Here is a 53,349-nt window from a genome sequence, read left to right as displayed (position 1 = left end):
CCGGTGCCGGTGGTCCTCCAACCGCCTTGGTTCAGCAGGGCGTAGCCCGTGGTGGGGGTGGTGCCGCAGGAGCGCAGCAGCGGGCCGCCCCAGTGGCCGAAGTCCACCGCGAGCACCACACCGGAGGTGGTGGTGCACTGGTCCATCGGCAGCGGTGCGGCGGAGGCGGGCGTCGCACCGAGCCCGGCGAAGGCCGGGGCGAGTGCGAGCGCGGCGGAGGCCGACACCCGCGCCGCACGGATGAGTCGGCCCGGCTGCCGGTTCACAGGTGCCGCCCGGTGTCAGAGGTCTTCCGGCGACGCAGGGAGACCAGCACGGCGGCACCACCGATGGTCAGCAGCACACCGGGTGCCACCAGGCCCAGGACGTCGGTGCCGGTCCGGGCGAGGCTGGAGTCGGCCGGGCCGCCCTGACCCGTGCCGCCGCCGGCCGGGGCGGGGGCACGGGTGGTGGTCGTAACGGACTGCGTGGGTGTCGGATTGCCGGGCGACGTGGACGAGTTGGACGGATCGGCAGTCGCCGAAGCTGACGCGGAGGGGGACGCCGACGGGGACGCGGAGGGGGACGGCGACGGGGACGGCGAGCCGGAGGGCTCGGGCGAGGCCGAGGCCGAGGGTGAGGGCGAAGGCTCCGGAGAGGTGGAGGCGGACGGGGACGGGGACGGGGAGCCGCTCGGGTCGGGCGGGATGGTACCGAGATCGCGCTTCAGGGTGCCGAAGGAGATCCCGGTGACACCGCCGAGCGCCTGGGTGGAGGCCCGGACGTCCGAGCCCTTCTGGCCGGCGGAGGCGACGTCGAAGCCGCCGTCGCCGTTCTGCCGGTCGGCCAGGAACTCGACGGCCTTGGCGATCTGCGCCGCGTACGTCCCCTGACGGAGCGTCATGCCCTGGACGGCCAGCGCGGCGGAGTTGGTGGAGTTGTCCGCCGCGCCGGGGAAGCCGCCGTCGGCGCTCTGGACGGAAGCGAGCCAGGCGAGGCCCTTGTCGACGGCCGCCGCCGCGTCTTCGCCGGGCACCAGGGCGAGCGCCATGACGGCCATCGCGGTGCTGTCCACGTCGGAGTCGCCGGTGGCGGGGATCAGGCTCGGCCAGGCGCCGTTCGGCTTCTGCAGGCCGCGCAGGTAGGCGGTCGGGGCGGCGGCGTTCGTGGTGTCCCCGGCCCGCAACTGGGCCGTCACGCCGAGGGCTTGGGAGAAGACCGAGGTCGCCCAGGTGTAGTTGCCCGCCGCGTCGCAGCCGAGGTCCTCGGAGGCCTTGGCGCAGACCGCCGCGTCGAGCGCCGCGATCAGGTCGTGGCCGCCGAACTTCCGCGGGTCGCGGCCGACGACCTGGGCGAGCAGCGCCTCCTTGCCGATCGAGCCGCCGCCCGCGTACTCGGTGCCGACGGCGGTCCAGTCGTTGACGGTGCGGTCGTTGCCGTCCCTGCCCTGCTGGTCGAGGAAGTCGACGATCCGGCGCAGCGCGGCGTCGTCGGTGCCGGTCGCGGCGAGCGCGAAGGCGCCGTCGATGGTGAGTCCGAAGTCGGCGAACTTGAAGCCGGGGACGGCGTCGTAGTAGTGACCGTCGATCAGGTGGGCCGGGTCGGTGAGGTACGTGCCGCCCTTGGCGAGGTCGGGCGAGCGGCTGGGCTTCGGGGTGGACGGGTCGGTGGTGCCGAGGTCCCGGCGGACGGTCGAGGGATCGGTGCCGGTGAGGGCGGACAGGTCCTGTTCGGCCGCGGCGGTGCCGGGGTGGCCGATCAGCACGGTGCCGGTCGCGGCGACCGCGACGGCCGAGGTGAGCAGGGCGGACGCCAGGCTGCGGCCTCCGCGCGGACGGGTGGTGCGACTGCTGACCCTCACCGAATGTCTCCCTGATCGGTCGATGCGGGAGTGACGGGGCAGCCGACAGGGCCCGGACGGGCCTGCGGTGACCGCGTCGTAGTCCGCGACGACGCACGTGCTTGCTGGTGGACTCCTCGGGATGGGCATTCCGGCTCACCCGCCGGCCGGCGGGTCCACGGTTGCGGGTCAGCGCCGGAGTTCGACCGGCTTCCCCCACCATCGAGAATGAAAAGCGGTTCATCAGACCATGTGGCCGTCCGGAGCGTCAACGCTGTGTCACGTCGCCCCCACCACAGCGCAACCAGTGCTGACCATCCGTCAGACCGGCACACCCGTAAGGCCCGGGAGGCGCCTGGGCGGGCGCCTCCCGGGCGGTACGGTCAGCCGGCCAGCTCGGCGCGGACCGTCCTGGCGGCCTCGACCAGGTTCTCCAGCGAGGCGCGGGTCTCCGGCCAGGCACGCGTCTTCAGGCCGCAGTCGGGGTTGACCCAGAGCCGTTCGGCCGGAAGGGCGGCGAGACCGGCGCGGAGCAGGGCGGCGGCCTCCTCGGCGGAGGGGACGCGGGGGGAGTGGATGTCGTAGACACCGGGGCCGACCTCGCGGGGGTACCCGGCGTCGGTGAGCTCGTGGGCGACCTCCATGTGGGAGCGGGCCGCCTCCAGGGAGATCACGTCGGCGTCCAAGTCCTCGATGGCGCCGAGGATTTCACCGAACTCGGCGTAGCACATGTGGGTGTGGACCTGGGTGTCGGCGCGGACGCCCGAGGTGGTGAGGCGGAACGCCTCGGTGGCCCACGCCAGGTAGCCGGCCCGGTCGGCGGCGCGCAGCGGCAGGGTCTCGCGCAGGGCGGGCTCGTCCACCTGGACGACCGCGGCCCCGGCGGCCTCCAGGTCGGTGACCTCGTCGCGCAGGGCGAGGGCGACCTGGCGGGCGGTGTCGCCGAGCGGCTGGTCGTCGCGGACGAAGGACCAGGCGAGCATGGTGACCGGGCCGGTGAGCATGCCCTTGACCGGACGGTCCGTCAGGGACTGGGCGTAGCGCTGCCAGTCGACGGTCATCGGGGCGGGCCGGGAGATGTCGCCGGCCAGCACCGGGGGCCGGACGTACCGGGTGCCGTAGGACTGCACCCAGCCGTGCTGGGTGGCGAGGTAGCCGGTGAGCTGCTCGGCGAAGTACTGGACCATGTCGTTGCGTTCGGGCTCGCCGTGCACCAGGACGTCCAGGCCGGCCTTCTCCTGGTACTCGATCACCTCGCGGACCTCGGCCTCCATCCGCTCCCGGTAGGCCGCCGCGTCGATCCGCCCGGCCCGCAAGTCAGCCCGGGCAAGCCGAAGTTCAGCGGTCTGCGGGAAGGAGCCGATGGTGGTGGTCGGCAGCACGGGCAGGGCCAGCCGGGCCCGCTGCGCCGCCGCCCGCTCGGGGTAGGCCTGGCCGCGTCGTGCGTCGGCCTCGGTGGTGGCCGCGACCCGGGCCCGGACGGCCGGGTCGCGGGTGATCGGGGAGCCGGCCCGGGACGCCAGGTCGGCGCGGTTGGCGGCGAGTTGGGGCGCGATGGTGTCCGTGCCCTCCCGCAGGCCCCGGGCGAGCAGGGCCGCCTCGGCGGTCTTCTGCCGGGCGAAGGCCAGCCAGCGGGCGATCTGCGGGTCCAGCTCGCGCTCGGCGGTGGCGTCCAGCGGGACGTGCAGCAGCGAGCAGGACGGCGCGACGTCCACCCGGTCGGCCAGGCCGAGCAGGGTGGCCAGGGTGGCGAGCGACTTCTCCAGGTCGTTGACCCAGACGTTGCGCCCGTCCACCACCCCGGCCACCAGCCGCTTGCCGGGCAGCCCGCCGACGGCCGCGAGGTCCGCCAGGTTGGCCGCGGCGGGCCCGGTGAAGTCCAGGCCGACCCCCTCCACCGGGGCCTTGGCGAGCACCTTCAGCGCCTCGCCGGCCCGGTCGAAGTAGGTGGCGACCAGGATCTTCGGACGGTCGGTGAGGGCGCCGAGGTCGCGGAACACCCGGGTGGCGGCGTTGAGTTCGGCCGGGGTGCGGTCCTGGACCAGGGCGGGCTCGTCCAGCTGGACCCACTCGGCACCGGCCGACTTGAGCTCGGCCAGCAGCTGGGCGTAGACCGGCAGCAGCCGGTCGAGCAGGGTGATCGGCTGGAAGCCGGCGGACACGCCGGGGGCCGGCTTGGCCAGCAGCAGGTAGGTCAGCGGGCCGACCAGGACCGGGCGGCCCCGGTGGCCGAGCCCGATCGCCTCGCGCAGCTCGCCGACCGCCTTGGCGGAGTCGGCGGTGAAGACCGTGTCCGGTCCCAACTCGGGCACCAGATAGTGGTAGTTGGTGTCGAACCACTTGGTCATCTCCAGCGGCGCGACCTCCTGGGTGCCGCGGGCCATGGCGAAGTAGCCGTCCAGCGAGTCGGCCTCGACGGCGGCGCGGTGGCGGGGCGGGATCGCGCCGACGGCCACCGTGGTGTCCAGGACGTGGTCGTAGAACGAGAAGTCCCCGGTGGGGACTTCGGTGATGCCGGCTCCGGCGAGGCGGCGCCAGTTGGCGCACCGCAGTTCGGCGGCGGTGGAGCGGAGGGCGGCGGCGCTGACGGTGCCCTTCCAGTAGCCCTCGACCGCCTTCTTGAGCTCACGGTCCGGCCCCTGCCGGGGGTAACCGTAAACGGTGACCTGCGAGGCGGTGGTGCTGGTGGTCACGGAGACTCTCCTTCGCGAGTCGCGCTGCGATCCCGGGAGGGCGCGCGGGCGAGGAGGTGTGACAGCGCGGACGCGGCACCAGGATGTGCCCGTCCGTTCCGCCGACCCGCCCACGAGGTCACCGAGATCACCGCGTGCGGGGTGCACACGGGCAGTGGCAGGTCTTCGGACTCGCGGGCACATCCGTCCTGGACAGGGCGGACACCTAGTGGCCGTCGCTTCCCGGGCCCGTCACGGGCCCAGTGCGTGTGACGGCGGTCGTTCCCACTCACCGCTGCGGGGCAGTCCCGGACTGGCCAGATGAAAGGCGTCACCGGGTTCCCTCTTACGACGCACCTGACAGGCTGTCAGGGCGAACCGACTGCGGTTCCCACCCTAGGCCCCCGCGCCGGTCCTGTCCCGCACGTCCGCATGCCGGAAGCGGATTCGAGACGGGGCCCGGGACCACGGTCCCGGGCCGGGGCGGTCCCCGGAGCACGTTCCCGGGCGCCATCTCGTCCTCGCCGGCGACGGATTGACGGTGCGTCGGATGATCCTCTGGGAGGGCGCCGGGACGAGGTCCGGCGCCCGAACCGGAGGGGCCCGACGATGAACGAGCACGCACCGCAGCACGCACCGCAGCACCACCGCCAGACCCGCCGCACCACCCGCCGAGGGGTGGCCGCCGCCGTCACCGCCGCGACCGCCACCGCCGTACTGGCCGGGGTCCTGGCACCGGCCGAGGCCTTCGCCGGCCCACGGCGGGACGTCGTGCAGCAGCGCCTCGACGCGCTGGTGAAGGACGACGGGATGCCCGCCGCCCTGGCCACCGTGAAGGGCCGCGACGGCCGCAGCCGCAGCTACACCGCCGGTGTCGGCGACGTCGTCACCAAGGCCAAGGTGCCGGTGGACGGGCAGGTACGGATCGGCAGCAACACCAAGGCGTTCACCGCCGTGGTGGTCCTCCAGCTGGTCGCCGAGGGCAAGGTCGGCCTGGACGCCGCCGTCGACACCTACCTGCCGGGCCTGGTGCGCGGGGAGGGCATCGACGGCCGGAAGATCACGGTCCGTCAGCTGCTCCAGCACACCAGCGGCCTGCCCGAGTACGTGAACCAGGGCGCCGTCCTGAGCGACCCCGGGCGCTACTACGAGCCGCGCGAACTCCTGGACGCCGCGCTGGCCCAGAAGGCCCACTTCGCCCCCGGCACCCAGTGGGAGTACAACAACACCAACTACCTGCTGGCGGGCCTGATCATCCAGAAGGTCACCGGGCGCCCGCTCGGCGAGGAGGTCACCAAGCGGGTGATCGACCGGATCGGCCTGCGCCACACCTCCTTCCCCGCCCCCGGGGACAGGACGATCCACGAGGCCCACCCCAAGGGCTACCAGCGCACCGCCGACGGCTCGCTGCGCGACTACACCGAGCTGGACCCGTCCTGGGGCTGGGCAGCCGGCGCCGTCGTGTCGACCAACAGCGACGTCAACCGGTTCTACGGCGCACTCCTGACGGGCCGTCTGCTGCCCGCGGCCCAGCTGGCCGAGATGCGCACCACCGTCCCCGCCGAGGCGATCGGCCCCGGCGCCCGCTACGGGCTCGGGCTGGTCAGCCGCCCGCTCTCCTGCGGCGGCCTCGCCTGGGGCCACGGCGGGGCGATCCCGGGCTTCGAGACCGTCGGTGGCGTCACCGAGGACGGACGCGCCGTCAACGTCGCGGTGACCACCATCCCGGCCCCCGAGACCGCGAAGCGCGTGGAGCAGGTGGTGGACGCGGCGCTCTGCCGCTGACCCCCGCCCACGGCACAGTTCCCCCGCACCAGTGGAGTCCTGATGAACCAACAAGCCCTGCAGCGGCTGCGGTACGCCGTGACGGCGACCGCCGCCGTCGGGCTCGCCCTGACCGCCTTCGCCCCGGCACCGGCCGAGGCCTCCGCCGGGCCGCGCCCGGACGTCGTGCAGCAGCGCCTCGACGCGCTGGTGAAGGACGACGGGATGCCCGCCGCCCTGGCCACCGTCAAGGGCCGCGACGGCCGCAGCCGCAGCTACACCGCCGGTACCGGCGACCTGGCCACCGGCGCCCCGGTCCCGGTCGACGGGCAGATCCGGGCGGGCAGCAACACCAAGGCGTTCACCGCCGTGGTGGTCCTGCAACTGGTCGCCGAGGGCAAGGTCGGCCTGGACAGCAGAGTGGACACCTACCTGCCGGGCCTGCTGCGCGGGGACGGCTTCGACGGCCGGAAGATCACGGTCCGTCAGCTGCTCCAGCACACCAGTGGCCTGCCCGACTACATGGACGCGCCCGCGCTGGCCGACTTCACCGCGATCCAGTACCGCTACTTCGAGCCGCGCGAACTCCTCGACGGAGCACTGGCGCAGAGGGCCCTGTTCGCCGCCGGGACCGGCTGGGCGTACAGCAACACCAACTACCTGGTGGCGGGCCTGCTGATCCAGAAGGTCACCGGCCGCCCGTTCGGGGAGGAGGTCACCAAGCGGGTGATCGACCGGATCGGCCTGCGTCACACCTACGTCCCGGCAGTCGGGGAGACCAGGATCCGCGAGGCCCACCCGCACGGCTACCTGCGCACCGCCCCCGGCGCGCCGCTGGTCGACTACACCGCGATGGACGCCTCGATGGCCTGGGCGGCGGGGGCGGTGGTGTCCACCAACACCGACCTGAACGCCTTCTACGGCGCACTCCTGACGGGCCGTCTGCTGCCGGCCGCCCAGCTGGCCGAGATGCGCACCACCGTCCCGGCCGAGCTGTTCGGTCCCGGCGTCCGCTACGGCCTGGGGATCCAGAGCCGGCCGCTGAGCTGCGGCGCTCTGGTCTGGGGCCACGGCGGCACCTCCCCGGGCCACCGCACCCGGGGCGGCGCCACCGAGGACGGCCGGGCTGCGACCGTCACCGTCACCACCGTCCCGGACGCGGCCGCCGGGCAGCGGGTGGTCGACACGGTCGACGCGGCCCTCTGCCGCTGAAACCGCTGCTCCGGCGGGGTGCCCTCCCGGGCCCCGCCGGAGCAGCGGCGATCCGACTCCTCCACTGCGGCCGCCGCCGGATCGACCGCGGCTTCCACCTCCGTCGGGCAGCCCGAACCGGTCCGGTCCGGTCCGGTCAGCCCCGCCGGGGGAGGGTCGGACGTGCTCAGGGGGCGGTGACGCCCGGCTGGGTACCCGCGCCGAAGGCCCAGCCCTCGACGTCGCCGGGAGCCGGGTCGTAGGAGGCCCCGCCCAGGTTGCTGTACACCCACGGAGTGCCGTGCTGGGCGTGCCAGTAGGACCAGTAGGCCGAGCCGGTGGGGTTCGTGCAGACGGTCGGCAAGCTGTTGATCCGGCAGACGAAGCCGGGGAAGCGCGGGTGGAAGGAGTAGGAGAAACCGGCTCCGGTCAGGGCCGCCAGGCCGCTGGCCGGGTCACCCGGGGCGCAGCCGGTCTGGATGCCGCCGCCGACGGCGGTGAAGTCCACCACCACCGTGACACCGGAGGTGCCGGTGCAGGCGGCGGCCCGGGCGGGAGTGGCGGTCACCACGGCGGAGGCGGCCAGCAGGCCGGCGGCCAGCGCGGAGGCGCCGAAAGTCCTTCTGGTGGTCATGGGTTGCTCCTTGACGGGTGGGTGGTCAGAGGCAGGCAAGGGTGGGCGCGTCCGGGCGGGCACCGTGCGCGGAGAGGGTGGCCAGCGGAGCTCCGGAGAGGCCGAGCACGGCCTGCGCGGTGGCCCGGGCGGCGTTGGCCGGGTCGAAGCCGGACGCGTCGTAGGCGACCGCCCCGCGGTTGGCCGGGGCGGCGGCGCAGCCCTGCTGGAACTTGACCAGGCTGCTCCAGCCCTTCAGGCCGGGCCCCAGGCGGCCGGCGGAGAACAGGGCCTCGGTGGCCAGGCCGGTGCTGTTGGCGTTGGAGGTGGTGGCGCCGCTCGCGGCGAAGCCGCCGTCCGTGTTCTGACGCGTGGTCAGCCAGGCGAGGCCCGAATCGGCCTTGGCGGTACGGCCGGTGGCGGCCAGCGCCTGGACGGCGAGGGCGGTGGCGTCCACGTCACCGGTGCAGGTCGGTTGGCCGAGGGCGACCGGGAAGCCGCCGTCCGCGCACTGGGTGCCGGCCAGGAAGTCCACGGCGGCGGCCGGGGCACCGCCCGGGGTGCGCTTGAGCGCGATCACGGCCAGGCTCTGGCCGAAGGTGTTGCTGTAGTCGCCCCACTGGGAGCGGTCGGAGAACCGGCCGGAGGCGGTCTGCAGCCCGCGCAGCCGCGCCGGGAGGTCGACCCCTCCGAACGAGGCCGGGTCGACGCCGCGGACCTGGGCGGCCAGCAGCAGCTTGGCGGTGGCACCGGCGTACGCCTCGGTGGTGCCGTCGCCGACGTAGCCGGCCGTGTTGGCGGGTTGGGCCAGCCAGGCGGTGGCCCGGGCGGCGGCCTGGTCGCCGGTGCGGGAGGCGGCGAAGGCGAACACGGCGTCGACGGTCAGCCCCTGATCGGGGTAGGCGACGCCGTCGAAGACCGACCCGAAGTGGTCGCCGTTCACCAACTGGCGGGCCAGCCAGCCGGCCGCGGCCGCGTCGGGGCGGACGGTGGCACCGGAAGAGGCGGTGGCGTGCGCGGCGGTGGCGGTGGGCAGGGCGGTGACGAGAGCGAGGGTGGACATCGCGAGCGAGCGGCGGAGCGCAGACATGAACTGCCTTTCCGGGCCTGGACGCAGGGGCCCGGAGGGCACCGGACGGAAGCCGGGCAGCCCGCAGGGCTCCGACCCGCAGACCACGACGGGAGGAGTGGGTACAGCACCTCCGCCACCGGGTATCCGGGCTCGCCGTCGACCTGGGCCGACGGCCTACCGTTGCGGGTCAGCGCCGGTTTCTGACCGGCTTCCCCCAAGGGCGGAGTCATGAGTTGACGGCCCATCATCCCGGCGTCGAAAACCCGCGGTCAAGGCCGAGCGGGTCACTCCGTCGGTTGGTGGTTGGGCCGGTTGCGGGTCCGATCCTTCGCGCTGCCCAGCTGACGGACAGTCAATCTCGTTGCCTCTGCTTGTTGGTGGCCCCGGACGTAGATCTTCGAATGCGTGCAACCTCAGGCCGGGCCAGAGCGTGTGTACAGACGAACGAACGATCGACGGATATGACGGGGAGACAGATGATGCGACGTTGGACGGCCGTACCGATGGCACTCGCGCTGGCCGGGATCGGAGCGGCGGTGGCGCCGGTGACGGCCTCTGCGGTGACGCCGACGGCAGTCGTCACGGTGTGCGAGACCGGCTGGGGCAGCCTCACCAAGACGGGTGGGGCCGCCACCGAGGACTACCGGTACATGACCGGTGTCAGGACGGGTACGCACCCCTGCTACGACCGCATGGTCGTCGACGTGCCCGGCTCGTCGCCCGCCAAGCCGGTCAAGTACCGGATCGAGTACCAGGATTCGCCGATCCGCACGACCACCGGCGACGAACCGATCCCCGTCGCGGGCGGCAAGGTCCTGAACATCGTCGTGTGGGCACACACCTACGACGCCGACTGGAACCGGACGTACCCGATGCGCACCGGGGAGAAGCTGCCCGGGCTCGACTTCACGGGCTACCCCACGTTCGTGGAGGCGCGGGGCGGAGGGATGCACGCGGGTGAGACGCAGATCGGGCTCGGGGTGCGGGACCGGCTGCCCTACCGGGTCTTCCAGCTCGACAACCGCCTGGTGATCGACGTGGCCCACACCTGGGGCACCACGAGCTGAACCGCCGGGCGGACCCACGCCCGGCCTCGCCCCCTGCCGGTGACCGACCGGTACGGGGGCGAGGCCGGGCTGGTGCATTACGTCGGCGTCGGACGCGCGGTGGGGGAGGGCGAGCGCGTCCGTGCCGGGGGTGCCTCTCCGGGGTTCGTCAAGGAAACCGGGCTGCGTGCCTGTGGGCCGGCCGGGCAGCATGGCGGCATGCCGGATCCGCGTTCACGCTTCCGGGCGAGGGCGTGGTGGCTGGCCGTCGCCCGGGGGTGCGGCGCGGGTGGGGTGCCATTCGGCGAGCAGGATCGTGGCGTCGTCGTCGAGCGGGTCGCGGTGGTGGTCGAGGACGGCGCGGATGAGGCGGCGCAGGGCTTCGGGGGCCGGTTCTTCGGCGGCCAGGGAGCGGGTGACGAGGTCGGTGAGCTGCTGCTCGCCGTAGCGTTCGCCGGTGCGGGAGCGGGCTTCGGTGACGCCGTCGGTGTGGATCAGGATGCGGTCGCCGGGTTCGAGCTGGGCCTCGTGGACGGTTCGGGTGGCTTGGTAGCCGGGGCCGATGCCCAGGGGCAGTTCACCGGGAGGGTTCAGGGCGTCGGCCACGACGTGGTTGGCGCGGATCAGCAGGGGTGGCGGGTGGCCGGCGTTGATCCAGACGAGCCGTCCGGAGCCGAGGTCGAGGCGGGCGAAGATCCCGGTGAGGAGGCGGCCCGGCAGCCACTGGTCGAGGTCGGCGTCGATGCGGTCGGCGATGTCGGTGAGGGTGCCCGTGGTGCGGCGGGTGGCCCGGCTGCCGGCGAGGGCGACGGCGGAGGAGAGTCCGGCCGCCAGGTCGTGGCCCATCGCGTCGACCACGGTCAGGTGGAGGTGGCCGTCGTCGAGGCCGTGGTCGAAGGCGTCGCCGCCGACTTCGTAGGCGGGCTCGACCACGGCGGTGGAGGTCACCTGCTCGGTGCCGATCGTCTGCGGCGGCAGGAACGCCCACACCATCTCGGCGGCGGTGGTCATGCGCCTGGTCCGGACGGTCCGGGCGAGTTGATCGCTGAAGGCGCTCTTGGACACCACGACCACGGCGACCACCGAGGCGAGCTCGGTGGCGGCCTCCAGCCGCTCCGGGGTGAGACGGTCGGCGGTCACCCGCAGCACGCCGATCCGCGTGATCCCGTCGAGCAGCGGCAGGTGCGCCACCGCGGGCGCGTGCGGCGACACCTGTGGTGTGACGGTCCGGTAGGCCCGCCCGGCCACGGAGCCGTCGATCTCCAGCTCTTCGGTGTTCATGACGGCGTACCGCCCCGGTAAGGGCACCAGTCGTTCCTGCTGGACGTCGGCGAGGAGGACCGTCGCGGAGTCCAGCCCCAGGCGGCGCGCGGTCTCCTCGACGAGCGCGGCCAGCTCCAGGGGCGCCAGGGAGTGCGAACGTTGCAGGAACCGGGACAGCGCCGGCTGCCATCGTCCGGACATCTGGCACCCACCTGTCGCGACGGAACCTTCCGTTTCGAGTGTGGAGCCGATCAGCGGCCGCCGCCCGGCCGTGCGGCGGGGCGTCGCTGCCGGAGGGGGCGGGGGACGTGGTACGGCCTGAGGGTGCAGTTGATGACGAGTGCTCACATGGCCGCGCGCTCACCTCGGGAGGCGGCGAACACTCCTGCGGGTCCGCTGGTGCCCGGGCCGGCCGGCCTCGCCGCGGTGAGCATTGTCGCGGAACCGGTAGGCATGGGTCCGGCGGTCACGGGGCAGGCGCGGCCCAGGACGCACTGCGGTGGACCGTCCGCGGTGCGGAGAGATGGGAGGCAACACGATGGGAACCGTCGACATCTGGGCGTTCCGCGCCGACTCCGGCCACGTCTCCGGGGCCGACCTGGTGGGCTTCAAGGTCGAGGCGACCGACGGCCAGATCGGAAAGATCGACCGGCTCTCCGAGGAGGCCGGATCGAACTACCTGGTGGTGGACACCGGGCCGTGGATCTTCGGCAAGCACGTCCTGCTGCCGGCCGGAACCGTCTCCCGGGTGGACTTCGAGAACGAGGTGGTCCACGTCGACCGGACGAAGGACGAGATCAAGGACGGTCCCGAGTTCGACCCGCACAAGCACGAGGACGACACCGACTACCGCGAGCGGTACGTCGGCTACTACGGCCCCTTCTACGGTGGCCCGGTCTTCTGACGGCCGGTCACCAGGCCGGCCCAGGTCAGGCCAGGGCGGACGGCGGTACGGGACCGCTTCGACGGAACGGAGGACGGCATGAGCGCCGGCGACAAGATCAGGAACACGGCGGAGAAGGCGAAGGGCAAGGTCAAGGAAGGCGCCGGCAAGGCGTCGGGCAACGAGCGCCTGGAAGCCGAGGGCAAGGTCGACCAGGCCAAGGGCGACATCAAGCAGGCGGGTGAGCACGTGAAGGACGCCTTCAAGCGCTGACCCACCGTCACGAGGCCGGCCGCCGTCCGAGCGAGAGGACGGCGGCCGGCCTCGTGACGGCCTCGGTGCCGCGCTGTGGTTCCGGGAGCCGGGTGGCGTCCCCGCATGCCGGAGTTGCCATACCGGAATGCGGGTGCACACTTGAGGGGTGGTGGACAGGCGTGAGCCCCGCACCAGCTGGACGTTCCTGACCCAGCACGCGCGGGTGCTGCTGACGGTCTCGCGCGACCCGGAGGTGCGGTTGCGGGACCTGGCCGCCACGTGCGGCCTGACGGAGCGGGCGGTGCAGTCCGTGGTGTCCGACCTGGAGACGGCCGGCTACCTGACCCGGGTGCGCCACGGGCGGCGCAACCACTACGACGTCGTCCGGCACATGTCCTTCCGCCACCCGGCCGAGGCCCGTCACGAGATCGCCGGACTGCTGGAGCTGTTCGACGACTCCGGCCGCGGCGGCCCCCGTGCACCGGTCCGGCTCCCTCCCCCTCCCGGCGGTGATCGAGATGAGCGTGACGAGCACCCCTGACCTCGCCCCGCAGCCCCGGCAGCACACCGGCCGGCCGCGCCAGGGCCGAGCCGCCGAAGGACGGCGCAACCCCGCCATCGTTCCGACCGGCCACCCGAGGAGCGCGCGCTGATGGACGCCTCGCACATCACCCCGCACCCCGATGACTGGTCCCAGTCGGCCCAGTTGACGATCACCACGGACAGCACCGCCGCAGGTGTCACGGTCGTGCACCTCGCCGGGGAGATCGACCTCGACGAGGGGGCCGCCTTGGAGGACGTCCTCACCCGGGCCCTGGTGGCCCGGCCGTCCCGCTTGGTCGTCGACATGACCGAGGTCGGCTACTGCGACTCGGCCGGCCTCAACGCCCTGCTGAAGACCCGCACGGCCGCCACCGCCGCCGGAGTCGACCTCCTGGTCGCCGGAGTCGGAGACCGCATCACCCGGCTGCTCTGGGCCACCGGCACCACCGACGTGTTCACCATCACCGAGACCGTCGAGGACGCACTCGCCCACGTCCGGGGCGACTGAGCGCCCGCGCCTGCCGTACCCGCGGTGATTCCGCTGGCGAGGGATCCGGCGCAAACGCCAACCCCGGACCTTCGCAGGGAGACGACGGGACGCGGACCTGGGGGCCGGCACGTTCACGTGGCCCGGGCCAGTGTCTGCGGTGGGCGGGGAGGCCCTGCCACCGGGCGGCTCGTCACCGGGACGGATCGAGTGAGGTGCCGGTGGGTCGACTGCTCCGCGCCGTGACGGGTACGCGCAGGTCACCACACCCGCAAGCCGCTGCGAGCGGCCCGGTGACCGGAGCGATTCCCATGGCCGCAGCCTCCTCCGCCGTCCGTACGGCGCGCCGTCGGCACTACCTGATGTGCCCGCCGACCCACTTCACGGTGAGGTACGCCATCAATCCGTGGATGGACCCCGCCCGGCCCGTCGACACCTCACTCGCGGTACGGCAGTGGGCGGCTCTGCGCGACGTCCTGAGAGCCCTGGGGCACCACGTCGAGGAGGTACCGCCCGAACAGGGCCTGCCGGACATGGTGTTCGCCGCCAACGCGGCCACCGTCGTCGACGACCACGCCCTGATCGCCACCTTCCGACACCCGGAGCGCGCTCCCGAGTCGGAGGCCTTCCACCGGTGGTTCCGAGAGCACGGCTACCGCACCTCCCGCGCCCGGGACCTGAACGAGGGGGAGGGCGACCACCTCCTGACCGACGACACGATCCTGGCCGCCGAAGGCTTCCGCACCTCTCACCGCTCCCACCGCGAGACCGCCGAACGGTTCGGCCGCCCCTTGGTGAGCCTGCAGCTGGTCGACCCCCGCTTCTACCACCTGGACACCGCGCTGGCGGTCCTCGACGACCGCGAGATCGCCTACTACCCGGGAGCGTTCTCCGCCGACAGCCGCAGCCTCCTGAGCCGTCTGTTCCCCACGGCCCTGCTGGCCACCGAGGAGGACGCGGCCGTTCTGGGACTGAACGCCGTGTGCGACGGCCGCAACGTCGTCCTCCCCGCCGCGGCGACCACACTGGCCGGGCGCCTGGCGGAGCGGGGCTTCACCCCCGTCGGCGTGGAACTGGGCGAGCTGCTGAAAGGAGGCGGCGGACCCAAGTGCTGCACCCTCGAACTCCGCCACCGCGCCCCCACCGGCTCCGGAGGCACCGTTCAGGCGGGCCGATCCGGCGTGGCACCGGGCCGGCCGTCCGCCGTGCGAACCGCTTCGGCGAACGATCTGCGAGCCACCAACGGCGCACTCATCCAAAGGAGTTGGCGATGAACGAGAGACACGATCCGCTCCGGCCGGTTGACGGCCCGGCCGGACCGGAGCAGCCGATCCACTGGAGTACCGAACAGATCCTGATCGGCGGACGCGGCGCCGCCGCGGGCTGGACGGTCACCTGGCAGGCCGACGACGCCCTCAACGGCGGAGCCGGACTCATGCGGCTCGCCAGGGCCGGCCGTACGCTGTCGGTGCTCTTCTCGCACGACGGCGCGTTCCGCCACGCGCGGGAGAGCGGCCCCGGAACCGGTGAGCTGGAGCTGCGCCGGGACCAGGTGCTGAGGCAGCTCGAGAAGCCCGATCCCGACGCGCCGCAGCCGACGGAGACACCGGCCGCCGAGAGCAGCACGACAGCGGGGATCTCGGTACCGGAGCCGCCCGAGCTGCGCTCCGCCTGGGGTGCCTGGCCGCTGGTGCTGGTGATCCTGTTGGTGCTCTGCGTCGTGGTGTTCATGGTCGCGCGGATCTTCAACTGGTAGTCCTGCCGGACGGCTGCGGCCCGCAGGCCCGCGCACCGCGGGATCGTCATGGCGGGCCTCGGTCAGGTGGAGGAAGTCGGCTCCCACGGCCGTCTCCTCCTCCACTCGGAGCTGCCGGCACTCCGCCGTCCAGGTCCGGCCGGAGACCAGGCGCCCGCCCGGATTGGGCGGGCCGTCGCGGGGCAGGCGCAGCTGTACGCCGACAGATGGGAGAGAGCGCCATGGTTCTCTTCGGACTACTCCTCCTGGGGGCGGTCGCCGCCTTCACCGGGCTGCTGATCGCCGACAACCTCGACGGCGGCCCCGAGTACACGGTGACCGTGCTCGGCAACGAGCTCGCCACCATGAACAGCCTGTCGATCTTTCTCGCGGGGATGGCCCTGGCCCTGCTGTTCGGGTTCGCCCTGCTCCTCCTCCGTGGGGGCGGCATGCGCTCCCGCCGCCGGGCGCGTGAGCGCGCGGCCCTCACTGCCGCGGCTGCCCACGCCGACGCCGTACCGCCGACCCCGCGTACCGGCGAGCCGGTCGCCGACCCGACCGCCACCCGCCGCAAGCACCGTCTGCACTTCGGCCACTGACCGGTCCCCGGCAGCGGCCCGCACCGACGCGCCGTGAAGGCCCGCACCCACAGAAGGAGCCAGCCAGGTCATGTCCGAATTCGGCTACTTCCTCTCCTGCGAGGAGTTCACCCCCGAGCAACTCCTCGCCCAGGCCCGGCGGGCGGCGGAGGCGGGTTTCACCCGCCTGGCGGTCTCCGACCACTACCACCCCTGGAACGATGCCCAGGGCAACAGCCCCTTCGTCTGGTCGATGATCGGTGCACTCTCCCAAGCCGTCGACCTGCCCCTCACCACCCTGGTGACCTGCCCCACCGTGCGCCTCCACCCCGCCGTCACCGCCCAGGCCGCCGCGACCTCCGCCGTCCTGCTGCGGGGCCGCTTCACCCTGGGTGTGGGCACCGGCGAAGCCCTCAACGAGCATGTCCTGGGCGACCGTTGGCCCGCCTTCAGCGAGCGCGCCGAGATGCTGGAGGAAGCCGTCGAGGTGATGAGGCGGCTGTTCACCGGCGGCCAGGTCACCCACCACGGGCGGCACTACACGGTCGAGAACGCGCGCCTGTACACCGTGCCCGCCGAGCCGCCGCCCGTCCTCGTCTCCGGCTTCGGGCCCGCAGCGGCCGCGCTGGCCGGGCGGATCGGCGACGGGTTCGTCACCATGACCCCCGACCGCGATCTGGTGGGGGAGTTCCGCAAGGCCGGCGGTGCCGGAAAGCCCGTCATCGGCGGCGTCAAGGTCTGTTGGGACGATGACCGGGACAGGGCCGTCGACCTGGTGCACCGCCTGTGGCCCACCGAGCTGCTGCCGGGAGAGCTCGCCCAACTGCTTCCCAGCCCGGCCCACTTCGAGCAGGCCGCCGAGCTCGTCACCCCCGCCATGGTCAGCGACTCCGTGACCTGCGGCAACGACCTCGAGGCGCACGTCTCCGCCCTGCGCTCCTACGTCGAGGCAGGGTTCGACGAGGTCTACGTCGGCCAGATCGGCCCCGACAACGAGGCGTTCTTCGACGCCTACCACCACAGGGTGCTGCCCGCCCTGGCCACCTGAGGTGTCGTCAACGCGACCGGTGGGGTTCGCTCGGCTCTCGGCACCCGGTCGTTCCTGACCGGGCGGGCAGTGCGGCCGTCACCGTCCGCCGAGGAGGAAGGACACAGCGATGGGCATCGCCACCGGCCCGCTCCCGCAGCTGCCAGGGCCCCGGGGGCCGCTCTCCGCCGCCTTGACCGGCCTGCTCCGTGACGGTGCCCCGATGACCGGGGTGCCCGTGCCGAGGGAAGACGACGCCGCGACGGGCTGGGACGAGGACACGCAACTCGCCCTCTACCTCTGCTACGAACTGCACTACCGCGGCTTCGCCGGGGTGGACGACGGCTGGGAGTGGGACCCGGGCCTGCTGGGCCTGCGGCACCGGCTCGAGACACGTTTCCTCGGCGCCGTGCGCGCCGAGATCGGGACGGTTCCGCCGCTGGCGGAGCAGTTGGACGCGTTGCTGGTGGAGCCGGCGGACGGGGACGGCGTGTCGCACCTCCTGCTCCGCGAGGGCCGACGCTGGCAGGCCCCGGAGTACCTGGTGCACCGCTCCGTCTACCACCTCAAGGAGGCCGATCCGCAGGCGTGGGTGATCCCGCGGCTGCACGGCGCCGCTCAGGCGGCGGTGGTGGCGATCGAGTTCGACGAGTACGGGGCGGGCCGCGCGGAGCGGGTCCACTCCCGCCTGTTCGCGGACATGATGGCCGACTTCGGGCTCGACACCGGTTACGGGCACTACCTCGACGCCGTGCCCGCCCCGGCGCTGGCGGTGGTGAACCTGATGTCCCTGTTCGCGCTGCACCGCCGTCACCGGGGAGCACTGGTGGGGCAGTTCGCGGGTGTGGAGATCACCTCCTCCCCGGGGTCCGCCCGCCTGGTCGAGGCGTTCGAGCGGCTCGGCGCGGGTCCGACGGGCACCGCTTTCTACCGGGAGCACGTCGAGGCCGACGCCGTCCACGAGCAACTGGTGCGCCACGGTGTCATCGAGGCCCTGATCCGCGACGAGCCGCACACCGAGCAGGACATCGCGTTCGGCCTCGCGGCAGCCTCGCTGGTGGAGGAACGACTCGCCCGACACCTCGTCAGCAGCTGGCGTCGGCAGCGCAGTTCGCTGTACTCGCCACTCGGCGGTGCACCCGGGCTCTCGCCCTGAGCCGACGGCGGTCAGGCCTGCTCGCCGTCGGCAGGGCGCTCCACCGACGGGCGGGAGCGGCGACGGTGGCTGGTGTCGCAGAACGGGTAGCGGCGGCTGCGCCGGCACAGGCACAGGGCCACCACCGGACGCTCGCTCACCACCACCGTGCCGTCCGGCAGGACGACCTCGACGGGGCCCTCGACCAGAACGGGGCCGATGGCCCGGGGCATGGCCATCCTCACCGCGGGACGGTCAAGACGTCCGGACACCACGGATCACCACCAACTCCTCCACCCGCTGACCGAGTTCGACCAAGCCCTGCTCCTCCAGCCACCGGGCCCGCCCCGTCATCACCGGCCCGAAGGGAATCGTGCGACGCGCGACCACCTCGGCCGCCAAACCCTAATCCGTAGTGAAGGCGGTGCCGAACCGTCCCGGTTGAGACGTTCGGACTGTCTGGTGTGACGGACACCTGTGCTACCCCGAGCCATCTAGGCCTTCCGAAAGAGCGGTGCCGTCACGTTGGTGGGTTTCGTAGTCGTCGCGTGGGTGCCGGGCTGATGCCTGTCCTAACCCCGACCTGCGAGGTCTAGGGACAGAGCGGCACGGTCCGGCATCCTCGGGCTGTCGCGAAACCCACCGAAGATCGTGTTGTCGTGGTCGTGGCGCGAGCCCGTTCCAGGGCTGACCCCTTCTTGAGTCCGCGAGCCGTCGAGCTCTGACACAGAGCGGGGCCCCTGGGGTGCGCTGGTGTCATGAACGGCTACTGAGATGGCGGACCGAAGAGTCCTGGGATTAGGGCGCCGCATGACCCGCATGTGCTCGTGACCTGCGAAGACAGGCAACGTTGGGAGAGTCTGTTGAAGATCTTCTGCGGTATCGACTGGGCCGAATCGCACCACGACATTGCCTTGGTCAACGAGGACGGCGAGCTGCTGGCCAAGCGCCGGATCACCGACGACGCGGCCGGCTATCGGCTGCTGCTGGACGTCCTCGCCGAACACGGCGACACCGCGGCGGACCCCATCCCGATGGGGATCGAGACCAGCCACGGCCTGCTGGTTGCCGTCCTGCGCACCGGCCTGCGGCAGGTGTTCGCGATCAACCCGCTGGCCGCCGCCCGCTACCGCGACCGCCACGGTGTGAGCCGCAAGAAGTCCGATCCGGGCGACGCCCTGGTGCTGGCGAACATCCTGCGCACCGACATGCCCATGCACCGGCCGCTGCCCGCTGACTCCGACCAGGGCCGGGCCGTCACCGTTCTGGCCCGCGCCCAACAGGATGCCGTGTGGAACAGGCAGCAGCTCGGCAACCAGATCCGCTCGCTCCTGCGCGAGTACTACCCCGCGGCCCTCGAAGCGTTCCAGAGCAAGAACGGGGGCCTGGCCCGGCCGGACGCCCGCGCCGTGCTCGCGGCTGCCCCGACCCCGACCCGGGCGGCGAAGCTCTCGCTGGCCCAGCTGCGGGCGGCGCTCAAGCGCGCCGGCCGCACGCGTGGCATCGACGCCGAGGCCGAACGGCTCCGCGACGTCTTCCGAGCCGAACGCGCCCGTCACCCCCAGGTGGTCGAGGACGCCTTCGGCCACCAGCTGGCCGCCCTGCTGAAGCAGTTCGACGCGGCCTGCCAGGCCGGTGACGACCTCGCTGAGGCTGTCGAGGCCGCCTTCCGCGAGCATCCGGACGCCGAGATCTACTTGAGCTTTCCCGGCCTCGGTGTCCAGCTCGCTGCCCGGGTCCTGGCGGAGATCGGCGACGACCGCACCCGCTTCGCCGACGCCCGCGGCCTCAAGGCCTACGCCGGCTCGGCGCCCATCACCCGGGCCTCCGGCAAGAAGAGCTACGTCGGCCGACGCATGGTCAAGAACAACCGGCTCATGCATGCAGGATTCCTCTGGGCCTTCGCCTCGCTCCGCGCCTCGCCCGGCGCCGACGCCCACTACCGCCGCCGGCGCGAACACGGAGACTGGCACGCCTCTGCCCAGCGCAATCTTCTGAACCGCCTGCTCGGCCAGCTCTTCCACTGCCTCCAGAACCGCCGAACGTTCGACGAACAGCTCGCCTTCGCCGCCCCACAACGGCTTGCGTCAGCACCGGCGGCGTAACCACCGAATGGTGATGCGGAGCACCATCAGAACGGAGGCTAGCTGGACCAGGCGCCGCTCCATTGACCGGACGGACGAGGGTCGTGCTGCTGGAGAAGCTCCACGGCGCGGTCGGTCATGTGGAGGCTGATGAAGTAGCCGGCCATGTCACCGCGGTTGGCCGGCAGGTGCCGGTCGAGGAGACCGATGGCCTCTTCGGTACGGCCTGCGTCGTGCAGCACCCGGGCGATGTGCTCGGCGGCGTACGCGCTGCCGCCTTCGGGGTGGGCCAAGGCCTGCTGGAGCGCCACGTCTGGCCCTGAGCTTGCAGTGATCAGCGGCAGGCGGATCCAGAACAGGTCCCACTCCTCCTCACCACCTCGGGCGGCCTTGAGCTCGTCCAGGTGCGCCAGGCCGTCCTTGGGCCTGCCCTGGTCGAGGCAGAGACCGGCCAGGGTGTGCAGGATCCAGTCCTCACCGGGATGGGCGTCGGCCTGGGCGCGCATCACGTCGACCGCCTCGCCGCCACGTCCGTGCCGTACCAGGAGCTGCGCGAGCTCGTACGCCGCGTTCGGGCCGCCCGCCACAGCCCCGTCAGCCTGCCGGTAAAGGGCGACCGCGCCTTCGACGTCACCGCGTGCCTCCAGCGCCTCGGCCAGACGCTGCCTGGCGTGCCCATGGACGTCAGTGGCCGCGTACTCGCGCAGTTCGTCGAGTCGGCTGTGCCGGGCCAGCAGGTCGGCGAGCTGGTCACGGCTGTTGACGGAGGTGATGTGCCGCGTGCGCAGTAGGGCGATCGCCTCGTTGGTGCGGCCTTGGCGCTCCCGGGCCTGGGCGAGCAGGCCGAGCGCGGTGTCGGCGTCCAGGACGCCGCGGCAGCACCACGGGGAATCGCAACGGTGCTCGTCCGGGATGTGCTCGGACAGCAGGCGGGCGGCGTCGTCGTCCAGGCCGGCGACCTCGGCGACATCGACCAGAGCGGTGGCCAGGACCCAGTCCTCGACCCCGGGCCGCAGGAGCTCGAATGCCTCGGCGGCGCCACCGTGCCGGGCCAGCAGGCGCGCGAAGAACTCCAGCGCCTGTCCCCCGGCCGCCGCGTGCGGGCGCGCCAGTGCGATCGCCTCCGACGCCCGGCCCCAGCTCTCCAACAGCTCCGCCTGGGCCCGGGCGGCCGGCCACCATCCGGTGGCGACATACGGATCCAGCACCGCCAGCGCATCGTCCCGCCGGCCGCGCTCACCAAGAAGTTGGGCCCATGCCCGTGCGCAGAACCACTCGCCCTGGCCGGCCTGCAACGCCACCTCGTGTTCGTGGCCACGCTCAAGGATCTGCACGACGAACTCGGGCGGAATACAGCCGGACAGAGTCCTTGCCTGACGATCAAGATCAGCAGCATCCACGGCAACGCACCCTAACCCCCACCACCGACGAACGGCCCAAAATCGGCACACCGCACGGCCGTCACGGCGTACCTGACCCGTCTCATCGAAGTTTGACGCGTCTCAACGAAGTTTGACGACACTGGACGGCTACCCCGCCCCGCCGGTGGAACGCGGTGATCAATAGGCTCTCGCACATGAAGCAACCGTCGGAGATGGGCGAGCGCGAGTTCTTCGCCTTCATGGGTCGGCGCCCCGGCCTTGTCGTAGGCAAGCCTTCGTTCGACAAGGTGACCGTCTTCCTCGCCGGCTATGCAACACACGCCGACCGCCACGGCGGTCCCGACCCCCTCGACGGCTTTCACGAGTGGTTGGTCGCCCGCCGAGGCCGAAACTGCAACCACGGCTGGCCGGGCCAGGTCCTGCACATCGCTCTCCCTCACGGCTGGGAGAACATCCAGGACCTGCCGCCCGAGGACGAGCAGCGGGCCATCGAGGTCCTGTTCGAGCTCCTCGACGCCTTCCTCGCCGAACGCGAGGCGACGGCGAACACCCAGGCACCAGCCTGACCACACAGCCAGAGCCAGCAGCGGTCAAACTCCGATGAGACAAACCCTCGCCGGTCAAACTTCCGTGAGACTCGTCAAACTTCGGTGAGACGGGTCAGTACCGCTTGCCCCCTGGCCTCCTGAGATGTCTGTCCCTTGAGTTGGGCGCAGGTCCGCTCGACACCGCAGAGGGAGGAGTGGACCACCAGCAGGGTGCCGCCCTCCGCCAGGACGGAGGGCGCTTGACGGCAGATCCGGTCCACCAGCGCGCGGCCGTCCCGCCCGGCGTCCCAGGCCCGGGCCATGCCCCGGGGCGGCCCGCCGTCCTCCTCCGCCGGGACGTAGGGCGGATTGGAGACCACCAGGTCGAAGCGGCGGCCGCGTACCGGTTCCAGGAGGTCGCCGTGGCGCAGCCGGATCCAGCGGCGGTTGAGCAGGCTGTTCAGCCGTGCGGTGCCCAGCGCCCGCCAGGAGATGTCGATGGCGGTCACTTGGGCGCCGGTGCCGGCGGCGGCGAGCGCCACCGCCCCGGTACCGGTCCCCAGATCCAGCACCGAGTCACGGGCGCCGATGGGCTCACGGCCGAGGCACTCGACCAACAGGTCGGTGTCCTCCTGGGCCCGGTAGACACCGGGTGGGTTCAGCAGCCTCATGGCAGGGCGTCTGCCCCTGGGGCCGCACCTGACACGCGTGTGACCCGACTCCGGCAGGACGGCGACCGCTGAGGCCCGGTGAGGGTCGCGGCACCCACGGGGGGAGCCGATCCGCGCGCGGCGGCGCTCCACGAGCGGATCGGCGCCGCTCGCTCACCGGCGTCTCGCGGACGGAATCGGTGGGCGTACGGCCCGCATGTGGGGGCGGATGGTGAAGAGCCGGTCCGTGCCGGTGAGGGCCAGCAGGTGGAGCGGTTGGGGACCGGCGCCGACCAGGACCATCCACGTGCCGCCGGCCTCGGCGTCGGTGCGGGCCTGCAGCAGGACGTTCAACGCGGCGGAGTCGCAGAAGGTCAGCGCGGTCAGGTCGACGATCAGCATGGCGGGGGCCTGGGCGACGGCTTTGCCCAGGGCTGTCTGGAGGAGGTGCCGGGTGTCGTGGTCGGCGGCGCCCGCGACATGCAGGATCACTGCGTCCACCTGCCCGCTGCCCCCCGTGATCTGGAGCTCGTCGGCCAGGTCGTACTGGGGCCGGGGCTCCGGCAGGGCGCTCATGGCGATTCCCTTCGGCTCATCCGCCGGCGCCGGTTTCCGCAGCCGTGACTGCGGCAACAGCTGCTCTCATGCGCACGTCGGCTCGATGCAGGGCGTCTACCCGGGAGGCCGCAGGACGAGTCACCGGCGCGGGCCCACGATCTCCGCCCGCTGCGGGGTGCGGCCACCGCCGGCACCCGCACACCCGGACTCGGCCGGGGGTGTCGAGGTCGGCAAGCGCGTCACGCGGCTGCTGTGATCCTCCGGCACCAGGGCCACCGATCGAGCGGCCGCGACGCCAACACAGCGGCGTACCGGTCGTACTGATGCCGCAGCAGGCGACGCGCTGCGCCGGGCCTCGCAGCCACGCTTCACCGGGCGTGTGCCCGTGTCGATCCGGGGCAGACGCCCACCCGAACCCGTCCAGGGCAGACGCTCACCCGAACCCGTCCAGGGAGGCGACCGGACATGGACCAGGGGCTGGTGCTACTGGCGGCCTGGGCACAGATGGGTGCGCTGGTCACCGTGCTGCTCCACTTCGTGCTGAGGCGGCCGCGATGAGGCGCCGGGCCGGGGCCGCTCTGGTGGCCGCTGTGCTGCTGGCCGGTCCCGCCGCCTGCGCCGGGTCCTCGCGCACCGATGACGACTACCGGCACAAGGCCGCCCACACCCTCGGCTCGGCCGTCGCCGCCGCCCGCACCATCACCACCGGTGTGGACGGTGCCGCGGCCGGTGACCTGACGTCCGCCTTCACTTCGGTGCTGGTGCGGGAGGCGGACGAGGACCTGACGGCGGCCGCCGACTCCTTCCGCTCCCGCCAGCCACCCTCGGTGGAGGCTGACGAACTCCGCTCACAGGTCGATGAGTTGCTGCACCAAGCCGAGCGGCAAGCGGCCGAACTGCGGATCGCGACCCAGCGCGGCGAGAGTGCCCCGACGGCCGAGCTCGCCGCCACCGCGGACCGGATGGAGCAGGAGCAGGAGGCACTTCGGTGAAGAACCTGCTCCGGGTGACCCTCGGCATCCTCACCGCGATCGGCGGCTTCGTGGACATGGGCGACCTGGTCGCCTCCGCCGTGGTCGGCTCGCGCTTCGGCTTCGCCCTGGTCTGGGTGCTGCTGCTCGGCGTGGTGGGGATCTGCGTCTACGCCGAGATGGCCGGCCGGGTGGTCGCGGTCACCGGCCGTCCGACCTTCGACCTGGTGCGCCAACGGCTCGGCCCGCGGGTGGCGTTGGGCAACCTCGCCGCCTCGCTGCTGGTCACCGGCCTCACGCTGGCGGCCGAACTCGCCGGTGTGGCCCTGGCGGTGGAACTGCTCTCCTCGGTCAGCTACCTGCTGTGGGTGCCGGCCGTGACCTTCGCCGTCTGGGTGGTCATCTGGCGGGTGAAGTTCGAGACCATGGAGCGGGTCTTCGGCCTGCTCGGGCTGGCCTTGGTGGTCTTCCTGGTGGCCTTCTTCCGGCTCGACCCGCAGTGGGCGGACATCGGGCATCAGATCACCCACCCCACCGTGCCCTCCGGTGAGGGGCACCCGACGTACTTCTACTACGCCATCGCCCTGTTCGCGAGTGCCATGACCCCTTACGAGGTGTTCTTCTTCTCCTCCGGCGGGGCGGAAGAGCGCTGGAACAAAAGGCAGTTGGGACTGTCCCGGCTCAACGTGATGGTCGGCTTCCCGCTCGGCGGCCTGCTCGCGCTCGGCGTCACCGCCTGCGCCGCACTGGTCTTCCAGGGGCAGGCGATCGACGTGGACCACCTCTCCCAGGCGGCACTGCCGGCCGGCCTGGCGCTCGGCAAGGTCGGACTGGCACTGGCCCTGCTGGGCATCTTCGCCGCCACCTTCGGCGCCGCCCTGGAGACCGCCCTGTCCTGCGGCTACACCGTCGGCCAGTACTTCGGCTGGTCCTGGGGCAAGAGCGCCGCGCCCCAGCGCGCCTCGCGCTTCCACGCGGTGGTCCTCACCGCGCTGTTCGCGGCCGCAGCCCTGGTCCTCACCGCGGTCGACCCGGTGAAGGTCACCGAGTACTCGCTGATCTTCGCCGCCGTCGCCCTGCCACTCACCTACCTGCCGATCCTGGTGGTCGCCGGGGACCGCGACTTCATGGGCAGTCACGTGAACGGGCGCCTCGCCAACATCCTCGGCACCTTCTTCCTGGGCGTCATCCTGCTCGCGGCCCTGGCCGCGATCCCGCTGCTGTTCGCCACCAAAGCAGGACTGTGAGGAGCGCGGCACCGTGACCGACACCACCGAACACGACGGCCCCCGCACCCCCGGCCGCCACTACAGCGCCCGCTACCACCTGCTGGACCGTCAAGTCGTCCACCCCGACGGCACTTCGGTCTGCAAGGTCGACGACCTCGAACTCACCCCCGGGACCGACGGCCGCCTCTACGCCACCGCCGTCCTGGTTGGCCCGCAAGCCCTCGGCCCACGACTCGGCGGGCGGATCGGCCGGTGGTGCACCGCCGTCGCCGCCCGGCTCTCGCTCTCCGGAGCCCCCGGACCCGGCCGCCTGCCCGTCGAGCGGATCACCCACATCGGCTCCGCCCTGGTCTGCACCCCGGGCCCCGACCGGTTGCACGCCTTGGAGGACTGGACCCGCACCCACCTGATCGACCGCATCCCGGGAGCCGGCCATGCCAACCGCTGACACCACCGACCCCGCCGGACTGCGCACCGCCGACCTGATCGGCGCGACCCTGGTGGACGCAGGCGGCACACCCTTGGGCCGGATCACCGACCTCGGCCTGGCCGAAGCCGAACTCCCCGGCGGGATACCGGGGTTGCGGGTGACCGGCGTGGTCGCCACCTCGGGACGCCTGGCCCGGCTGCTCTGCCTCGACCACCGCCCCGTCGACCGCCCCGCCCCGCTCGCGGCCCTCGCCCGGTGGATGACACGCCGGGCGAGCTGGATCGCCTGGCCCGACGTCGCCCTGGTCACCCCCGGCGGCGACGGCCACCCCGGCACGGTGCACCTGCGTCCCGGCGCCGTCCCAACGGCACTGCACACCGCCGGAGTCCCCACCGCCACCGGGCCGGGGACCCGATAGGACGCGCTACGGGCTTCGGGCCGGCCGGCGGGTCAGGGCTTCTGCGGATCCTGGGGGAGCGGAGCGTCCGAGGGGTCGGGTTCGGGCGGGCTTTCGCCTCGGACGTCGGGTGCGTACACCTCACCGGTTCCGGTCCCGGTTCCGGGGACCCCGGACGGCGGGGCGTCGGGGTGGGGCTCCGTGCGGTCGCCGGTCAAGGGGGCGAGCCGGGAAGCGAGGAGGCGCTTGCCGATCTCGGCGCCCTTGCGGCTGTGCTGCTGCGCCTTGGCGAAGAGCTCGGCCGCCTCGGTGTCGCCGGCCTCCTGCGCGTGCTTGAGGCAGCTGTCGAGGCGCAGGACGTTGTCCAGGCGGGTCTGGGTGTACCAGAGCAGGTCGTGGTGTCCGTCGGGTGTTCCGGTGATGTGATCGGTCGTCACGCTCATGGGTCTGCCGGTCCCTTCACGGGTGTGATCGCCGCCGGGGCGGGTGATGACCGGGCGTCTACCCGGCTCGGCGCCGGCTCATCCTGCACCCGCTCCGGCCGGGGTGACCGCCGCGCGAGCCGCCCGGTCACTGTCCCGGGGGCCGCACGGCGCACCTGCGCACCGGGTCGAGAGGGGCGGGTGGTGTCAGTCGGGGGGATCGGGGTAGACGCCGCCGACGAGCCCACCAGGACTCGCTCCTCGAAGCCCTCCGAGCGCTCGGGGAGTTCCGGCCAGCGGCCGACGCCGTGGTCCGAGGATGAGGAGGAGACCGTGGAGGACACCCCGCAGGGCGGTGCCGGCGGAGCACCCGGCCGCCACCAGGAGCCCGTGAACCCCGATCCGGACCGGGCCGCCGCCACGAAGAAGCACGGTCGCGCCCAGGACCCGCCCGAATCCACCGTGAAGACGGTGCGGGCCGGAGCCCCCGTGGCCGAGCAGACCGAGCAGAACCGCCCGCACGACACCGGGAACCGGCACGGAACGGCGGGCCGCGAGTGACAGCGCCCTGCCTCGCGTCCGCGCGGTCGTGAACGACTACCGGGTCTCGGCCGAGTTCTACGACCTGCTCCAGGCCGAGACCGACCGCCGGCTGGCCGAGCGGCGGTTCGCGCGAGCCGCCGCCCGGGCCCGCCGGGCGGTCCTGGACATCGGCGCCGGGACGGGCATCGTCACCGAAGTCCTGCTGAACGCCTCCGGCGTCCCGGTCCACGCCATCGAACCCGCCCCGGCCATGCGGGCCGCGCTGCTCTCGCGCCTGGCCGCACTGGGGGCCGACCGGCGGGCCCGGGTGACCGTGCACGCCGAACCGCTCGCGAGCGCGGGACTGCGGCAGACGGCGGGCCTGGCCATCGCCTCCAACGTGATCGCCTGCCTGGACCCCACCACCCGGCGGGCCGCCTGGCGGGACATCGCGACGGCCCTCGTGCCGGGCGGGCTGCTGCTGTTCGATTCCCCGCCGACCGTGCTACCCGAAGGGCCTGAGGAGTTGGTGCCGCTGGGCCCGGTACGCGTGGGGCCGGACCAGTACAGCGCCACCGTCACCCGCTGCCCCCACCGGGGCGTGGAGCGGGTCGTCTTCACCTATCGGGTCGAACGGGAGGGCAGGCCGCTGCGCGAGGCGAGCGAGCGGTTCGACCTGTGGCCGGCCACGCCCGAGCAGCTCACGCGGGAGCTGGCCGCCGCCGGGCTGAGCGTCGTCCGCGCTCCGGACCCCGGCCTCACCGCCGCGTGGCGCCCGCTCGCGGACGCCACGCGGCGGTGAGGCCCCGTCCCCGGGTCAGTGCCCGAGGGCGTGCTGGAGCTGCTTCTTGTTCATCGTGGAGCGGCCCTTGATGTTGCGCTGCCGCGCCTCGTTGTACAGCTGGTCGTAGGTCGGGCCCTTGGCTCCGCCGTGGGAGCGGAGCCCGCCGCGGCGGGCGGAGGAGATGTCGTGGGTGGAGGAGCGGCTGGCCGTCCTGGACTCGCCGTGCCGGGCGCGTTCCTTGTTGACGGTGCGGGCGGCGATTTCCTCGGCCCGCTCCTCGCTCTCCCCGCGCTCCCGCAGGCCCTCCTTGATGTGCTCGTACTGCCGCTCCCGTTTCGGGCTGGATCCTCGCGGCATGACGCCTCCTCAGGTTCCGGCCGGGCCACCGGTGTCGGTGTCGCCCGGACCGGGGTCAGTTGCCGGGGGTCAGTTACCGGGGCTGATGCGGCCGCGCCAGGCGCCGGTGGCCCGGCCGCGGTCCTCGATGAAGGTCTTGAACCGGTGCAGGTCGCCTTTGACCCGGCGGTCGACCATGCCGAGCACGTCGGCGGCCCGCTCGGCCATGCCCTCGGGCCGGAAGTCCATGGCCAGGTTGACGCGGGTGTGCGCCTCGTCCAGGCGCTGGAAGGTGACGGTGCCGATCTGCTGGACCTCGCCGCCCGTCGTGCGCCAGGAGACGCGTTCGTCGGGGAGTTGGTCGACGATCTCCGCGTCGAACTCGCGCTCGACGCCGGCCATGCTGGTGCGCCAGTGGGTGTGCCGGTCGTCGGTCTGGCGGACCTCGTCGACGCCCTCCATGAAGTGGGGGAACTCCTCGAACTGCGTCCACTGGTCGTAGGCGGTGTGCAGCGGGACGTCGACGTCGATCGACTGCTTGACCATGCTCATGGTGCCTCTGCTCCTCCCGGTCGCCGGCCGGACCACGGTCGGTCCGGCTCCACGGAGCGCCTGCCCGGCACGGGCGACGTCATGCCCGCGACCCTGCCCGAATGCGGACCCGGCCGCTGGCACAGCCGTCTCGAGCTGCCACACACGCGGCCGGTGACCGCCGCCGTCCGGTCAGGGCGGCGCCCCTCCGCCGGTGGCGTTCACCACGCCGCCGGTCAGGTGGCTCGCCTTCGCCTACGGCCAACGTCGCAAGGACCGCGAACCGCCGCCCACCGGCCTGCACCGGCGAGGGGGCCGACGCTGACCCCTTCCGTGGGTGCGGCGCGGTGCCGTGCCCCGGCCGGTACGGGTACGGCCCCAGTGCAGGTCCGCCACCCGTGCGTACGGGTGGCGGACCTGAGCATGTGCGCCTTCGGCCACGGTGAGGCGGGACCAGGTCTCACCAGTAGTGGTTGCGGCCGCCGACCGCGTGGCCCAGGGCCCCGGCGATCCACAGCACCAGGCCGATGACGACGAGCACCATGCCGATCGTCCACAGGATCGAGATCCCGGTGACGAATCCGACGATGAGCAGGAGCACCCCAAGGATGATCATGGTTGCCTTCTCCGGTCGGGGACTTGCGTCCGTTCCCCCGCTGAGTGGTGCCGTCCGCCGTCAGAGCAGGGGAGTGGCGGGCAGGCAGGTGTGGCCGGTCGGCCCGGCCCCGGTGGCCAGTACGTGGGCGATGCCGCCCGCGATGTCCACCCGTAGGGCCCCTGCCGCGAAGACGGGCCGGCCCCACTCGCTGGTCTCGCCGGTGGCGTGGACGATCACCGCCTCCTGTGGACGGTGCGAGCCCGTGAGGCCCGGCAGGGTGATCACGTAACGCGTCGGGGCGTCCACGGCCGTCACCGCCCGTGAGACGGTCGGCCGCCGGCGGCGGCGACCGCGTCGAGGCGGTGCGAGGGCGCTTCCCAACGGCGCCAGGCACTGCGGAGACGGGCGTGCCCCCGACGCGGGAGGCGGTGCACTCGTCGGTGCTCGTGCGGGGCGCGCGAGGCGGAGCTCGCGGTACGGGTCGGGTTCACCGGCTTGGACATGGTCGGACCCCCTCTCGGAGGGGAAAGCGGTCCGGTCACAACCTGCCCGGCTTCGGCCGCGCCAATCAGGCCGACAGGTGCCCGGGCCCGCCCCCACCGGGACGGTTCCGCGCCCGGGGTCCGTCGATGGTGCCGCCCGCCACCGGTGCAGGTCGCACGGGGCTGGACCTGGCAAGTGCCCGCCCGCACCGGTGTGTGGTTCCAGCGTAGGTCGCCGGCCCGTCCCGACATCCCCGGCAGGCGGGCAGCGCTCCCCGGGACCGGGGGCCGGTGTTTGCTTCCGCACGGCCCGGGCAACCGCTGCCTGTCACCCCTTTCCGCCCCGCCACCAGGGCGGCCGCGGAGCAGGCCAGGCCCGCCCGCGCGGCTCGTCGCAGGAGGCTCCCCGTGGCCGTGCAAGCCCGCCCCCGGCTCCTCACCGACCCGGCGCCCGACCGTCCGCCGTGGCCGGACGACTCCCCCCGGCGCCCCACCGGTGCGGCACTCGTGCCCACCCTCGGCGTCGAGGAGGAGTTCCTGCTCGTCGACCCGGACTCCCGGGCCCCGGTCGCCCGGGCCCCGGAGGTGTTGGCCGGCGAGCACGGACTGGGTGCGCTGCTCCAGGCCGAGTTCTACACCTGCCAGATCGAGGTCTGCACGGAACCGGTCCGGACCCTGCCCACCCTCCGCGCCCAACTGCTGCGGCTGCGCGGCGCGGTGGCACGGGCGGCCGCCGATTCGGACTGCCGGGCCATCGGCTCGGGCTGCGCCCCGCTGGCCGCCACCACCCCGATCCCGGTCACCGACACCCCGCGCTACCGCCTGATGGCCCGTCACTTCGGTTCCGTGGTGGACCACCGCACGGGCACCGCCTGCGGCTGTCACATCCACCTCGGCGTCCACGACAAGCCCGAGGCCCTGCTGCTCAGCGCACATCTGCGGCCGTGGCTGCCCGCCCTGCAGGCGCTCGCCGCCAACTCGCCCGTCTGCCAGGGCAAGGACACCGGCCACGCCAGCTGGCGCGCGCTCTGCTGGGCCCACTGGCCCACCGTCGGCCCCGCCCCCGTCCTCGATGCCGCAGCCTACGAGGCCCTCGCCGACTCCCTGGTGAGCTCCCGGCTGCTGCTCGACCGCAGGATGATCTACTGGTTCGCCCGTCCCTCCGAGCACGTGCCGACCCTGGAAGTGCGGATCGCCGACGTCAGCGCCGACCCGGACACCACCGTGCTGCTCGCCGGCCTGGTCCGCGGCCTGGTCGCCCGGCTGCGCCGCGACGTCCAGGAGCGCCGCCCCGTCCCGGCCGTGTCCGACGCCCTGCTGCGGGCCGCGCACGGCTGCGCGGCCCGCGCCGGCCTCGGCGGCGCGGGCCTCGACCCGCACTCGGGCCGGACGGTGCACCAGAGGCACCTGCTGGACCGCCTGGTCGAGTACGCCGGCCCCGGGTTGGCCGCCGCCGGAGACCTGGCCACGGTGACCGCCCTGCTGGAGCGGACGCTGCGCGAGGGCACGGGCGCCGACCGACAGCGCGCTGTCCTCGGCGGGCGGGGCCGTGCCGAGGACGTGGTGGACTTCCTCGCCGACGCCTTCACCGGCCACGCCTGAGACGCGGCCGCGCCGCACTCATCGGCCCTTGCGGCGCAGCACTGCGGCCGGCAGCAGTACCCAGCACAGCGAGAACCAGGCCGCCACGCCCCCGGCGATCGCCCAGGCGGCCGCGCCCAGCCCGGCCACCCTGAGGAGCAGGAGCAGGGCCGTGCAGACCGTGACGCCCAGCAGCACCATGCCGAGCGAGACCAGCCGGGCGGCGGCGTCGACCATCCGGGCCTTGACGTGCTCGCCGGCCAGCAGGCGGTGGTAGGAGACCGGGGCGATCAGCGCCCCGACGGAGAACGCCCCGAGCGTCACCACGGCTGCGTACAGGCCCCGCTCCAATCCGTCGATGGTGGCGAAGCGCGGGGTGAAGGCCACGGTGAGCAGGAAGCCGAACATGATCTGGGCACCGGTCTGGGCTATCCGTACCTCCTGGAGCAGCTCGTTCCACCGGCGGTCGGCCCGCTCCGCCGTCGTCTCGTCGCGCCCGCCGTCACGGCCGCCCGGCTGCTCCTTCACCGGAACCTCACCTGCCCTCACCTGCTCTCGGCGGCCCGCCCGGCCCCTGCGGGACGGCGCCCGGGATCTCGGCCCACACCGTCTTGCCACCGGGACCGGAAAGGGTGCCCCAGCTGCGGCTGAGCAGGTGAACCACCTGAAGGCCGTGCCCGCCCGGGCGCCCGGGGGAGGGCGGTCTGTGGTGCGGAAGACCCGGGCCGGCATCGTTCACCTCGATGCGCAGCGCGCCGTCGTCCAGCACGGTCAGCCTCAGCAGGCCGGGCCCGCCGGCGTGCAGCGCGGCGTTGGCGACCAGTTCACCGGTCACCAGGACGGCGTCCTCGCAGACCAACTCGGGCACCGAGGCGACGGCCAGGGCGCCGCGCACCTCGCGGCGCGCCACCATGACCGGATGGGGTTCCGCCTTCAGATCGACTTCCACCGGACGCACCGGGGGTGTTCCGGCCGGTCGGGACGAAGCCGTGGGATCCGAAGCCACCAGCTCTCACCTCACCCCGCTCTGGCCTCTGCCGCGCTCACTCCATGCCGTGCGCCTGCCCGGACGGGCGCGGTCCATCCCCGAGAGCGGCCACCGGGTAGGCACATCATCGGGCCTGCGGTGGTTCCACGCAGCCCAACCGGGCAGGAGCAAGGACGGGGGCCTGCGGAAGGAAGACCTGATGGCACCCGACACCATCGTGAACCCGAGCGCGGTCAGCACCGGTGACGCCCGTGAGCTGTCCCGTGAGCTGTTCCGCCGCCTGGCGGAGGCCGAGCCGGGCAGTGAGACGTACTCCTACGTCCGCGGCACCCTGATCGAGCTCAACATGTCCCTGGTCCGCTTCGCCGCGCGCCGCTTCCGCAGCAGCCACGAACCGATGGAGGACATCGTCCAGACCGGCATGGTCGGGCTGATCAAGGCCATCGACCGCTTCGACCCCGACCGCAACGTCGAGTTCACCACCTTCGCGCTGCCGACCGTCCTCGGCGAGATGCGCCGGTTCTTCCGCGACACCACCTGGGCGGTCCACGTCCCGCGCAGCCTCCAGGAGGCCCGGCTCGCGGTGGCCCAGGCCACCGACGAACTCGAGCAGACCCTCGGCCGTCTCCCCGACAACGCCGAACTCGCCGAACGCACCGGCCTGACCGAACAGGGCGTCGCCGACGGCATCGCGGTGGCCGTCGCCCGCACCGCCGGCTCACTCGACGCCCACACCCCCGGCGAGGACGAAGAGGACTGCCCCGGGCCGCTCGACCGGCGCCTCGGCCACGAGGACCCGTCGTTCGTCACGGTCGACGACATCCAGTCCCTCAAACCGCTGATCTCCGCCCTGCCGGAGCGCGAACGGGCCGTCCTCGCCCTGCGCTTCACCGGCGATCTGACCCAGGCCGAGATAGGCCGCCGGCTCGGCCTGTCCCAGATGCACGTCTCCCGCCTCCTCAGCCGCACCCTCACCGACCTGCGCACCGCCCTCGACGGGTGAGCCGCCCGGCTGCCGGCCCGGCCCGGGCTCAGCCCGGCCGGTGCCGGCGCAGCCCCCGTAGCGCGAGGGTGCGGCGCACTGCGCACACCGCACCGACAGCGGCCGGCGCACCAGCGAGCACCAGCCCACCCTGACGTGCTGCCCCGGCCGCCACGAACGCGCCCACCGACACCACGACCAACACCGAGGCCAGCATCACGGTCGCGTGGACACTGCACCACACCGACCAGCACACCCCGGCCCGCCCCGTCCGCAGCCGACGCTCCAGCCTCCGGTCCTGGCGCAGTCCCGCCTCGATGTCGACCAGCATCCTCTTCTCCCACCCCGAGAACCTCGCACCCATCTGCGCTCACCTCACCGCACCGGCAGCTGCGTAGCTGGGCGTCTTCCCCGGGCGGTGGCGGACATGCCCTCCTGCGGGTCGGCGTCGGAGGAGGGTCAAACGCCGTGGCCGTGACGGTGGTTGGGCCCTGGCCGGTGGTGGCCCGGGTCGGTGACGGCGAACTCGGGGCCGTCACGGTCGGTCTTGAGCTCCTCGTGGGCCGGCGGCGGGGCGCCCTCCGCGGTCATCCGCGCCTCGGGAGTCTCGGACGGCCGACTTTCGCCGACCGGGGATCCGGCCGGGGATCCGGTCGGGGCGGGGCGCCGGTCTGCCGCCGGGTACGCGTCGGTCGAGCGGTGCGCCAGGTGCCCGCCGAGCGCACCGACCAGGGCCACCACGCCGTTGCCCGCCAGGCCGTAGCCGATGCCGGCCAGGCGGTCACCGCGGCGTCGGGCGTGCAGGGACCGGAGTTGGAGCACGGTGGCGGTGACGGCGGAGGCGGCGTGCACCAGGCCGGTGCGGCGTTGCTCGCGGTCGAGCTCGGCCCAGTCCAGCCAGCCGGCCCACAAGGCCGGGGGGACCCCGGCCAGACCGAGGGCGGTGAGGCGCCGGGCCGCCGTCGGCGAGCTCCCGGTGAGGTCCAGCACGCTCGCGGAAAGCCAGCACCCGAGCGGGAGTTGGACCAGCGCCGGGTGGAGCGAATGGCCCAGCCAGGCGCCGCGCAGCAGCCCGCGGGCCCGGCCCAGCGGCAGACCGTCCACAAGGCGCTTGATCCGGTCGGCGACCGGGTCCAGGGCGGGCCAACGCGCCGGCGCGTCCAGCCAACCGGGCAACGGCGAGACGGGGGTGGTGCTCACGGTGTCCATGTTCTTGCGTCTGACCTGTCCCACGCGCATGAAACGGGACCGGGGGTGGTGGCACGGCTGCGCCCACCGCTCGGCCACCTCGTCGCCGAGGACAGCCCGCCGGCCGTCCCCTTCCCGCCGGTGCGGGGAGTACTTCGGACGGCGGGCCGGCCCAGCGGTCGGGGTCCGTCGCTTCGGTTCCGGCCGGCTTCGGTCAGGTGGGTGGCGGGGCGCTGTTCAGGCAAGCGGTGACCACGATCTCCGCCCGGATTCCGGCGAGGCCCGGGTGGCAGCCGCTCTTGAGGGCGATGCGTTCACGGACGCTGCTCGCGGTGGCGGAGGCCTGGTGCCCGGGTCGGACGGCGATCCACACCTCGACGGTCGGGGGCGCGGTGCGGCGCAGCCGTACGCCGCCGGTGGTGCCCGGCCGTGTGGTCAGGCGGTGCGGGAGGCGGGGGCTGAGGTAGGCGACACCGGGGAGTTCGGTGACCCAGGCGGCGATGTCGGCTTCGAGCCGGCGGCGTTCGTCGGGGGTCATCGCGCACCTTCTTCGCCGGGCAGCAGGTCGCGGACGGTGACGTCGACCTGCTGGAGTTCGAGGCCCAGGCGGAGCGCCGCGGCCTCGGCGACGGCGGAGCGGACCAGGGCGGCCGTCTCGGGCAGTGGCCGGCTGAGGTCGGCGAAGACCTCCACCGAGGCGAGCAGCGGCCCGGGTGGGATTCTGCGCACCGTGAGGCGTGCCGTGCCGCGCCGTGCCGCGGCGTCGAGGGGTTCGATCCGGCACCTGCCCGCGCAGACCCCGGGGAGGGCGTCCACGGCTTCGCGGAGCACCGCCGCCGCGGCGGAGCCGGTGATCCAGTCGTCGCCGTCCCGGTCGAGCGGCACCAGGGGACCGGGGAGCAGTTCGGTGCGGACGGCGGCCATGAGCCGGTCGAGGAAGGCGGACTCGTCGGCCTGCTGCCGGTCCTCCTCCAGTGCGGCGCGCACCGTGCTCCGCAGGATCTGCTGGGCGTCGAGCGCTGCCGTGCAGTCGGGGCAGTGCTCGTGCCCGGGGCCGGGGCGCCCGTCCTCCCAGAGCGCGGCGAGGCCGGCGCCGCAGGGGAGGGTCTCGGAGTCGTCCGTGCCGGGGTCGGTGCCGTCATGGGGGTGGGGGTCGGCGGGGTGCTCGGCGTCGTTCAGCGCCATGGGGCCATCGCCTCCGTCAGCTGTCGGCGGGCGCGGAAGATCCGTCCGCGCACCGCGGGTTCGCCGGTGCCGGTCACCTCGGCGATCTCGTCGTAGCTCAGGCCGTGCAGCTCCCGCAGGACCCAGCATGCCCGCTGCTCGGGGGTCAGGGTGGCCAGTGCCGAGCGCAGGTCGCGGGCCGAGGCCTGGGACTCGGCCGCCCGCTCCGGGAGGTCGGCCGGGTCGGTGCTGGGCACCTCCGGGGCGCCGTCCAGGGGGAGTTCGGTGCGCCGGGCGCGCAGCGCGTTGAGGCACCGGTTGGTGACGATGCGGTAGAGCCAGGTGCCGAAGGCGGCGTCGGCGCGGAAGCCGGGCAGGGCCCGCCACGCGGCCAGGCAGGCTTCCTGGACCTGGTCCTCGGCGGCCTGGCGGTCCTCGAGCATCCGGGTGGCGAGGGCGAGTGCGCGCGGGGTGTGACGGCGCATCAGCTCGGCGAAGGAGTCCTGGTCACCGTCGCCGGCCCGGGCCGCCAGGACGTGGTCGGGCAGCAGCGCGAGGGAGGGGCCCGGCCGGGCCGGCGGTGCTGGTGGGGACTCGGGCATGGCGGATCCGTCGCTCCCGGGGGTGGTCGCCGTGGTGGGCGGGTGGGGCGGGTGCCGCCCCACCCGGGCAAACGCCGCGCGCCGCTACCGGACACGGGTGGAGGGCGCCTCGTCATCCCCTTCGTCGTCCTCGTCGGGCAGGTGGACGTCGACCACGTTGATGTTCACCTCGACCACCTGAAGGCCCGTCATGCGCTCCACCGCGCCGACCACTTCCTCCCGGACCTCGGCGGCGACCTCGGTGATCGACACGCCGTACTCGACGACCAGGTCGAGGTCGATCGCGGCCTGCTTCTCGCCGACCTCCACCTTCACGCCCCGGGTGACGCCGGCGGACGAGCGGCCGCCCGGGACCCGGTCGCGCACGGCGCCGAGCGCACGGGTGAGGCCGGCGCCGAAGGAGTGGACGCCGTCGACCTCCCGCGCGGCCATCCCGGCGATCTTGCCGACCACCTGGTCGGCGATCGCGGTACGGCCGCGCTCCGCGGACGGGGCGGTGATCTTCGCGGCCCCGGCGGGGACGGCGTCCTTGCGCGGGGTGGTGTCGGTGGTGGGCACGGGTGCCTCCAAGGGCTCGTCGTTGCGCTTCGTCCCCTTGGACACCGGGCCGCCCGGATTCCTCACGCGCTCCCGGCCGGAAATTCCCCGGACCGCCCGACTCGGCCGTCCGCCCACCCGATCCACCCGTACGGGGGAGAGCGGCCGCGTGAGGAATCCGCCCCCGCCGGTGTCGAAGAAGCACAGGAGCGCACACCGCGCACACCGCGCACCCCCGCAGAACGAGGAGAGGCCCGCCCATGACCACCCCGCTGCCCGCAGTCCGGCGAGACCACGCCCACCACGGTGCGGCCGTCCCCTGCGAGCAGTTCCACTGCACCGTGGAGCACACCGGCGACCACCTGCTGCTGGCCCCGTGCGGTGACCTCGACGCCACCGCACTGCCCCGACTCGCCGGGCCCCTGTACCTGATCGGCCCGGGCACCAGCCTGGTGCACCTGGACCTCGCCGCGGTCGGCTTCATGGACTCCAGCGGCCTGAGCCTGCTCATCCGCGCACGCAAGCGCTGCGCCCGGGCGGGCGCCCGGCTCGAGGTCTCCGGTCTGCGCCCCCAACACCGCCAGCTCCTGGACCTGCTGGGCTACACCCTGCTGCTCCCCGCGGCCGACTGACGGACCACCAGAGGAGGAAGTACCGTGTCCCACACCCTCACCGGCCTGATCGGCGATCTCGCCCTCGGCTTCGCCGCCGCCTTCGGCGGCTTCACCTCCTTCCTGCTGGTCGCCGCCTGCGGCACCATCGGCCACCTGCTCGGCAGTTGGGCCGACGGCGGGCCGGGGCCGGCCGGGCTCCGGCGCCGGGGAGGCCGGCGATGACCGCCCGGCCCGTGCTCCCGGCGCCGCGCGAACGCGGCAGGCTCAGGATCAGCGACCGGGCCCTGTCCCGGATCGTCACCCGGGCGGCCGCGGACGGCACACCACCTGCCGACGGCCCGTCCCAGGCGCGGTCGGGCCCTCCCCGCCCACGGATCGGCCCTACCCGCACATGGATCGGCTCTTCCCACGCACGCATCGGCCCTACCCGCGCACGGGTCAGGCGGCACGGCACGGACGCCGAGGTCGGCCTCCGTCTCGTCCTGCCCTACCCGGGCCCGCTCGCCGAAGGCGCGGCGGCCGCCGCCGGGGCAGCGCGACGGGCATCGGCCGCACAGGCCGGAGTCCGGCTGCGCCGCACCCGGATCCTGATCACCTCCCTCGAACCGGGCGGACGCCCGGCCGGTGCCGTCGAGCGGCCGACGGCACCCGCCCGGGCCCGCCGGGCCGCGCGCCGGTGGACCGCCCGACGGGTGCCCGCGTCCCTGCTGGCCGCTGCCGGTCTCACGGCGGCGACGGCGTGGTGGCTGGCCCGGGTACGCGGCGCCCCGCACCCGGCCGCCGTGCAACAGGTCCTGGACGACCTCGCGACGGCGCGCGTCGGCGACCTGCCGGTGCTGGTCGGCGCCGCGGTGACGGCACTGCTGGGGATCTGGCTGACCGTCATGGCCACCACCGGCACCCGTCGGTCGGGCTGGCAGATCTCCCCGGCGGGCGGCACCGCGGTGGTCGAGGTCGACCGCAGGCTGGTCGAGCGCGAGGTGCGTCAAGAGCTCGGGGCACCGGACCGGCTCCGCGTCCGGGCCCGCCGCACGGTACGGATCACCACCCGGCTCCCGCTCGCCGCCGACACCCTGCGCGCAGCGGCCCTGGACGCCTACGCCCGCCTCGGCTTCGACGGCCCGCCCCCGACCGTGGTCCGGGCACCCCGCCCCGCCGCAGCCGGACCGCTCCCCGCTCTCCCCGCACCCCACCGCACGGAGGAATGATGCGACGCACCGCCAACCGATCGGCCCTGGCACTGGCCGGACTCGCCCTCACCGCGGCCTCAGGCACCGTCCTGCTGGCTGCCGCCGGCGTCCTGCCGCCCGACGTCCGGCCGTCCTGGCTGCCCCGCACCACCGACTCCGCGCTGCTGCCCACCTCCCTGGCGAACGGCCTCACGGCCGACCGGAGTTGGGACCAGCCCGTGGCCCTGGCCGTGGCCGCCACCGGGATCCTGTGCCTCGTCCTCCTGCTCACCCAGCTCGTCTCCCGGACCCCGGCCAGGCTGCGCCTGCACGCCGGCGAACCCCACACCAGCGAACTCCACACGGGCGAACTGCGCTCCGCCGCGCTCACCGAGGCCGTCCGCGCCCGGGCCCTGCTCGTCCCCGGCGTCGCGGACGCCGACGTGCGGGTGGGCCGTGGCCGGCGCCCCGCCCTGGAGCTGACCGCCCGGCTCGCGCGGCGCACCAGTCCGACCGCGGCCGTCGACCCGTTGCTGGCCGTTCTCGCCGAAGCAGCCGAGAGCACCGGCCTGGAACTCCGTCTACGACTGCGCCTGACCCCGGCCGACTCCGGTCCGCGGCGCTTGAGTTGACCGTCCCGGGCATCGCCCGGACGGCCGGTGACCTCCAGCCGGTACCCGGAGGACCGCGTCGGCCGAGGGCAACCTGCGGCCAGCCGCCTGTCCGGCCCACAGGCCCATCGACCCACCACCGGGTGCCCGGTCTGCATCCGGTGCATCCGGTGCGGCGGTTGGAGCCGGCCGCGGGGGTCAGGCAGGGAGGGAGGCGAGGTCGGCGCGGGCGGTGGCGGCGTGGAGGGGGTGGAAGGCGGGGTTGGTGGCGAGCGCCCGGGTGAGGTGGGTGCGGGCCGCGGCGGTGCGGCCGAGGGAGCGCTCGATCTCGGCGAGGTGGAAGTCGAACACGGCGTTGTGCCAGCCGAGTCGGATGCTGTACTCGGCCAGTTCGAGGGCCTCGGCGTCGGCTCCGGTGCGGTGCAGGGCCCAGGCGAGCGCGTCGGCGACCAGCACGTGCCGGCGGCGGTCCCATTCGGCGCGCAGCAGGCGGACGGCTTCGGCGGGGTCGCCGTGGTCGGCCTCGTACTGGCCGAGGGAGAGGTCGTCGCTGACGCCGTTGGCGGCGGCCAGGCGTTGTTCGGCGGCGAGCAGCCGGTACTGCTCGCGGGCCCGGTCGTGGTGGCCGAGTGATTCGTGGAGTTCGCCGAGTTCGAGCAGGTACTGGGGGAGAGGCACCCGGGCGATGGCGGCGGTGTAGTCGCGGACGGCGTCGTCGGTGCGACCGAGGGCCGCCTCGGTGCGGGCCTGGCCGGCCAGGGCGGGGGTGTAGGACGGGTCGGCGGCCAGCGCGCTGCGGTATCCGGTCAGGGCTTCGTCGAAGTGGCCCGTGTTCCAGTCGAGTTCGGCGATCTGGTGGTGGCAGAAGGCCCGGTCGGCGGGGGCGTGGGCGGAGGCGAGGGCTTGGCCGAGGGCGGCGCGGGCGTCGTCGGTGCGGCCGTGCTGTTCGAGGTCGTAGGCGGCGCGGGTGAAGGAGGCGGTGCCGGGTCTGCGGTCCAGGAGCTGCTGGACGGCTTCGGTGGCGCCGGTGTCGTCGCCGAGCTGGGTGCGGGCGTCGGCGAGGACCGCGTAGGCGGGCCAGTGCGCGGGGTTGGCGGCGATGGCCCGCTGGGCGTGGTCGCGGGCCTGGTCGAAGAGGTGTCGGGCGTTGGCGAGGGCTCCGAGGCCGGTGAGGGCGTCGGCGTTGGAGTGCGGGGCGAGGGCGAGGGAGCGTTGCAGGGCCTGTTCGGCCCGGGGGTAGTAGGAGGGGTCGGCGGTGAGCCGGGCCTGTTCGACGTACTCGGATCCGAGCCGGGCCCAGGTGCCGGCGTCGTCCGGCAGGATGCGCAGGCGTTGCTGGTCGGCGGCGACGGCCCGGCTCAGCGGGTCGTCCGCGCGCGGGGCGGGAGCGGCTTGGGGCTGCGCCCGGCCGCCCGGGGCGGGGCCGGCCCCGGGGCGGTCGAGGGCGCCGAGGGCGGTGAGGCCGGCGGCGAGTGCGAGGGTGGTGAGGAGGAGCGGCAGACGGCGCACGGGAGCCTCTCGGGGCGGGCGGCGGTGGACGGCGGTGCGGTCGGCCGGTGGTCGGCTGATGGTCGGGCGGGCCGACCGCACCGCCGGTGGGTCAGTTGGCCTGGTTGACGGCCTTGTCGTAGGGCAGCGCCAGGTACGGGAACGCGGTGCCGAACGGCTTGTCGGTGGTGTTCACCTTGTCGCCCGCGGCCAGGGCCTGGACGAAGTTGCCCGGGGTGGCGCCCTCGACCACCTGGAGGGCGATGTCGACGACGTCGTCACCCAGGCGGCGGCCGTTGGGGAAGCCCTGGAAGTCACCGTTGAGGACGCCGAGGCGGTCGGGGTTCGGTGTCACCGGGGTGGACATGTTCAGGCGCAGCTCCTCGGCGGGCACGAACTTGCCGGGGTCGATGTCCTGGTTCATGAGCTGGGAGTTGAGGTCGACGGCGAGCGGCCCGTTGGCGGCCTTGGCGATGCCGGTGAGGAAGATCTCCTGCAGGTCGGTGCGCGGGGTGGCCGGAGCGGGGAGCCCGTAGATCGCCTGGACCAGCTTGGGCACCTCGGGTTCGAGGACCCGGGCGACCACGGCGGGCTGGTTGTGGTCCTCGGACGGGGGAAGGGAGTTGAAGGCGTCCTTGAGGCCGGAGGGGAGGACGACCTCGTTGACGAGGGGGTTGCCGAGGCGGGAGACCTGGACGAACTTGCCGACCGGATCCGCCTTGCCCGGGCTGAGCTTCAGGGTCTGCTTCTCGGTGCTGGACCAGACACCGATCACCGGGTTGCGGGTGGGGTCGCCCTTGTAGGCCAGGCGGCTCTTGGGGATCTGCAGCGCGACCGAGTTGACGTTGTATCCGGCGAGGGTGTTCTGGCCGACCTCGGAGAGGTTGCCACCGTAGAGGAGGTCGAAGACCCGCAGGTCGAGGAAGAACGGGTCGGCGGCCTGGGTGGCCACCGTCCGCCCGCCGCCGGGGAGTTGGACGGTGGCCTGGTCGCGGAGCGTTCCGTAGTCCGGCATGGAGGCCCGGCCGGTGTGGGAGGGGGCGACCTGGCCGCGCTCGACCAGGGTGACCGGGTCGCAGTCCGGTCGGAGCTCCTGGAGGGTGTAGTACTGCCGGAACAGCAGCGTCGGGTCGGTGAGGTTGTTCACCGGCCCGTTGTTGTAGAGGAAGGTGCCGGTGCCGCGCTTGTCCTCGGTGTGGAAGGTCCAGCGGTAGGTGACGTCGGGCTTGCCGGTGCCCTGCGAGTCGATGTTGATGTCGTAGTGCGCGCCGTCGGCCCACGGGTAGAAGTTCGGGCCGCCGTTGGGCTCCTGGAAGGGCAGCCAGTTGGCGATCAGGGTGACGGTGTCCGGGGCGTCCGGGCTGGTGAAGGCGTAGAGGTCGGTGTTGTCGACCTGCGGGTCGGCGGCGATCAGCGGAGCCTCGCGGTGGCTGGAGGCGGTGCTGACGCCGGCGCCCGTCCCCAGGAGGGCGGTGCTGGCCAGCGCGAGGCCCATGGCGGTCAGCGCCGCCGCGGAGCGGGCGGCGGAGCTGGTGCGGGCACGTTGGCGCTTGACGCTCATGTGGGTCCGTTTCTCGGTCGGATGACGCGACGTCGGCTCCGTGCCGTGGCGGCGCGGAGCCGGGGCCCGGGACGAACCCGGTCGGTCCGAACTGTGGACCGAATCCCGCAGCTCGTTCGGGTGTGCGCCGGGTGCGGCTGGGTCACCCCACCCGGATGGCGCACCTGCGTCACCCGGTCGGCTGTCCGGCGGCGCACGTCGCGGCACCCCGACCAGGTGGTCAGCGCTCGCATCGGGCAACGGTTGCAGGCCCGCCGAGGCCCCCTACCGCCTCATAGCCGCAGTTGCCTCATCTGTGCAAGAAGAATGAGCGCCCGCACGGCGTGCGCCACCGGGCGCCGCCGGGTGCCGTCGCCCGCCCGGGCCGGCCGACGGGGTTCCTGGGCCGCACGGGTGATCTTCCCGGCCCGAACGCACGGTGACGGCAATCCGCAGCGCCGCGGCCGCGAATGTAGTCGCGGGCCGCACGGCCGGCACCGCCCACCGCCGCGCCGGCCCTCGCCGGGCAGCGGCACCCCTTCCCGACCGGAGGAACCGCGTGTCCGTCCCGCACCCACTCGCCCGAACCCTCGCGGCAGCAGCAGGAACACTGCTGTTCCTCGGCCTCGCCGCACCGGCCGCCCACGCCCACCCGCTGGGGAACTTCTCCCTCAACCACTACCTCGGCTTCACCGTCCACCCCGACCGCATCGAACTGCTCGCCGTCGACGACGCCGCCGAGATCCCCACCCTCCAGGAGCAGCCGAAGGTCGACGCCAACGGCGACGGCACCACCGACGACACCGAACGCCACGACTGGGCGGCCCGCCAGTGCGCCCGGCTCTCCGAGCGCCTTCGCGTGAGCGCCGGTCCCGGCCCGGCCGCGCTGCGCCCCACGACGACGGCCGCGCGCTTCGACTACCAGGACGGCACCGCCGGGCTGCGCAGCAGCCGCCTGGAGTGCCGTCTGCGGTTCGAACTCCAACTGCCGGACAGCGGCCTCGACATCCACGCCACCAGCGGCAGTGACCCACAGCGGGTCGGGTGGAACGAGATCACCGCCCGCGGACAGGACGTCACCCTCACCGGATCGGACGTTCCGGACGGCTCGATCTCCGGAGAACTGCGCGAGTACCCGCGGGAGTTGCTCGACAGCCCCAGCGGTGTGACCCACGCCCGCTTCCACGCCGCTCCCGGCACCGGCACCGGCACCGCAGCCCGGGCACTGGTGACGCAGACTCCCCCGTCGGGCCCCGCGGCCTGGCTGGCCGGCTTCGACGCACGCCTCGCCGAACTCGGCACGGCGCAGCGGCTGACCGTCCCCCTGGGGCTGCTGGCCGTCCTGCTCTCCCTCCTCCTCGGCGCCGGGCACGCCCTCCTACCCGGGCACGGCAAGACCGTGATGGCCGCCTACCTCGCCGGACGGCACGGCCGCACCCGGGACGCGGTGACGGTCGGTGCCACGGTCACGGCCACCCACACCGCCGGCGTCCTGGTCATCGGGCTGTCCCTGACCACGTTCTCCTCCCTCGCGGGGGACGTGCTCCTCGGCTGGCTCGGTGTCGTCAGCGGCGTCCTGGTCACCGCGGTCGGCCTCAGCCTGCTGCGGGAGGCGGTCCGCAACGCGGCACACGGCTCCGGCCGGCGCGGCGCCCACCGCCACTCCCATTCCCACTCCCACGAGGCGCAGCCGAGGGAACTCGCGCACGCGGCGTCCTCGACCGGCCGGCACATCCACCGTGCAGAGCCCCACCACTCCCACGACCACGACCACCCGCACGGCCACGACCACGGCCATCACCACGACCACGATCACCCGCCCCACCACTCCCACGACCACGGTGACCACCCTCACAGCCACGACCACGGCCATCACCACGGCTGGTTCGGCGGCGGCCACCATCACCACCACGGCCCCGAAGCACCGTCCCGTGGACGCCTGATCGGGCTCGGCATCGCCGGTGGGCTGATTCCCAGCCCCTCCGCCCTGGTCGTGCTGCTCGCAGCGGTCGCGCTCGGGCGCACCCTGTTCGGCGCCGCCCTGGTCCTCGCCTACGGCCTGGGCATGGCCGCGACCCTCACCGCCGTCGGCCTGCTGCTGGTCCGGGCCGGAGACCGGCTGCGGAACCTCCAGGACGGCCCGGCGGCCCGGACGCTCCGTCAACTCAGCCCCTACAGCGCCCTGCTCACCACCCTCCTGGTCCTGACCATGGGCATCGGACTCGTCCTTCGAAGCCTCCCCTCCGCGCTGTGACCACCGGCCCGATCGGATCCCCCGCCATGCGCCGCGCCCGCACCCTGCCCCTCGTCCTCCTGCTCGCGCTCTCAACCACCGCCTGCACAGCCGACACTGACGGACGGTTCGACGCCCACACCGCCACGCCGTCCCCTACCTGCATCCGCCACCAGAGCCACGACCCCGGGACCGACTACACCGCCGGGCAGCAGGCCGACCCCCGCGCCGTCCTGGAGATGATGCGCTTCTACACCGCCAACGGCACCAAGGCCTACTGCGACAACCAGCCGCCGACCACCACCGACCAGCACTGGAACGACCTGTACACCCAGCTCGGCGGAGACCCCCACAACCTGCTGAAACCACAACCATGAACCCCGCACCGGCCCAGCGAGCCACCCCGAGCACCGCCGTTGACCCCTCGGCGGCGGTAGCGGCCGAACCGGCACCCGGCTCACAACTCCGGCCCTCGTCGACTCCGGAGTCGTGAGCCGTGATGACCCCCCCTGGACGACGGCGTGCTGGTCTTCGCGCAGGGCGGCGGCGATACCAGCGAGGGGCGCCAGTCCGCTGCCGGTGAGTCGTTGGAGCCGCCCCTGCAGCGGTGTGGCGTCGCGGGTGTCGAGCATGGCGGCGAACTCCCGGACGGAAGCATCAACCGAGACCACCAACACCAAGGTGCCCAGCCGAGTACGGGTGAACGTACTCAGCTCGTGGCCCCCGATGGTGCCCTCCCTGCCGGCCGTGTCAGGATCATGAGGTTTACTGCCTGGCGTGGACAGTGCTGATGATCTCGTCAGGAAGCCCGCTGAGCAGTCGTGGGTCGAGAGGGTGGCCGCTCTGACCGGCTGGTGCAGGGACCGGCGGCCGCTTGACCGGGAGTCCGTTGAACGGGCACTCGGCCTTCAACTGCCCCAGGATTACCGGTTGTTGGCCGAGACCTTCGGCGCGGGCACCTTTGACGACAACCTCGACCTCCGCGCGCCGGCGGCGCGGTATCTGACCCTTGACTTCATCGTCGCGGACCGCGCCGAGTTCGCCGATCCCGTTCCCTTCGGCGGGCCCACGGCCAGGCTCCTGCAGTGGGCCACGACTTCGGCCGAGCACTCGTTCTGCTGGCATGTCGAAGACCCCGACCCGAAGAAGTGGCCGATCTATGCCCGCGGTGACAAGTGGGAACCCTGGGAGCGCTTCGACTCCTCCGCCGCGGAGTTCATCCATCAGGTACTGACCGACCGGAAGCACCCGTACTCCCTTGCGAAGCACTTCGAGACCCACTGGTTCACCTCCGCCGAGCAGGCAGAAGAGGCCGAGGACGCCTTCTGGGACGACTACCACCCACGTCCGTGAGGAACCCACGGATCACCGGCGGTCAAGCCGCGCCGCTGTCCCGCTCGATGACGGAGCACCGGGTCTTCAGCCGGTAGCCGGGGCCGTTGATGGAGATCACGTCGCGGTGGTGCAGGAAGCGGTCGAGGATCGCGGTCGCGAGCGCGTCGTCGCCGAAGACGCCCGGCCGCAGACACCGCACGGAGTTGAGCGTCAAGCGGGACGGGTCTGGCTCGAGGGTCTGGAGTGATGGGCTGCCGGCTGAGACGCCACAACCCAGGTGACACACCCACACCGGCGCCGCGAGGATGAGCGTCGTGCCTGTAACCGATGACTTCGAGACCGTGATGTTCCGCCTGTGGGAGGAACGCGCGAAGCAGCGCTATCCCAGAGCGAGAGCGGTCGAGCCGGGCCGTTTCGACGTCTCGGACCTCTTCGCGCTCGACGTACGGATCTCCGGCTGCCTACACACCTGGCTGTTTCACCGCGATTCGTTCGGCGCGAAGCATCTGGGCACCATCAGGGTGCTTCTGCCCGATCTTGAACGGGCTCTTCCCGATCTCGCCGAGGAGGACAACCCACGCCTGTGGCAGCTGATGGTTCAGATGTGCCGGCTCGTCTTGGACAAGTTCCCACCCTCCACCACCAGTCGTGGCCGATCCTGAACGGGCGCAGGACTGCTCGTACCAAATCGAGCTGACCTACTTTTCCTACAGCGTGATCGGCCTCGACCTGGACGACTATGCCCTCCTGGAGGCTGCAGCACTCTGAACGAAGCAGTCGGCCAGGCAGCGACTGCAGTGTCGGCCGGGGCGGGGAAAGCGGTGCTCTCGTCGAAAAGCTCGTGGCGCTGGAGGCAGTGGTGGAGTTGGCCGAGGAGGCGGTGGAGATGTGCGGCGACGGCCGGATCACCGAAGCCGGCACCCTGGCGGCCGTCCTGCTGACCGCCCGGTGCACCTCGTCGGCAGCGCCCGCCACCGTTATCGGCGGAGCGAACCACCGAGTGGCGGACGGAAGTTGATGCACGAGACGAGCAGGCGGGCTCCCGGCAGCCTCGCCCACGGCGAGCCCGCCGACCGGAGCGCCACCCTTCCCTCCGCCGTGCGCGGTGGGCGCCCCGCCGCCGGACCGGCGGCGATCGGCCGTGGCAGTGCCATGACCATGCACGGGGGCGCGGCGTGAGGCGCCCGGCACCCACCGGCCTGCCGTCGGGCCGGAGCTGGTGGGACGGGCTCGCGGTGGAGCGGGCGCGGCGGGCCTTCGTGGAGGACCTGCGCCGGCAGCCCGGTGTCCGTGATCCCAGGGTCGTCACCGCCCTCGGGGCGGTGGAGCGCCACCGGCTGATCGACGCGGCGTTCACCCCCGTCGGTGAGCTTCGGCCGGCCACCTCCTGGCGGGCGCTACGGGGCGAGCACGACCCGGCCGCGCTGCTGGAGACGGTGTACTCGATGGACCAGGTCGTCGTCCAACTCGAAGGCCGGCCCGCGACGGTGGCCCACCGCGGCATCGTCCACCACGGCCGGCCGACCGGGCAGAGCTCAGGGGCGGGCCTGCTGGCCGTGACGTTGCAGGACCTGCGATTGGAGGAGGGGCACCGCTTCGTCGAGGTCGGCGCCTGCACCGGCATCCTGTCCGCGGCTGCCGCGCTGATCACCCGTCGGCAGGCCACCGGCGTCGAGATCGACGCCGACCTGGCCGGGGAAGCGGCCGTGCGCACGGCCCGGGCCGGGATCGACGTGCGGATGGTCGTCCGGGACGGGCTGCGCGGACTTCCTGACGGGCCGTGGGACCGGATCGCCGGCTCGTTCGCCGTCCCGGCCATCCCCCGGGCGTGGTGGCGCGGCCTCGCGGTGGGCGGGGTACTGACCTGCACCGTCTCCACCGGCGCGCCCGGCTGGCACGCCACCGCCGTCGTCGAGCACGGCCCCGACGGCACCCTGGGCGGGCGGTTGCGCGCCGACACCTGGGGGCACGTCCTGGCGCGCGGCGTGCCGTGGCTGCCCGTCCCCGAGCGACCCAGGGCGGCGGCCAGGGTGAGGAGTTCGGTGCCGGCACCGCCCGACTTCCGTGACCGTGGGTTCTGGGTCTCCCTCGCACACCTGCTGCCGCGCGTACGCCGCCACTGGCCCGCCGGTGAGGACCCGGTGGTGGTGTTGGTCGGTGACGACGGTTCCCGCACCCACATCGCCCCTGACGGTTCCGTCGCCGAGGTGTGGGGGCCGCGCGACCTGTGGGCCGAGGCCGAGGAGGTCCACACCCGCTGGTCGGCCGCCGGCCGCCCGACCGAGTTCGACCTGCACCTGAGGGACGAGTGCCAACTGGTGGACGGCGGCCCGGGCCTGACCTGGCAGCTCCCCGGCCTGGACGAAGGGCGGAGTGTCCGCTGCCGCCCCGCCCGGCCGCACACCACCTCCCCGATCCGCCCTCACCCGCTACCGGCACCAGCGCCGACGCATCGGCCACCTGAAGAACGGAAGAGCACCTGATGCACGAGACGAGCAGACTGTCGGTCAGCGTCATCGTCCACGACCCGGCCACCGACCGGATCGCCACCCTCCACTACGCCAAGCGCAGTTGGAGCCCCGGGCCGGCGTGGACCGTCCCCGGAGGGAAGGTCGACCCGGGTGAGCAGATCCACACCGCCGCCGCGCGGGAGCTGCGGGAGGAGACCGGTCTCGTCGTCGCGCCCGCCGACCTGCGCCTGGTCCACACGCTCCAGGTGAAGGAGGGCTGGGACGGCAACGGCGGGTTCCTGACGTTCGTGTTCGCGGCCTCCACATTCACCGGCGAGCTGGTCAACACCGAACCCACCAAGCACCTGGAGGCCCGCTGGGCACCGGCGACCGCGCTGCCCGGCCCGATGTTCCCGACCACGAAGACCGCACTGGAGGCGTACCTGGCCGGCGGCCCGGCGTTCGCCACCTACGGGTTCGACGACACTCCGGACCACCACCGACTGGTGGAGGCGTGACCGGCACCGCCCCCTCACCCGGCCACGCCGCGGTGCCGCCCGGGCCGAACCCGTGAGGAGGCGACCCGACGGTGGACGCGGGCTATCCGGGCCGGTGGGAGGCCGACCACCGCGACGGCACCCGCGAGGTGCTGCGCGAGGCCGAGCCCGCCGCTGTCCCCTCCGGCGGGTTCCTCGGCGTCGAGCTGCGCGACATCACCTTCGCCGGCGAGCAGGAGGCCGCCGCCCTGGCGCTGACCGTCCTCGGCGTGCGGCCGCGCCTGCGCGAGTACCACTGACCCCTCGCCCTCCGGCTGCCGTCAGCAGCGCGTCATGAACGGCACCGTCCGTGTCAAGCACGCGTCAGGGAACCGGTACCGGCCCCGGTTGGTGGGCGTAGCGTCGGGACAGCGCCCGGCACCGACGTGGTGGCGGGCGCCCGTTCCGCTCCGAGGAGGAGACCCCATGCCGCAGCACGAGTACGCCGAGGACCCCGAGCCCTGTGAACACGTCCCGGCCGGACCGCTGTACGTGCCCGTCCGGCCGGGACCGACGGGATGCACCGCGAGGTTCTTCCGTACCCCGCTCGGCGGCCGCACGGCCGTCGGCTTCAGCACCGAGCACCTGCTGACGGCCGCCCTCGGCGCCGGCCAGCCCTGGATCCGCCTCGCCGAGCCCGCACTGCGCGCGCTCGCCGCCCCGACGGGCATCACCGCGCTCACCGTCGACCCCCAGTTCTCCGCGCCCGCCGCCGTGCCGAGCGGCGGGAGCGCGGACGCCTGGCGGCACTGGGATCCCCAGCGGATCGGTGCCCTGCGGACCGCCGAGGCCGTTCCGGCCGGCAAGCTCACGACCGGCTGAAGGGGACACCGTGGCGCTCATCCAGTCGACCCTCTCTCCGGCCCCCGCCGTCCTGCCGCTCGACGGCTGCCTGTCCGTCTGGCCGTCCTCCGCCCGCACCGCACCCGGCGGTGACATCGCCGTCGGCGGCGTCCCCCTGGCCTCGGTCGCCGAGCAGTACGGCACCCCGGTCTACGTCCTGGACGAGGGCGAGGTCCGGGACCGTTGCCGCAGCTACCGCAGCGCCTTCCCGGACGCTGACGTCGTCTACGCCGCCAAGGCGTTCCTCTGCCGGGCCGTCGCCCAGTGGGTCCGGGACGAGGGCCTGGGCCTGGACGTCTGCTCCGCCGGGGAGTTGGGCCTGGCCGTGGCGGCCGGCTTCCCGCCCGAGCGGATCGTCATGCACGGCAACGCCAAGAGCCCCGAGGACCTGCGGGCCGCCGTCGCGCACGGCGTCGGCCGCATCGTCATCGACAGCACCGCCGAGATCGCCCGGCTCGCCGCCCTGGTGCCGCCCGACCGGCGCCAGCGGGTGCTGGTCCGGGTCGTCCCCGGCGTCGCGGCGGGCGGCCACGCGGCGGTGCGCACCGGCACCGAGGACCAGAAGTTCGGACTCTCCGTCACCGACGGCTCCGCCCAGCACGCCGTCGCCCGGGTCCTGACCCAGCCGCGGCTCGAACTCGTCGGCCTGCACTGCCACATCGGCTCCCAGATCGACAGCGCCAAGCCCTACCAGGCCGCCCTGCGCCGGATGATCGGCCTGATGGCGAAGATCCGCGACCAGCACGGCATCGAACTGCCCCAACTCGACCTCGGCGGCGGCCACGCCATCGCCTACCGCCCCGGCGAGAGTGCCCTCGACCTGTCGGTCCTCGCCCAGCGCATCCGGGCCGAACTCGCCGACGGCTGCGCCCGGGTGGGGCTGGTCGTCCCCCGGCTGACCCTGGAGCCCGGGCGGGCCGTGACCGGCCCGGCCGGGGTGGTCGTCTACCGGGTCCTGAGCGTCAAGCAGACCGGCGGTCACACCTTCGTCGCCGTCGACGGCGGGATGAGCGACAACCCGAGGCCCGCCCTCTACGGGGTGAGCTACGCACCACGCCTGATCGGCCGTCACTCCACGGCCGCTCCCCGCCAGGTCACGGTGGTCGGCCGGCACTGCGAAGCCGGGGACGTGCTGGCCGCCGACGTGTCCCTGCCCTCCGACATCCGCTCCGGCGACCTCCTCGCGGTCCCGGCGGCCGGCGCGTACCACCTCTCGATGGCCTCCGCCTACAACATGGTCGGCCGCCCGCCCGTGGTGGCGCTGGCCGAGGGACGCACGCGCGTACTGGTACGGCGCGAGTCGCTGGACGACATGACCAGCCGCGACGTCGGCCTGTAGCACCGCTCCACCGTTCCGTGCTCCGCCGGGAAGCCCGTGCTTCCCGGCGGAGTGCTGTTCACCGGATCCCGGAGATGAGGTTCCCGTTGACCGTCGACAACGTCGTCGGCCTGATCGTGGTAGGCGTACTGATCACCTACCTGGTGCTGGCCATCAAGTACCCGGACCGGTTCTGAGCCCGCCGTGGGTACGACGGCGGACCACCGGGGCGGCCGGACGGAGGACGACGGACGAGCACCGGCGCGGTGGTGGACTGCGTGCCGTACGAACACGGCCGTCGCCTGCCCGGCCCGGTGGAGCTGGACACAGTCCGGGAAAGGATCGAGGACGGGCCGGACCGGTTCGTCCGGAGGGTCCCGCTCCTTGCGGTCCTTGACGCGGGCCCGGACGCCGCAGCCGCGCGGCTGCGCGGAACGCTCGACGGCGCGGTGGCCGCCGGGCTCTCCCGGGACTGCAACCCTCGGTGATGGCCCACTGTGTCCGGCACGCCACCTGTCCGGTGCTGGTCGTCCCCGGGCTGCGGCCGTAGGGCGGGTGCCTTCGTTCACTTCTGGGGGTTCTGGTCCAACCTCTGTGGTGTGCCTACTCCCTGTGGCTTTTGGTCCTGCTGAGGGGTCTCGCGAGATCGTCCGGAAACTGCCGGTGCCGACCGCTTCTGCGCTGATGGTTCTGGGCTGTGCGCGAGGTACTGCTCTGCTTGGAAGAGCGGCTCTTCTCCGGTTGATCCTCTCCACCTTGGCTGACACGATCGTCCAACAGCGAGCCCGGACGATGTGGTCGGCCGGCGCGCCCAGAAGGTGAAGTGCTGTGCGCTCCACGCACGCGATGTCTGCAGCGAGCCAAGCCGAACAAGAGCCGTCAGCCGAGCAGGGGAAGCCTGATGATCGACATCGTCTCGAAGCTGTCTGCGCTGCCCAAGGCGCGGCCGTTCCCAGGGATTCCGGGCACCTGGGAATGGTCCCCCTCCCCGGTCTTCAGGCTGATGGCGATGGTCGGCTCGGATGGTCGACACGTCTTCAGGCTGAACACCAAGGACTCGTACGACGCGGATCTGTGCCGGGCGGTCCTGGAGTTCGTACGAGAGCGGGAGTCCGAGGCGATCGAGCGTGCAGAGCCTCTGATCGCTCTGCCCGGGTTCTCCTGGCCCGGCCGGGACTTCGACGTCGTCGGACGGCTCAGGCCAGAAGCGCACCACCTTCATGCGGACGACCCAGAGCTCCATGATTCCGTCCTCGTCGTCTTCCCGGCGTATTCCACGGAGATCTCCGGGGCGGAGACGGTCGAACAGGCCGCAGAGCGGTACCGGCGGATGCTCAGAACCCCGGATCTGAACCGGGGCCCGAGTCCGTACGTGCTGATCCGCTTCGACAATCCCAAGTCCGGAGCGGGGACGACCGGTGATCTGCCGGTCTTCACCTCCCCCGACTATCTGGTGCACGAGTTGCGTGAGCTGGAGGGGGTTCCGGAGGGCCATCTGGAACTGTGGACCTATCGGAACGAGCAGTGGTGCGTTCGCTGGGAGGACGGGTGGATCGTCACCACTCGCGATGGCGAGATCCGAATGTCGGCGGATGAGGTCACCTCCTGGGCAATGGCCACCATTTCTTGATCCGCTGCTTCAGCCTGTCGGGAGATGGGGCCGGCCACTGCGGCACACACGTCGTCGCGCCGGGCAAGGGGTGAGCCCTGGCGTGCTCGCCTGCTGGCATCACGTCACCCCATATCGAGATACCAGCGCACTGATGCACGCCCAAGGCGGTCACCACATCTGTCACCGACGCCCCTTTCATCCCGTGTCGGCGGACACCGACCGCTTGACGGTCAATCACATGCGATGTCTGCGCTTCCCGCCGTCACCGCCGCCCTGACACTGCCGTGGGGCTCCGGTGTCGTCGAAGGCCGCGTCAACCGAATCAAAATGATCAAGTGTCAGATGTACGGACGTGCCGGCTTCGACCTGCTGCGGAAGCGAGTCCTGCCGGCATCCTGACGACCTTCTGGGTGGCTGATGTCGCTCTCAGGAGTCTCCTACAGGGTGCTCGGAAGACGTCTGGGGCTTCCCCCTGATGTGAGGACACGTCTTATGCGGCTTGCGTGAGTGTAGTTGAAGTGGTCGCGAGGGTGGCTTCGTAGGTGAGTGGGCTGACGTGGCCGAGGTGGGAG

At 73.1% G+C, this 53,349-nt stretch carries 64 protein-coding genes and 3 riboswitches (1 of these 67 only partly in view); of the genes, 38 read left to right on the top strand and 26 right to left on the bottom strand.

The window, feature by feature from the left end; translation table 11 throughout:
• From ACIA8O_RS36345 to metE, 3 genes are all read right to left on the bottom strand, one after another.
• Positions 1 to 227, bottom strand: partial view of a hypothetical protein gene (locus ACIA8O_RS36345; RefSeq protein ID WP_396298332.1) — the start only. It extends 784 nt beyond the left edge of the window; only the first 227 of its 1,011 coding nucleotides appear in the window; the start codon lies at positions 225 to 227; its stop codon lies off the left edge, out of view.
• Between the two features lie 35 nt (positions 228 to 262).
• The gene (locus ACIA8O_RS36340; RefSeq protein ID WP_396298331.1) at positions 263 to 1,840 is read right to left on the bottom strand and encodes a prenyltransferase/squalene oxidase repeat-containing protein; all 1,578 of its coding nucleotides are present in this window, start codon (positions 1,838 to 1,840) and stop codon (positions 263 to 265) included.
• A gap of 102 nt (positions 1,841 to 1,942) precedes the next feature.
• Positions 1,943 to 2,087, bottom strand: a riboswitch (cobalamin riboswitch).
• A 115-nt stretch (positions 2,088 to 2,202) separates the two neighbouring features.
• Positions 2,203 to 4,512 (bottom strand): 5-methyltetrahydropteroyltriglutamate--homocysteine S-methyltransferase, encoded by a 2,310-nt coding sequence (gene metE, locus ACIA8O_RS36335; protein WP_396298330.1) that lies wholly within the window; start codon positions 4,510 to 4,512, stop codon positions 2,203 to 2,205.
• Positions 4,513 to 4,650: 138 nt separating this feature from the next.
• Positions 4,651 to 4,889, bottom strand: a riboswitch (cobalamin riboswitch).
• A gap of 211 nt (positions 4,890 to 5,100) precedes the next feature.
• Here metE and ACIA8O_RS36330 point away from each other — a divergent pair.
• Together ACIA8O_RS36330 and ACIA8O_RS36325 are read left to right on the top strand one after the other, a co-directional pair.
• Positions 5,101 to 6,276, top strand: a complete 1,176-nt coding sequence (locus ACIA8O_RS36330) for a serine hydrolase domain-containing protein (RefSeq protein ID WP_396298329.1) — start codon at positions 5,101 to 5,103, stop codon at positions 6,274 to 6,276.
• 42 nt (positions 6,277 to 6,318) lie between these two features.
• Positions 6,319 to 7,467, top strand: a complete 1,149-nt coding sequence (locus ACIA8O_RS36325) for a serine hydrolase domain-containing protein (protein ID WP_396298328.1) — start codon at positions 6,319 to 6,321, stop codon at positions 7,465 to 7,467.
• 166 nt (positions 7,468 to 7,633) lie between these two features.
• Here ACIA8O_RS36325 and ACIA8O_RS36320 read toward each other — a convergent pair whose 3' ends face one another.
• A complete protein-coding gene (locus ACIA8O_RS36320; RefSeq protein WP_396298327.1) occupies positions 7,634 to 8,080 on the bottom strand; it encodes a flagellar hook-length control protein FliK in 447 nt (148 codons plus the stop codon).
• Positions 8,081 to 8,105: 25 nt separating this feature from the next.
• Entirely contained in the window at positions 8,106 to 9,149 is a 1,044-nt protein-coding gene (locus ACIA8O_RS36315; protein WP_396298326.1) for a peptidase, read from the bottom strand.
• Between the two features lie 120 nt (positions 9,150 to 9,269).
• Positions 9,270 to 9,346: riboswitch (cobalamin riboswitch) on the bottom strand.
• Positions 9,347 to 9,610: 264 nt separating this feature from the next.
• On the opposite strand from ACIA8O_RS36315, the gene ACIA8O_RS36310 reads away from it, so the two are divergent.
• Positions 9,611 to 10,198 (top strand): hypothetical protein, encoded by a 588-nt coding sequence (locus tag ACIA8O_RS36310; RefSeq protein ID WP_396298325.1) that lies wholly within the window; start codon positions 9,611 to 9,613, stop codon positions 10,196 to 10,198.
• A 213-nt stretch (positions 10,199 to 10,411) separates the two neighbouring features.
• On the opposite strand, the gene ACIA8O_RS36305 is transcribed toward ACIA8O_RS36310, so the two are convergent.
• Positions 10,412 to 11,641: a PP2C family protein-serine/threonine phosphatase gene (locus ACIA8O_RS36305; protein ID WP_396298324.1), complete on the bottom strand. Its 1,230-nt coding sequence runs from the start codon at positions 11,639 to 11,641 to the stop codon at positions 10,412 to 10,414.
• Between the two features lie 337 nt (positions 11,642 to 11,978).
• Here ACIA8O_RS36305 and ACIA8O_RS36300 point away from each other — a divergent pair, with 337 nt between their 5' ends.
• From ACIA8O_RS36300 to ACIA8O_RS36260, 9 genes are all read left to right on the top strand, one after another.
• A complete protein-coding gene (locus tag ACIA8O_RS36300) occupies positions 11,979 to 12,344 on the top strand; it encodes a PRC-barrel domain-containing protein (protein ID WP_396298323.1) in 366 nt (121 codons plus the stop codon).
• Between the two features lie 78 nt (positions 12,345 to 12,422).
• Positions 12,423 to 12,596 carry a CsbD family protein gene (locus tag ACIA8O_RS36295; protein WP_396298322.1) on the top strand — a complete coding sequence of 58 codons (174 nt, stop codon included), beginning with the start codon at positions 12,423 to 12,425 and terminating at the stop codon, positions 12,594 to 12,596.
• Positions 12,597 to 12,744: 148 nt separating this feature from the next.
• Positions 12,745 to 13,119 carry a helix-turn-helix transcriptional regulator gene (locus ACIA8O_RS36290; protein ID WP_396298321.1) on the top strand — a complete coding sequence of 125 codons (375 nt, stop codon included), beginning with the start codon at positions 12,745 to 12,747 and terminating at the stop codon, positions 13,117 to 13,119.
• Positions 13,120 to 13,230: 111 nt separating this feature from the next.
• On the top strand, positions 13,231 to 13,629 hold the full coding sequence (locus tag ACIA8O_RS36285) for an STAS domain-containing protein (RefSeq protein WP_396298320.1): 399 nt from the start codon (positions 13,231 to 13,233) through the stop codon (positions 13,627 to 13,629).
• Positions 13,630 to 13,919: 290 nt separating this feature from the next.
• Positions 13,920 to 14,882, top strand: coding sequence for a dimethylargininase (gene ddaH / locus ACIA8O_RS36280; protein WP_396298319.1), 963 nt, complete (start codon positions 13,920 to 13,922; stop codon positions 14,880 to 14,882).
• Positions 14,879 to 15,364 carry a DUF6480 family protein gene (locus ACIA8O_RS36275; RefSeq protein ID WP_396298318.1) on the top strand — a complete coding sequence of 162 codons (486 nt, stop codon included), beginning with the start codon at positions 14,879 to 14,881 and terminating at the stop codon, positions 15,362 to 15,364. The genes ddaH and ACIA8O_RS36275 overlap by 4 nt, the downstream gene beginning before the upstream one ends.
• Positions 15,365 to 15,585: 221 nt before the next feature.
• A complete protein-coding gene (locus ACIA8O_RS36270; RefSeq protein ID WP_396298317.1) occupies positions 15,586 to 15,942 on the top strand; it encodes a hypothetical protein in 357 nt (118 codons plus the stop codon).
• Between the two features lie 70 nt (positions 15,943 to 16,012).
• On the top strand, positions 16,013 to 16,969 hold the full coding sequence (locus ACIA8O_RS36265) for a TIGR03557 family F420-dependent LLM class oxidoreductase (RefSeq protein WP_396298316.1): 957 nt from the start codon (positions 16,013 to 16,015) through the stop codon (positions 16,967 to 16,969).
• 109 nt (positions 16,970 to 17,078) lie between these two features.
• Positions 17,079 to 18,104 (top strand): iron-containing redox enzyme family protein, encoded by a 1,026-nt coding sequence (locus tag ACIA8O_RS36260; RefSeq protein ID WP_396298315.1) that lies wholly within the window; start codon positions 17,079 to 17,081, stop codon positions 18,102 to 18,104.
• An 11-nt stretch (positions 18,105 to 18,115) separates the two neighbouring features.
• Here the strand turns inward: ACIA8O_RS36260 and ACIA8O_RS36255 are convergent, their stop codons facing one another.
• Positions 18,116 to 18,316, bottom strand: a complete 201-nt coding sequence (locus tag ACIA8O_RS36255; protein WP_396298314.1) for a CDGSH iron-sulfur domain-containing protein — start codon at positions 18,314 to 18,316, stop codon at positions 18,116 to 18,118.
• A 588-nt stretch (positions 18,317 to 18,904) separates the two neighbouring features.
• Here ACIA8O_RS36255 and ACIA8O_RS36250 point away from each other — a divergent pair.
• Positions 18,905 to 20,188 carry an IS110 family transposase gene (locus ACIA8O_RS36250; protein ID WP_396298313.1) on the top strand — a complete coding sequence of 428 codons (1,284 nt, stop codon included), beginning with the start codon at positions 18,905 to 18,907 and terminating at the stop codon, positions 20,186 to 20,188.
• A 38-nt stretch (positions 20,189 to 20,226) separates the two neighbouring features.
• Here ACIA8O_RS36250 and ACIA8O_RS36245 read toward each other — a convergent pair whose 3' ends face one another.
• Positions 20,227 to 21,567, bottom strand: a complete 1,341-nt coding sequence (locus tag ACIA8O_RS36245; protein WP_396298312.1) for a tetratricopeptide repeat protein — start codon at positions 21,565 to 21,567, stop codon at positions 20,227 to 20,229.
• A gap of 176 nt (positions 21,568 to 21,743) precedes the next feature.
• On the opposite strand from ACIA8O_RS36245, the gene ACIA8O_RS36240 reads away from it, so the two are divergent.
• A complete protein-coding gene (locus tag ACIA8O_RS36240) occupies positions 21,744 to 22,115 on the top strand; it encodes a hypothetical protein (RefSeq protein ID WP_396298311.1) in 372 nt (123 codons plus the stop codon).
• A 74-nt stretch (positions 22,116 to 22,189) separates the two neighbouring features.
• Here the strand turns inward: ACIA8O_RS36240 and ACIA8O_RS36235 are convergent, their stop codons facing one another.
• On the bottom strand, positions 22,190 to 22,747 hold the full coding sequence (locus ACIA8O_RS36235; RefSeq protein WP_396298310.1) for a HemK2/MTQ2 family protein methyltransferase: 558 nt from the start codon (positions 22,745 to 22,747) through the stop codon (positions 22,190 to 22,192).
• Positions 22,748 to 22,900: 153 nt separating this feature from the next.
• Positions 22,901 to 23,302, bottom strand: a complete 402-nt coding sequence (locus ACIA8O_RS36230) for an STAS domain-containing protein (RefSeq protein ID WP_396298309.1) — start codon at positions 23,300 to 23,302, stop codon at positions 22,901 to 22,903.
• 536 nt (positions 23,303 to 23,838) lie between these two features.
• On the opposite strand from ACIA8O_RS36230, the gene ACIA8O_RS36225 reads away from it, so the two are divergent.
• From ACIA8O_RS36225 to ACIA8O_RS36210, 4 genes are read left to right on the top strand one after another with little or no spacing between them, the layout of a single operon-like run.
• The gene (locus tag ACIA8O_RS36225; protein ID WP_396298308.1) at positions 23,839 to 24,276 is read left to right on the top strand and encodes a hypothetical protein; all 438 of its coding nucleotides are present in this window, start codon (positions 23,839 to 23,841) and stop codon (positions 24,274 to 24,276) included.
• Positions 24,273 to 25,502 (top strand): NRAMP family divalent metal transporter, encoded by a 1,230-nt coding sequence (locus tag ACIA8O_RS36220; RefSeq protein ID WP_396298307.1) that lies wholly within the window; start codon positions 24,273 to 24,275, stop codon positions 25,500 to 25,502. The genes ACIA8O_RS36225 and ACIA8O_RS36220 overlap by 4 nt, the downstream gene beginning before the upstream one ends.
• A 13-nt stretch (positions 25,503 to 25,515) precedes the next feature.
• Positions 25,516 to 25,932: a hypothetical protein gene (locus ACIA8O_RS36215; protein WP_396298306.1), complete on the top strand. Its 417-nt coding sequence runs from the start codon at positions 25,516 to 25,518 to the stop codon at positions 25,930 to 25,932.
• Positions 25,919 to 26,332 carry a hypothetical protein gene (locus ACIA8O_RS36210; protein WP_396298305.1) on the top strand — a complete coding sequence of 138 codons (414 nt, stop codon included), beginning with the start codon at positions 25,919 to 25,921 and terminating at the stop codon, positions 26,330 to 26,332. Before ACIA8O_RS36215 ends, ACIA8O_RS36210 begins: the two co-directional genes overlap by 14 nt.
• 32 nt (positions 26,333 to 26,364) lie before the next feature.
• On the opposite strand, the gene ACIA8O_RS36205 is transcribed toward ACIA8O_RS36210, so the two are convergent.
• On the bottom strand, positions 26,365 to 26,748 hold the full coding sequence (locus tag ACIA8O_RS36205; RefSeq protein WP_396298304.1) for a hypothetical protein: 384 nt from the start codon (positions 26,746 to 26,748) through the stop codon (positions 26,365 to 26,367).
• Between the two features lie 318 nt (positions 26,749 to 27,066).
• Between ACIA8O_RS36205 and ACIA8O_RS36200 the strand changes: the two genes are divergently transcribed.
• Together ACIA8O_RS36200 and ACIA8O_RS36195 are read left to right on the top strand one after the other, a co-directional pair.
• Positions 27,067 to 27,294, top strand: a complete 228-nt coding sequence (locus ACIA8O_RS36200) for a hypothetical protein (protein WP_396298303.1) — start codon at positions 27,067 to 27,069, stop codon at positions 27,292 to 27,294.
• 28 nt (positions 27,295 to 27,322) lie between these two features.
• Positions 27,323 to 28,057: a methyltransferase gene (locus ACIA8O_RS36195; protein WP_396298302.1), complete on the top strand. Its 735-nt coding sequence runs from the start codon at positions 27,323 to 27,325 to the stop codon at positions 28,055 to 28,057.
• A 15-nt stretch (positions 28,058 to 28,072) separates the two neighbouring features.
• Here ACIA8O_RS36195 and ACIA8O_RS36190 read toward each other — a convergent pair whose 3' ends face one another.
• From ACIA8O_RS36190 to ACIA8O_RS36175, 4 genes are all read right to left on the bottom strand, one after another.
• The gene (locus tag ACIA8O_RS36190; RefSeq protein WP_396298301.1) at positions 28,073 to 28,396 is read right to left on the bottom strand and encodes a plasmid stabilization protein; all 324 of its coding nucleotides are present in this window, start codon (positions 28,394 to 28,396) and stop codon (positions 28,073 to 28,075) included.
• 69 nt (positions 28,397 to 28,465) lie between these two features.
• Positions 28,466 to 28,927 carry an SRPBCC family protein gene (locus ACIA8O_RS36185; protein ID WP_396298300.1) on the bottom strand — a complete coding sequence of 154 codons (462 nt, stop codon included), beginning with the start codon at positions 28,925 to 28,927 and terminating at the stop codon, positions 28,466 to 28,468.
• Between the two features lie 439 nt (positions 28,928 to 29,366).
• Complete coding sequence (locus ACIA8O_RS36180) at positions 29,367 to 29,522, bottom strand: DUF6131 family protein (RefSeq protein WP_396298299.1); 156 nt, start codon at positions 29,520 to 29,522, stop codon at positions 29,367 to 29,369.
• A 60-nt stretch (positions 29,523 to 29,582) separates the two neighbouring features.
• Positions 29,583 to 29,810 (bottom strand): DUF6296 family protein, encoded by a 228-nt coding sequence (locus ACIA8O_RS36175; RefSeq protein WP_396298298.1) that lies wholly within the window; start codon positions 29,808 to 29,810, stop codon positions 29,583 to 29,585.
• 584 nt (positions 29,811 to 30,394) lie between these two features.
• Between ACIA8O_RS36175 and ACIA8O_RS36170 the strand changes: the two genes are divergently transcribed.
• Positions 30,395 to 31,588 (top strand): glutamate--cysteine ligase, encoded by a 1,194-nt coding sequence (locus tag ACIA8O_RS36170; RefSeq protein WP_396298297.1) that lies wholly within the window; start codon positions 30,395 to 30,397, stop codon positions 31,586 to 31,588.
• Between the two features lie 18 nt (positions 31,589 to 31,606).
• Here the strand turns inward: ACIA8O_RS36170 and ACIA8O_RS36165 are convergent, their stop codons facing one another.
• Positions 31,607 to 32,095 (bottom strand): DUF6328 family protein, encoded by a 489-nt coding sequence (locus ACIA8O_RS36165; RefSeq protein ID WP_396298296.1) that lies wholly within the window; start codon positions 32,093 to 32,095, stop codon positions 31,607 to 31,609.
• A gap of 7 nt (positions 32,096 to 32,102) precedes the next feature.
• Positions 32,103 to 32,516 (bottom strand): ATP-binding protein, encoded by a 414-nt coding sequence (locus ACIA8O_RS36160; RefSeq protein ID WP_396298295.1) that lies wholly within the window; start codon positions 32,514 to 32,516, stop codon positions 32,103 to 32,105.
• Between the two features lie 238 nt (positions 32,517 to 32,754).
• Between ACIA8O_RS36160 and ACIA8O_RS36155 the strand changes: the two genes are divergently transcribed.
• Positions 32,755 to 33,558, top strand: a complete 804-nt coding sequence (locus tag ACIA8O_RS36155) for a SigB/SigF/SigG family RNA polymerase sigma factor (RefSeq protein WP_396298294.1) — start codon at positions 32,755 to 32,757, stop codon at positions 33,556 to 33,558.
• A 28-nt stretch (positions 33,559 to 33,586) separates the two neighbouring features.
• Here the strand turns inward: ACIA8O_RS36155 and ACIA8O_RS36150 are convergent, their stop codons facing one another.
• The 6 genes from ACIA8O_RS36150 to ACIA8O_RS36125 all read right to left on the bottom strand — a co-directional run bounded on the left by ACIA8O_RS36150 (position 33,587) and on the right by ACIA8O_RS36125 (position 36,992).
• Complete coding sequence (locus tag ACIA8O_RS36150; protein WP_396298293.1) at positions 33,587 to 33,868, bottom strand: hypothetical protein; 282 nt, start codon at positions 33,866 to 33,868, stop codon at positions 33,587 to 33,589.
• A gap of 128 nt (positions 33,869 to 33,996) precedes the next feature.
• A complete protein-coding gene (locus tag ACIA8O_RS36145; RefSeq protein ID WP_396298292.1) occupies positions 33,997 to 34,737 on the bottom strand; it encodes a (2Fe-2S)-binding protein in 741 nt (246 codons plus the stop codon).
• A 202-nt stretch (positions 34,738 to 34,939) separates the two neighbouring features.
• Positions 34,940 to 35,263 carry a hypothetical protein gene (locus ACIA8O_RS36140; RefSeq protein WP_396298291.1) on the bottom strand — a complete coding sequence of 108 codons (324 nt, stop codon included), beginning with the start codon at positions 35,261 to 35,263 and terminating at the stop codon, positions 34,940 to 34,942.
• On the bottom strand, positions 35,260 to 35,910 hold the full coding sequence (locus tag ACIA8O_RS36135) for a hypothetical protein (RefSeq protein ID WP_396298290.1): 651 nt from the start codon (positions 35,908 to 35,910) through the stop codon (positions 35,260 to 35,262). Before ACIA8O_RS36135 ends, ACIA8O_RS36140 begins: the two co-directional genes overlap by 4 nt.
• Complete coding sequence (locus ACIA8O_RS36130) at positions 35,901 to 36,491, bottom strand: RNA polymerase sigma factor (RefSeq protein WP_396298289.1); 591 nt, start codon at positions 36,489 to 36,491, stop codon at positions 35,901 to 35,903. The genes ACIA8O_RS36135 and ACIA8O_RS36130 overlap by 10 nt, the downstream gene beginning before the upstream one ends.
• Positions 36,492 to 36,575: 84 nt before the next feature.
• Positions 36,576 to 36,992, bottom strand: coding sequence for an Asp23/Gls24 family envelope stress response protein (locus ACIA8O_RS36125; protein WP_396298405.1), 417 nt, complete (start codon positions 36,990 to 36,992; stop codon positions 36,576 to 36,578).
• 296 nt (positions 36,993 to 37,288) lie between these two features.
• On the opposite strand from ACIA8O_RS36125, the gene ACIA8O_RS36120 reads away from it, so the two are divergent.
• From ACIA8O_RS36120 to ACIA8O_RS36105, 4 genes are read left to right on the top strand one after another with little or no spacing between them, the layout of a single operon-like run.
• Entirely contained in the window at positions 37,289 to 37,660 is a 372-nt protein-coding gene (locus ACIA8O_RS36120) for an STAS domain-containing protein (protein WP_396298288.1), read from the top strand.
• A gap of 24 nt (positions 37,661 to 37,684) precedes the next feature.
• Entirely contained in the window at positions 37,685 to 37,864 is a 180-nt protein-coding gene (locus tag ACIA8O_RS36115) for a hypothetical protein (protein ID WP_396298287.1), read from the top strand.
• Entirely contained in the window at positions 37,861 to 38,850 is a 990-nt protein-coding gene (locus tag ACIA8O_RS36110; protein WP_396298286.1) for a hypothetical protein, read from the top strand. Before ACIA8O_RS36115 ends, ACIA8O_RS36110 begins: the two co-directional genes overlap by 4 nt.
• Positions 38,850 to 39,443, top strand: a complete 594-nt coding sequence (locus ACIA8O_RS36105; RefSeq protein WP_396298285.1) for a hypothetical protein — start codon at positions 38,850 to 38,852, stop codon at positions 39,441 to 39,443. The genes ACIA8O_RS36110 and ACIA8O_RS36105 overlap by 1 nt, the downstream gene beginning before the upstream one ends.
• 177 nt (positions 39,444 to 39,620) lie before the next feature.
• On the opposite strand, the gene ACIA8O_RS36100 is transcribed toward ACIA8O_RS36105, so the two are convergent.
• Positions 39,621 to 40,931: a tetratricopeptide repeat protein gene (locus ACIA8O_RS36100; protein WP_396298284.1), complete on the bottom strand. Its 1,311-nt coding sequence runs from the start codon at positions 40,929 to 40,931 to the stop codon at positions 39,621 to 39,623.
• A 91-nt stretch (positions 40,932 to 41,022) separates the two neighbouring features.
• On the bottom strand, positions 41,023 to 42,471 hold the full coding sequence (locus ACIA8O_RS36095) for a DUF4331 domain-containing protein (RefSeq protein ID WP_396298283.1): 1,449 nt from the start codon (positions 42,469 to 42,471) through the stop codon (positions 41,023 to 41,025).
• Positions 42,472 to 43,009: 538 nt separating this feature from the next.
• Between ACIA8O_RS36095 and ACIA8O_RS36090 the strand changes: the two genes are divergently transcribed.
• The 3 genes from ACIA8O_RS36090 (at position 43,010) to ACIA8O_RS36080 (ending at position 46,036) form a co-directional block, all read left to right on the top strand.
• A complete protein-coding gene (locus tag ACIA8O_RS36090; RefSeq protein WP_396298282.1) occupies positions 43,010 to 44,704 on the top strand; it encodes a high frequency lysogenization protein HflD in 1,695 nt (564 codons plus the stop codon).
• Positions 44,701 to 45,060, top strand: a complete 360-nt coding sequence (locus ACIA8O_RS36085) for a hypothetical protein (RefSeq protein ID WP_396298281.1) — start codon at positions 44,701 to 44,703, stop codon at positions 45,058 to 45,060. Before ACIA8O_RS36090 ends, ACIA8O_RS36085 begins: the two co-directional genes overlap by 4 nt.
• A 400-nt stretch (positions 45,061 to 45,460) precedes the next feature.
• On the top strand, positions 45,461 to 46,036 hold the full coding sequence (locus ACIA8O_RS36080; RefSeq protein WP_396298280.1) for an SMI1/KNR4 family protein: 576 nt from the start codon (positions 45,461 to 45,463) through the stop codon (positions 46,034 to 46,036).
• Positions 46,037 to 46,058: 22 nt separating this feature from the next.
• On the opposite strand, the gene ACIA8O_RS36075 is transcribed toward ACIA8O_RS36080, so the two are convergent.
• Positions 46,059 to 46,232: an ATP-binding protein gene (locus ACIA8O_RS36075; RefSeq protein ID WP_396298279.1), complete on the bottom strand. Its 174-nt coding sequence runs from the start codon at positions 46,230 to 46,232 to the stop codon at positions 46,059 to 46,061.
• 100 nt (positions 46,233 to 46,332) lie between these two features.
• On the opposite strand from ACIA8O_RS36075, the gene ACIA8O_RS36070 reads away from it, so the two are divergent.
• The 9 genes from ACIA8O_RS36070 (at position 46,333) to ACIA8O_RS36030 (ending at position 52,795) form a co-directional block, all read left to right on the top strand.
• A complete protein-coding gene (locus tag ACIA8O_RS36070) occupies positions 46,333 to 46,680 on the top strand; it encodes a hypothetical protein (RefSeq protein ID WP_396298278.1) in 348 nt (115 codons plus the stop codon).
• Positions 46,681 to 46,859: 179 nt separating this feature from the next.
• The gene (locus ACIA8O_RS36065) at positions 46,860 to 47,036 is read left to right on the top strand and encodes a hypothetical protein (protein ID WP_396298277.1); all 177 of its coding nucleotides are present in this window, start codon (positions 46,860 to 46,862) and stop codon (positions 47,034 to 47,036) included.
• 157 nt (positions 47,037 to 47,193) lie between these two features.
• Positions 47,194 to 48,501, top strand: a complete 1,308-nt coding sequence (locus ACIA8O_RS36060) for a protein-L-isoaspartate O-methyltransferase (protein WP_396298276.1) — start codon at positions 47,194 to 47,196, stop codon at positions 48,499 to 48,501.
• The gene (locus ACIA8O_RS36055; protein ID WP_396298275.1) at positions 48,501 to 48,986 is read left to right on the top strand and encodes an NUDIX domain-containing protein; all 486 of its coding nucleotides are present in this window, start codon (positions 48,501 to 48,503) and stop codon (positions 48,984 to 48,986) included. Before ACIA8O_RS36060 ends, ACIA8O_RS36055 begins: the two co-directional genes overlap by 1 nt.
• A gap of 71 nt (positions 48,987 to 49,057) precedes the next feature.
• The gene (locus tag ACIA8O_RS36050; RefSeq protein ID WP_396298274.1) at positions 49,058 to 49,264 is read left to right on the top strand and encodes a hypothetical protein; all 207 of its coding nucleotides are present in this window, start codon (positions 49,058 to 49,060) and stop codon (positions 49,262 to 49,264) included.
• Positions 49,265 to 49,430: 166 nt separating this feature from the next.
• Positions 49,431 to 49,826, top strand: a complete 396-nt coding sequence (locus tag ACIA8O_RS36045) for an SAV_915 family protein (RefSeq protein WP_396298273.1) — start codon at positions 49,431 to 49,433, stop codon at positions 49,824 to 49,826.
• Between the two features lie 10 nt (positions 49,827 to 49,836).
• Positions 49,837 to 51,186, top strand: a complete 1,350-nt coding sequence (gene lysA / locus ACIA8O_RS36040; protein WP_396298272.1) for a diaminopimelate decarboxylase — start codon at positions 49,837 to 49,839, stop codon at positions 51,184 to 51,186.
• A gap of 74 nt (positions 51,187 to 51,260) precedes the next feature.
• Positions 51,261 to 51,362, top strand: coding sequence for a K(+)-transporting ATPase subunit F (locus ACIA8O_RS36035; RefSeq protein ID WP_396298271.1), 102 nt, complete (start codon positions 51,261 to 51,263; stop codon positions 51,360 to 51,362).
• A 704-nt stretch (positions 51,363 to 52,066) separates the two neighbouring features.
• Complete coding sequence (locus ACIA8O_RS36030; RefSeq protein ID WP_396298270.1) at positions 52,067 to 52,795, top strand: hypothetical protein; 729 nt, start codon at positions 52,067 to 52,069, stop codon at positions 52,793 to 52,795.
• Positions 52,796 to 53,349 lie beyond the last annotated feature (554 nt).

This window comes from Kitasatospora sp. NPDC051853 (genome assembly GCF_044452665.1).
Classification (GTDB): Bacteria; Actinomycetota; Actinomycetes; order Streptomycetales; family Streptomycetaceae; genus Kitasatospora.
Note: the sequence above shows the minus strand (reverse complement) of the source record. Positions and strands in the feature narration are given on the sequence as shown.

Excerpts from the sequence above, each read along its gene's own strand:
- ACIA8O_RS36150 (WP_396298293.1), bottom strand. The coding sequence starts at position 33,868 with ATGCTGGTCGACATCGAGGCGGGACTGCGCCAGGACCGGAGGCTGGAG.
- ACIA8O_RS36310 (WP_396298325.1), top strand. The coding sequence starts at position 9,611 with ATGCGACGTTGGACGGCCGTACCGATGGCACTCGCGCTGGCCGGGATC.
- ACIA8O_RS36185 (WP_396298300.1), bottom strand. The coding sequence starts at position 28,927 with ATGAGCATGGTCAAGCAGTCGATCGACGTCGACGTCCCGCTGCACACC.
- ACIA8O_RS36210 (WP_396298305.1), top strand. The coding sequence starts at position 25,919 with ATGCCAACCGCTGACACCACCGACCCCGCCGGACTGCGCACCGCCGAC.
- ACIA8O_RS36225 (WP_396298308.1), top strand. The coding sequence starts at position 23,839 with ATGAGGCGCCGGGCCGGGGCCGCTCTGGTGGCCGCTGTGCTGCTGGCC.
- ACIA8O_RS36295 (WP_396298322.1), top strand. The coding sequence starts at position 12,423 with ATGAGCGCCGGCGACAAGATCAGGAACACGGCGGAGAAGGCGAAGGGC.
- ACIA8O_RS36255 (WP_396298314.1), bottom strand. The coding sequence starts at position 18,316 with ATGCCCCGGGCCATCGGCCCCGTTCTGGTCGAGGGCCCCGTCGAGGTC.
- ACIA8O_RS36055 (WP_396298275.1), top strand. The coding sequence starts at position 48,501 with ATGCACGAGACGAGCAGACTGTCGGTCAGCGTCATCGTCCACGACCCG.
- ACIA8O_RS36330 (WP_396298329.1), top strand. The coding sequence starts at position 5,101 with ATGAACGAGCACGCACCGCAGCACGCACCGCAGCACCACCGCCAGACC.
- ACIA8O_RS36045 (WP_396298273.1), top strand. The coding sequence starts at position 49,431 with ATGCCGCAGCACGAGTACGCCGAGGACCCCGAGCCCTGTGAACACGTC.
- ACIA8O_RS36260 (WP_396298315.1), top strand. The coding sequence starts at position 17,079 with ATGGGCATCGCCACCGGCCCGCTCCCGCAGCTGCCAGGGCCCCGGGGG.
- ACIA8O_RS36320 (WP_396298327.1), bottom strand. The coding sequence starts at position 8,080 with ATGACCACCAGAAGGACTTTCGGCGCCTCCGCGCTGGCCGCCGGCCTG.
- ACIA8O_RS36325 (WP_396298328.1), top strand. The coding sequence starts at position 6,319 with ATGAACCAACAAGCCCTGCAGCGGCTGCGGTACGCCGTGACGGCGACC.
- ACIA8O_RS36300 (WP_396298323.1), top strand. The coding sequence starts at position 11,979 with ATGGGAACCGTCGACATCTGGGCGTTCCGCGCCGACTCCGGCCACGTC.
- ACIA8O_RS36270 (WP_396298317.1), top strand. The coding sequence starts at position 15,586 with ATGGTTCTCTTCGGACTACTCCTCCTGGGGGCGGTCGCCGCCTTCACC.
- ACIA8O_RS36240 (WP_396298311.1), top strand. The coding sequence starts at position 21,744 with ATGAAGCAACCGTCGGAGATGGGCGAGCGCGAGTTCTTCGCCTTCATG.
- ACIA8O_RS36140 (WP_396298291.1), bottom strand. The coding sequence starts at position 35,263 with ATGACCCCCGACGAACGCCGCCGGCTCGAAGCCGACATCGCCGCCTGG.
- ACIA8O_RS36030 (WP_396298270.1), top strand. The coding sequence starts at position 52,067 with ATGATCGACATCGTCTCGAAGCTGTCTGCGCTGCCCAAGGCGCGGCCG.
- ACIA8O_RS36285 (WP_396298320.1), top strand. The coding sequence starts at position 13,231 with ATGGACGCCTCGCACATCACCCCGCACCCCGATGACTGGTCCCAGTCG.
- ACIA8O_RS36105 (WP_396298285.1), top strand. The coding sequence starts at position 38,850 with ATGCGACGCACCGCCAACCGATCGGCCCTGGCACTGGCCGGACTCGCC.
- ACIA8O_RS36130 (WP_396298289.1), bottom strand. The coding sequence starts at position 36,491 with ATGCCCGAGTCCCCACCAGCACCGCCGGCCCGGCCGGGCCCCTCCCTC.
- ACIA8O_RS36235 (WP_396298310.1), bottom strand. The coding sequence starts at position 22,747 with ATGAGGCTGCTGAACCCACCCGGTGTCTACCGGGCCCAGGAGGACACC.
- ACIA8O_RS36035 (WP_396298271.1), top strand. The coding sequence starts at position 51,261 with ATGAGGTTCCCGTTGACCGTCGACAACGTCGTCGGCCTGATCGTGGTA.
- ACIA8O_RS36190 (WP_396298301.1), bottom strand. The coding sequence starts at position 28,396 with ATGCCGCGAGGATCCAGCCCGAAACGGGAGCGGCAGTACGAGCACATC.
- ACIA8O_RS36275 (WP_396298318.1), top strand. The coding sequence starts at position 14,879 with ATGAACGAGAGACACGATCCGCTCCGGCCGGTTGACGGCCCGGCCGGA.
- ACIA8O_RS36120 (WP_396298288.1), top strand. The coding sequence starts at position 37,289 with ATGACCACCCCGCTGCCCGCAGTCCGGCGAGACCACGCCCACCACGGT.
- ACIA8O_RS36135 (WP_396298290.1), bottom strand. The coding sequence starts at position 35,910 with ATGGCGCTGAACGACGCCGAGCACCCCGCCGACCCCCACCCCCATGAC.
- ACIA8O_RS36155 (WP_396298294.1), top strand. The coding sequence starts at position 32,755 with ATGGCACCCGACACCATCGTGAACCCGAGCGCGGTCAGCACCGGTGAC.
- ACIA8O_RS36230 (WP_396298309.1), bottom strand. The coding sequence starts at position 23,302 with ATGAGCGCCCTGCCGGAGCCCCGGCCCCAGTACGACCTGGCCGACGAG.
- ACIA8O_RS36305 (WP_396298324.1), bottom strand. The coding sequence starts at position 11,641 with ATGTCCGGACGATGGCAGCCGGCGCTGTCCCGGTTCCTGCAACGTTCG.
- ACIA8O_RS36110 (WP_396298286.1), top strand. The coding sequence starts at position 37,861 with ATGACCGCCCGGCCCGTGCTCCCGGCGCCGCGCGAACGCGGCAGGCTC.
- ACIA8O_RS36095 (WP_396298283.1), bottom strand. The coding sequence starts at position 42,471 with ATGAGCGTCAAGCGCCAACGTGCCCGCACCAGCTCCGCCGCCCGCTCC.
- ddaH (WP_396298319.1), top strand. The coding sequence starts at position 13,920 with ATGGCCGCAGCCTCCTCCGCCGTCCGTACGGCGCGCCGTCGGCACTAC.
- ACIA8O_RS36180 (WP_396298299.1), bottom strand. The coding sequence starts at position 29,522 with ATGATCATCCTTGGGGTGCTCCTGCTCATCGTCGGATTCGTCACCGGG.
- ACIA8O_RS36265 (WP_396298316.1), top strand. The coding sequence starts at position 16,013 with ATGTCCGAATTCGGCTACTTCCTCTCCTGCGAGGAGTTCACCCCCGAG.
- ACIA8O_RS36315 (WP_396298326.1), bottom strand. The coding sequence starts at position 9,149 with ATGTCTGCGCTCCGCCGCTCGCTCGCGATGTCCACCCTCGCTCTCGTC.